Below are 57,671 nucleotides of genomic sequence, written 5' to 3'. Positions count from 1 at the left end.
TTTGACTGATTGCCAGTACATCCCATCATGAATAAGCCAAATACCATTGTGGGAATTAAAAACATTCTTTTCATTATCATAAATTTTAGTTTTATTATAAACATATCAAAAAACATATAAAGTAATCCATACCTTAACTAATCATTTTTCATTCAGATGCCTCTCGTTCTTTTCGTATTCTTGAAAATAAAATGCCAAAGAAATGTAATGCCAAAAAAGGAATCACATAGTAAAGCGAAAGTGAATGAATGGCCTCCAAACCGGCTTTCCAGTTCGCTGGCCCCATTTCAATTAAAAGTCCAGTTGCTAAAGAAACACCTAGAAAAAAATAGAAGAAAACATATACCCAAGATTGAAATTTCTTCCTTCTTGAATTTCCAGAACGAAAGGGGCTATCAAAGCTAGCTCCTTTTATTAGTACTAAAATCATTTTGAAAACAAACAGTCCAGTCAAAATATAACCAGCATAAATATGGGTATTCCACATTGGTCTTCTGATATCCTTAGCAATTTTCACAGCATCATCGTAAGTAATCTGAATACCTAAAGCTGAAAGGTCGCGACTCAAAATACCGGCCATTATATCTTTATTCATCCAATTTAATCGCAGGAAAACTGTCAATAAAATGAATAGGATAACAAACCCTATGCACCAATGCAAAATGCGGTGTAAAATATAATTCCTATTCATAGCTATATTTATTGAACTCAAATATAACATAAAAAGACCTCTATACAAGTGCGTTATATCACTTATTGCAGTGAATTATATTACTTATTGTATTTATCACTTCCAAAACTTTTAAATAATTATTCGTTATACTTGACATGGATATTGGGTTGCTTTACGACATATGACTATAATCACAGCCATGTTTGATTGGAATCATTTTCTACCTAAAAGGAAATGTATACTTTCGATATTATAAGCTCTAATATTAAAGCTTTAAACCAATGATTATGAATAAAATACTAGTTACAACGGACTTTTCATCGAACTCAAAAGCGGGCTTACGTTTTGCAATCCAGATGGAATCACAGCATAACTACTCTTTAACCTTCTTTCATTCATACCATTTATTGCGGCCCACTAAATGGAACGATAAGGTTTATGAATCGTTTGAGAAGATTGAATCCGCAAAAATCAAAAGAAAACTTTGCACGTTTGTTGACTCGGTTTACAAAAGCATGGATATAACTCCTACAGATATAGAATATGTTATCAAGAATTCGTTTGTCACGGATAGTAATATTATGCAGTTTGCGGCGCAAAATAGATTTAGCTTTATATGTATCAGTCGGAGAGGAAATGCCAAACACAAAAAAATATTTGGCACTAATACTTCCAATTTGATAGATCAGTCTAAGGTTCCTGTAATTGCAGTACCTCCTACATACAGAAGGAAACCAATAAGCAAAGTTCTTTATGCGTCAGACCTGTCGGCTATCGAAAAGGAGGTTAAAAAAGTGGCAGATTTTGCAAAGCCACTAAAAGCAAAAATAGAATTACTGCATTTCAAAGCCCCTTCCGATATCTTAGAGGATCCAAAGCGTGTTCAGAAAGCTGTTAAGAAGTTTTCGGATCTCGATATCAAATTAGGGTTCGACGATTTTGATTTTGCTCAAACATTGATTGTAAATCTTCAAAAAGCAATTAAAAAATCCAAACCCTCCATAGTAATTATGTTCACTGAGCAAAACAGAAGCTTTTTCCAAAAGCTGTTTCTCTCAAACAACTCTGTCGAGTATTCTTTTCAGGCAACAATTCCGCTACTAGTTTTTCCCAAGGTTTAATGGGCGGGATTCTTAAATATCCGATTTAAACATTATCATTATAGTCTCCGATACTTCATGCAGTAAAGATCTCCTTAAGAAATCCAACATGGAATTCTTTTTGCTTAACAGAACATTCGAACCTATACTCTGCTTGCCCTTTAATGTGGAGAGATGCACTTTCTCCATATATCTCTTTAAAAAGCCAAAGCGTCCAAACTTTTTTAGTAAAGAAAACCGTACACTTATTATTGATGGCGAATCGCTCCGACAAGTATAATGGCTGCAGCAAGAAAAATAGCGTCACTGTATCCCCCACTTAAAATAAATTAGTGACACGAACAATAACCAACGCGATCATGGGTTCTTTGAACAATGAACCAAGTTAACACCTTTGCCTTTTAGTTATTTCATGACCTACGGTTGTTATTTATTTCTTGAAGCATAAAATAAATACGGCAATAGTAAGAGGACAACTAGAAATAGTGGCCAAATTCGACCGGCAAAAAGATTATAGTCCTGAAAAAGATACTGCCAAGACTTCTTCGTCACTCGTCCGAGTGAAAATTCAAATGCAACAGTCAACAAAACCCAAACAAAACCTATTAGAAAGGCTTGTTTAGAACTATGAATTTTCAATAATGGAAACACAAACGATGTATAAATTGAACATAGAATTATCAAAGTTATCGTTGACAATTGATGCGCTAGTAATTCACTTAAGTGTTTTACAAATACCAGCTCTCTTAAGGTAGCATTGGCAAATGCCAGCACGATCATCGGCAGCCAAAGTAAAAAATAGTGAACGCTCACGGGCTTGGAAGATTTAATGTTAACACTAAGATAATGATAGCTACAGCTGCCGTAGTAGGCTGCATCCACGAAACGTAACCGATGATTGCTATTTGCACTATAAGCCAAACTAGCGTAACAACGCCACATACAAAAGCGGCTTCACGTGCCATGCGATGTCTCCTAAATACAATAACAGCAGCTATTAAGGCTGAACCTCCCACGCACATAAATAGAATTAGGCTTGGAATAAAATAACTATGGGATGGGCTGGTTTTTAACCATTGAATAGGAACGTTCTTTGCCCCAGTCATACCGTAATATCCGCCTAAGAAAGCATTTATTGCAAGCAAAGCGAGTACAAAACCTAATGTATAACTAATGAAATTCTCATGTGATTTTTGGTTTACCATAAGCGTTGCAGGTTTTAATATTCTTGTCTGCGGTTTTCTAATTTCATTTCTTTTTCAATTCTTTCATTAGGTCTTCAAGATAGTCGGTCTGAACTTCTTGAATTTCTAAAAGTTTTTTGTTTTGATGAACTAATAAATGGTCAATTTTTTCGCTCAATAACTTAATTTCAAGCTCGGCTTTTAGATTGATTTTATAATCGTGTTCGCCCCGTTGTCTGTCTTTTTGTTCTTGTCTATTTTGGCTCATCATAATGATTGGAGCTTGAATTGCAGCCAAACATGAAAGAATGAGATTAAGAAGAATAAAAGGAAATGGGTCAAAAGGTTTTGTCGCTAAAAACCAAATATTAACCAACATCCAAAATATAATGAATGAAAAAAATGTAATGATAAATGTCCAACTACCTCCAAATGCAGCAACTCTATCGGCAAGTCTTTGTCCAAAAGTCAGTTCAGCTTCTATTTCGTCTTGAATATTTTCGGAAAGAATGGAATTATTTTTAATAGCTTCCAGAACATTTCTGTCAATCAAAGCCAGTTCTCCTTTCTCTTGGATAATTAGAGATGTCAAGTAAAGTCTTCTATATTGATTTAGTTCGTCAATTGTTATAAAGTCGTCTTTGTCAAAGTCAGGAAAGTCAGATTTGATTAAGTTGAAAATTCCTTCTCTGATATCGAGACCTATAATGTCTTCACCCTTTGAAATTTCCTTTTTGCTAATGTGACTTATCTTCATTTTGGGTTTCTTTTAAAATGACCGATAACAACACAATTGGCGAAACTGGATTTCGCCAATCAACCTCTATATCCGAATTGCGTGGTATATTTATAAAACTAACAATATTTTTGTGAGTCAGCAAGATAGCTAGTTGATATTTCTTGAATAGCGAAACAAAATGCATGGTTTCTTTAGATTAAATAACGAAACGTCAATATCCAGTTCGTGCCAAAGATCCTAAACATGAGTCAATCTTGACGCTATTTAATCGGCCCCAAGTCTTTCATGCATAGCTCGCCATTCTTTTCCAAATTCAATTTTTTCCAATGCTACTTTTCGCTTTTCTTCGGGCAAACATTGAATACAGGTTGGATACTGAACACCTTTGTAATGCTCTTTACATTTGGGACATAGTTCCATGTTATTTAAATCAGAATTAGATGCACATTTTTTGCAAGCAGTAATTGTATCCTCGAAGGAAAGATATTTTATGTTGTCGTCTAGATAGAGTAAAAGGGCTTCTTTCCCAATCATTTCAATATCTTTGTTTTTTGACATTTGTCTTTGCAACCAGTATTTTACTTTCGATAAGTTATGCTGATTTCTCCATTTGTCTTTTGATACGAAACATTTATCACGAACTTCAAGTGCTTCTTCATTTTCATAAATAATTGCAATAAGTTCATCTACCGATTTATAAATTGGTTCATTAAACTCGTGTCGACATTTTGCACAAAGGTATTGTGGGTTTTTTCTCATTCTCTTGTTAGGGCGTCTGCCCTTACAATCAGGACATAAAGGGACAGGCTCATAATCATAATTCTCTATTACGTGTTCTCTGAATTCATATTTTTCAACGATGGTGTTAGAATCTATGAAAATCTGAGCATATTTTCTGGTTACATCTCTTTCATATTCGGAATATCTTTTAGGGTGAGAAAGATGCTGTATTGTTAATATTTTTCTGCTATCACATATTTCGCATTTTTCTTTAATAACTTTAATTTTTCTTTCTTTCTAATCTTTCGTATGCCACGCTCGTTTTCCCTTTTTATAATTTTTCCAAATTAATTCTTTTACAAGTTCTAACGTAATCTCTTCATTAGCCAACTTTTTCCTTAAGTCAATAAGCTCGTTATATGTTAACATATCCAATTTACAATTACGGCCGACACTCGAAGGTTATAAGGCCTTTTGATTAGTGTATAGTAAATATACTATTAAACACTAGTTTTCTTAGGATAAAGTCTTGTATTATCTGACGATATTTTGAAAATTATTTTTCATTATCAGGAGTGATCTTGTTTACTAACGTTTCAAAATTAAGTCCATCCATGCTATGTTGGAAAAATTTACATACCATTTGGAGTTGCCACTTTTAACTGGAAACAGTTTTAAAATAACAAGAACTAAATTTGTTAAGGATGAGTAGCAAGTTTGATAATTCATTCCAGAAAATGGCAGTAGAGCTTTCCTCTTTTAATATGTTCATTATCTAAAGGGCATCAAGAAATGTGTATGCCTACGTATTTGTAAACTTAATGCAAATAATTAATTTGTATTTTTATAGGACTTGAATGAGTTTGACGATTTTGTTTGATGGTCGCTACTCAACTAAATTGTAATTAGAAATGGAGTATAAAGAAATCTCACCAATTATAGCATTAACACCATATATTCATACTTTTTGGCAATTGAAAGGAGACGACCTGGACAAACAATGGGAGCGGAATTTTCCGGATGCTTGCGCAGGCCTGGTCATAAATTTGGGCGATACTTGTTTGACAGACAATGGCTCGGTTTCTATGGAGTTCGGAAGAACTTATGCGGTTGGTGCAATGAGGTCTTTTAAAGACAGTTTCATTGAGAAACATACACACTTGTTTGGCGTATGTTTGAAACCAGGAATGTTCCCGAATTTCTACGATTACGTCCCTCAAAGTGAAATAGCCGACCAAACCGTTCAACTTGAAAGAGTATACTCGTTTGATGTTGATACATTCATTAAAAACCCCGTCTACTATTTAAACAGCTTTTTTATCGACAGACTGCAAAGTAGAAATTTGCTTTTAGAATCGGTCATTAAAGATATTGATCAAACGCAAGGTCAATCAAGTATAGGCGATATTGCCAAAAAAAACTTCACTACAGTAAGGCAATTAGAGCGAAATTTCAAAATACAAATAGGTATTACACCAAAAGAATATTCTCGTATTGTTCGCTTTCAAAATGCTTTGTCGAAAATAAGAGATTCTGCGAAAGAAACGAGTTTGTTAGATATTGCATTTGAATGTGGTTATTATGACCATTCGCACCTAACCAACGATATTAAAAGGAACACGGGATTGGTTCCCTCTCAAATTTAATTTTGTCGCATTTTTCCAAAGTACCAATGGTCATCTATAATTAATTTTGTAGAAACATTAAAATTTAAAACAAATGCGTAAAATATCACTTTTCATTGCAATGAGCTTAGACGGTTATATTGCAAAACCCAATGATGACCTCAGTTTCTTAAAACTTGTAGAAAAAGAAGGCGAAGATTATGGTTATGCCAAATTTACGGATACAATCGACACCTTAATTATTGGTAGAAAAACCTATGATTATGTTCTTAAAGAAGTCGGTGCTTCTCATTATGATAACGGACAAAGAGATGTCTATGTCATAACAAGAAATCAAAGACCAAAGGTGGGTAGAACAACTTTTTACACAGGAAGTTTGCCCGATTTGATTAAAAGACTAAAATCTGAAAACGGAAAGAATATTTATTGTGATGGTGGTGCAGAAATAATAAATGAACTATTAAAGCATAACCTAATAGATGAGTTTATAATCTCAGTTATACCTGTTCTATTAGGTAATGGAACAAGGCTTTTTAAGAACGGAAGACCCGAACAAGAGCTTGAATTCATGGCCGCAAAGTCATTTGAAACCGGATTGACACAGCTGAGTTACCGTAAAAAGCAATGAACTAATGTCCGTTCGTGTAATATGTTTTCAGAAGCTTACGATTCAACCATTTTCGCTGCATCATATTTAACAATTTCTTTGAAATTAAACTATCATAAACGCTTTAAAGCAACTGTTTTTTAGACTAATAGCCTGATTTGTTCCGTTGTAAAAACAATATATTCTATTTCATCGTTGCCCAATGAAGAGATTATACCATCATATCCTGCTTCTTTTAACGAATGGTGACTTTCTTCAGAATTTAGGGCATCATATAGCTCGTCTATTTCACCTAGAGAAATATTCTCATCTAGTTGAGTTAATGCGTCTTCCTCTGAAAGCACTTCACCTGTCAAAATTTTCCAAATAAGCGGGGCTTGATCCTTCTCTGAAAAAATCCCATGTATAGTTAGGTCAATTGCTTTTTCAATAACAATACTTGCTTTGATAATCCTCTTACCAAATAGTGTAGCATTTTCTTTCTTTTCGGTAAAGAAAAATCCATGGATAGTATTAGGGAATCCCGTATTACTGCCTTTCTTAGTTTCATCAAAGTGGTCAAATATTGCATCTGTTCCGTGATAAACTATTTTTGAGATCTGGGGTAGTGCTCTAAGATTGCTCATGATTTTTTGTTAAGCAATCAACTTGAATGGAGTAAACCGTCAAGGGCATGAGGCAACGAATGTTTATATACCCTTGATGGTTATACGGAACGAAAGTAAATTTGCGATAAAACAAAAAATGAGCAATCTAGCTCTTAAAGATCATCTGGTTTGAAACCGATCCGTTTTCTCGGTGGTTTGGGTTGGTTCGGCTTTTCTAACAGTTCGTCCAGGTATTTAAAAACGATCTCCATGTTTTTATCCTGATTGTCAAGCTTGTTTTTGATCTTTTCAACTTCCAAACGAATCTCCGTGTTATCGGCTAGCATTTGACGAATCCTAGTGAAAATCCGCATTACCTGGATGTTAACCTCAATGGCTTGTTTGCTGTTCAACACGCTAGAAAGCATCAATACACCATGTTCGGTAAACACAAGAGGAAGCGCTCTTCTTCCGCCCCATCTTGAGGTCGCAAATTGCGACCTCAAGTGCTGAAATTCCTCCTCATTCAATCTGAACATAAAGTCCTCCGGGAAACGGTCAATATTTCTGTTGACCTGTTCATTCAATCGTTTAGTCTGGATTCCGTATAATTCTGCCAGATCACTATCCAACATGACCTTCTGGTCTCTGATATAATAGATCTTGCTGATTACAATTTCATCGGGTACTATCAACTTTTTATTTTCCATTACCTAAATATAATTAGCTTTTCAAAACTTTCAATTTAATCTGCTCATTTTCCTCCAATCGATTTCTCAGATTCGCCATATCCTGACTAACCTTCTGCTCAACTACTTTTGCATAAATTTGAGTTGTACGGATGGTAGTATGTCCTAGCATCTTGCTCACTGTCTCAATAGGAACTCCATTTGAGAGGGTTACCGAAGTGGCGAAGGTATGTCTTGCGAGATGAAAGGTTAAATGCTTCTTGATACTGCATAGATCAGCTACTTCCTTTAAATAGCTATTCAGCTTTTGATTCGAGATTACAGGAAAAAGTGCCCCTTGTGAGATTGCCCTTGGATCATCCTTATACTTTTCAATGATAGCTGCTGCTTTAGGAAGAATGGGCACCTTGACGGGTGTTTGGGTTTTCTCTCGTTCCGTATCGATCCAACGATTTCCATCACTTCCTTTAACGATGTTGTTTGGCGTCAACTGCATGACATCGACATAGGCCATACCTGTATAACAAGCAAAGACAAATAAATCCTTGACATACTGAATACGCTCGACCGAAAAATCTTTTTTCTCAATTTTTGAAAGTTCTTCGCTCGTCAGAAATCCCCGTTCTACTTTATGCATCTTGAGTTTAAAAAGATCAAACGGATCTTTATCCAGCCAGCCGAGTTTTACACCTAGTCGCACCATCTTCCGGAAACGTTCAAGATGCTTCATCACACCATTGTTTGACATGCCTTTATGATGATCAACCGGTTCATATGTCCGTAAGAAATATTCAAACTGAGTAATAAACTGATAATCCAATTCAGAAAGGTAGACATCCGATTTTTTGAATTGCTTCAATAGGAATTCCTTAAGGTACTTAACGGTGGTATAATAATTTTTCATGGTACCATAGGCCAGCACTTCTTTCATATGGAGGTTATGATACTCCATCAGAGATTGAAGTGTATTTTCCTGCTCTACAATTCCAAGGTATTTGTTTTTAACTGCCTCAGCCGTTACAAGCTCCTTTTTGACAATAAATTCCTGATAGTGTGAGGTCAGAAGCCCTCTAGTTTCTTCTAGATAACTATTTAGGGCTTTTAACTCTACATTCTTGGGCTTGGCCATCCCTTTTACGCTGTTCCACTCGTCACCATCGATTAATCGCTTTAGCGCGATCTCGCTACGGGTCTTGTTTACTACAATACGAACATAAATAGCAGCTTTGCCATTCTTGCCACGGCTCTTTCTCAATACGAAATGAATTCCGAAGGTGTTTGTTGATCTCATGTCTACTCCTTTTTAAATACTTAAATAAATTGTTTCAAACTAATTTGTCGAAACAGTTCACCAGTGAACCAAAAAAGTGATTCATTTTGATACATTCGAGTTCATACATCATCCGCGTAAACAAATGAATAACAGATAGTTAACTCTTTAAGGTGAACAAATATAAATATTATATCTGTTCACCTTATTGTTCGCATGACAGGAAGAATAGTATGTATTGAAAAGGATGGTTTAAAAGCAAAAAAGCCTCTAAATCAGATGATTTAGAGGCTTTTGAATCCAGATGAACTGGCTTTCGTCGGGGTGGCAGGACGCAGCCCCTATACTCTAAATGTCTTATTGTCAATTAATTACTGAATCAATCCAAACCCAGGTCACCTTTTGGTTCTCATCCCTGTTTAGAACAGTAAATATACACAACATCTAAGCTATATGCTAGTTATTAATACAAATTCCTATAATAATTGATATTCTATTTATTGTTATTGGATACCAATAATAAAGACTTTCAAGATTTGTAATTCTATGTCTATTTTTTAGTATTTCAAGCCAGGTTTCCTTGTATTCTTTCTTTAGATGCAGAAATTTTTTTTCTTCCATCAATGAGTACAATATTCTCTTTCCCATTCAGTCCCAATTCTTCAAGTATCCGTTTCGTCTTTTTAACCTCAGCATCTGTAAAATATAGAATTACTGTCACCGCTTTATCCGTGTTGTTTGCTTTTTTATAGATATCAACTTGATACTGAAGGTTAGATTTTAGATCTGTGTTTTTCGCTAGCTTGAATTCGACCACAGTTTTATCTGCTGCACCTTTTGAAACTGTAAAATCTACAGGACCTCTTCCATTATTGACCTCCGAATTTATATCCCATTCAGATTCATTACGGATTATTTTAAAAAGATACTGAAGGAAGGCTTCATTTTGATTGTCTGGATAATTGAATAGTTTGTAGGCATCTTCGTTTTCAATTATCTGTTTTAAAGAATTAACCCTGTGTAAGGCTTCATCGAATGAAGTTCTAGTGACTTCCACGATAGGAACAGACATCTTTTTTCTAAAACTTTCAATAAGCATGGATAGCTCTGATAAATTGCTACTAGTTACCTTATTGACCTCTCTATTCTTTGAAACATTTAAATTGTCAATAGAAGGAAATGCGAATCGTATATTCTCTGTTGGGTTTTTATTATATAGAATTAATGCATCTTCAATTGAACTGCATTCGATAACTTTATGCTCAAGAGCTTCCAATTCAAAGTCATCAGTGTCATTGAAGAAATCGAACAACTCCTTCAAGGCTTCATCCAAACCTGAAAAAACAAATTGCAGGGTAAGGAAGTTTGAGTTTGTGTCATTTCTAAATGAAAGGTATTTTTTCTTGTATTGGTTTACTTTGTCTATATCAATATCGTGAAAACAATTCTTAAAAGCAGATGTCGAGGCGGATATATTATTCTCAATACTTGTGAAAACATGATCTCCCGACCATATTCCTAACTCTTTGAGCTTTCCTGTTATAGGCTGATAAACATCAGTCATCAATGGTTCAAATTTTAACTCTATTTCTGTTTGAAGAATATCATACTGCCGTTTTTCTCGATAATTACTTTCCGGTTTTAACTTGTTTTTACTTACACGTAACTCTTCCAGCTCTTCGCAAAGCGGGATGAATTTTTCAATTAATACCTGTTTACGAGAGTCTAGGTAATCAACAAAATCAAATATCGCTTGTATTCCTTCTGGTATCATTTGTATCAGATAATCTTTAATGAACAAAAACTTTTAATATAAATTCAAAATCAGCAATGTTGTTAATACAAAGAATGGCTAGAAAGAACTTTGGTCACTTTTTCAATAACTCTTCTTCCTTACTAACTCCCCACTTGTCCTGTCGGCTAGGCATCTCAATAGTTTTTGTCTTTTGATTTCAAATCCGAAGATATACTTTTATTCCATTTGTATTCTCTAAACAAGAATTAATAGTATGAAGTAGGTGTCATTATTATTAATCACTTTCGAATTGACGCTTCGCTATTGATAAGTGAAGTGTTTAATTGGTATTTTTTAATAAGAGCATCTATAATAATCTCATCAGCCTTCGAGCAAAGGGGTCCCACCATGACTTCCATGTCTCTTAAAGATTCATCGGCCAATTGAACATAAAAGTCTTTTAGAGGGGAAGTTTTCTCATTTTTAATATAATCAATTAATGTATTAGAAATAGTTTCAGGAGAATTTAATTGAAAAAAATCCGGCTTTTCATGCAAAGGGCATATAAATAATACAAACCTATACTCTTTTTGAAATTCCCATCGATTATGTTTATATCGACCAAAATCCAAAGGATTAATTGATAGTTGGATATTACATTTCCCCTTCATTAATTCACTATATAGACCTTTATATTTCACCTTTAATTCTTTGGCAGACAAATATTCAACTTGTTTAGCGAAGGCAGTGTTATTTGGGAAGAAATAAGGAGGAATTATCATATGATTCGCTCCAAAAACATCATCAAACTCAAAAGGTGAAATATATTCCTGACTTGGATCAAACTGGATCTTAACACCTTTTTCTTCCCACTCTTTTGTATCGAAAATTACTTTTCGCCAAGGGTTGGATGGAAGCCCAATTCTAACACCTTTACCATGGTTATACATTTTCCAGAGTGCGATATTTTCCTCCTTTTCTTTAGACCAACAGCTTACGAAAATATGTTGTGCCAAACTGCGTTTTTCAAACAAATCACCTTCCAGCATGTCGTCTACATCAGTTAAATTATTAAATCGTATTTTCTTTGACTCCAGAATTAATGCTAATGTTTCTATTGTAGTATAGTGATAGATCATATCTCAATATTTTTTTCTTCTATAATTTTTATGATAAGCATTCTGGTCCATATCTTTGAGACTTGATAACGGAAGATAAATGCTGGATTTCTTATGAACAATTATCAAATTATTAGCGATGCTTTTCCTATTTTATCATTTAGCTCATTAGCGGTAAATCACGATAGCTATTTATATTCAATAAAAATAAGCTATCAGTTTGGACTCAACGAAGTATAACTTTAAATATCTTTCTTATTAATTTCACGGCTATTTATCCAAAGGTTTATTAATTGGCTTTGGGCCACCTTGATGTATATTTTTAAGATCATTTGAGTCGGAATAGAATATTACATTCTGCTCATAATAATTATCAAGAACATCACAGTATGTAATAATAAAAGAAAATCTGAAAATATAATGCACGTCCTGATTGTTATTTATTTTATGCTGCTTATATTCTGATGGCATTGAACTAAAATTCATCCCTGGGTATAGTTCATTTCTTGATGACGCACCAATCATATTATTAGATGACCCATTATGGTCAAACAAATAATCTTCAATATGAATATCTTTTGCGGCTCCATTATGAACAAAGAAATTAAAAGAATATGTAGCAGTTGCTTCCTCATTAATTTCGTCTATATTCATTCCATGATCTCCGATCTTTAATTCGAATATCGGCTTTACCTTCTCTTTAAAAATAAATTGCTCAATTTCAGTAATCTTCTGTTGCTCAATTAATGTTTCATTCTGGATACTATTAGAAGCCCTTTGCGCTGAAAATGATTTAATCAAATAAAAGACAGTAAAAGCTGTTACGATCACCATAATCCAATCTGATAAAGTTCCCCAAACTCCTGCATTTAAAGGGAATGTAAAGAAGCTTGAATTGCGCCCCATATATCCTAAGAAAACAAAAACAATAAGGAGTGCAGATAATATGATGGCTCTATAGTTTGAGATAAATTCTACTAATTCACCTACTATTATTCGGATTTTATTCTCTAATACTTTCATATTCAAATCATGTAAGTTGCTCAAAAAACATTAGACCAATTGTACGAAACTCTTATTTAAAGCGCTAATAACCTTTCCAATTCACCTTCTTTCGATTTTAATTTCAAATTGAGCTCAACCTTCTTATTAAATTGCTTGCAAGAAGCAATTCCCGTTCTCAACTGAGAAATCTCTCTTTTTAATCCTTCAATCTTCCGTTCGTTTTCAATCAGCTCAGGTAAGGGCAATACTTTTTTATCCCTATTCCCAGATAGTTGAATACAAAAATCATGATAAACAGCATCAATACTTTTCTTCAAGCTCATTTCATACACAATATCATTTGGCAGAAACCATTCAGTACGAAATGTCCAATCAACTACTGCATTGTCTCCATTTAGCGGATGAGGATGCTTGACCGATGTTGATAGATAAACCCGATCATCATATTGAACGATAAAGACGATATGATAAGAAATAGATTTATCGATGATATTGAGCAATACTTTAATATCGCCTTGAGTTTTTAATTCAACCTTGAAAATCTGAATTTCCTTTATTTCATTACCAACCAGATTGATTGTATCTGTCGATAATTTATACAACCAAGTAATGCGGGAAATTAAATCAGAAAACATTTTCTTTTGTTTCCCATTGGTATAGGAATCAAAAGAATTTTTGGGAATACTTTTATTTACCCTCGCAGCATCTGGCAAATCAAAAACTTCCATTATCGTACGATTAAAAAAGAAATAAGTTTAAAATCCTCTATCCCTTTAAATTTATCCTTCAAAGCCGTCGTTCCACCTGCTTTAAACAAACTCAAAACTTCCTTTTCTTCCTCTGTTTTAAGAATCGTTCCAATACTCTGTTTTAATAATGAAGAATAAACATTCATATCATGATATTCATCCGTCTCTTCATTCAATTCAGCACAAAGATTTGCTAAGGGCTCACTTATTCCTTTACAAAGCATTCGCATAGCATCCAATATCTTTTTCGAATCGATATGGTTGAAAAACACTGTACCTGAATCCTCCATATAAACGAGGTAATATGGGTGCAACCGATTTAATTTATTAATATTGACGCTGGTATTTACGTTCTTCAGTACAAAAATAACACCTGGCTTTAGCATCGGTGTCGAAGCAACTACTGCATGAAGTCCTTCTGGTATATTATTTTGGTCTCCAAAGGATTTAATATAATGACTAAGATCTATCCGAAAATCATTCAAGCCCAAGTCAGTAATGCTGACACCCTCTCTTATTTCCTCCAGATCAATTACCTCATCTTGCAACTTCCTTAATTGTACCTTTCTATATTCTAAATCTCGCTCATTTACATTCAATATATTATCATCACCTGTACTAGCCATATTGCTAATCTGCATTCGGCTTTCCACCCGCTGTTTCAAATTAATATAAGAGTCAAGCGTTACGTCAGGCCAGAAATTGACCATGGTGATTTTATCATTTGTGGAGCCAATTCTATCAATTCGTCCAAACCGCTGAATAATCCGTACAGGATTCCAGTGAATATCATAATTGATTAAATAATCGCAATCCTGTAAATTTTGACCTTCAGAAATACAATCTGTCGCAATCAATAAGTCAATAGATTCGGAAATATTTGGTGCTAGCTGTGCCTTGTCTTTTGATTTAGGAGAAAAGCAAGTTAATAAAGCATTTAAATCCGAAGGAATACTCTTGGCATTACTCAGTTTTCTAGAGCCCGTCACTATAGCGGTATTCAACCCATACCTTTCTTTCAGGTGGCCTTGCATATTTTCATATAAATAATTTGCAGTATCTGCAAAAGCTGTAAAAACAATTGCCTTTTTATTCCCTGGATTAAATGGGCTGTTTATTTTGGCATCTAATAAAGACAGCAACTTTTGGAGTTTTATATCATTCACTCCTACAATATCAATCACACCAGATCTTAAATCCTCTAATATGCTCAGGTCATATTCCAAATCCTCCTGCCATCTGGTTGTATCCATATCAACAATATGAATTTTGATCTTTTTTCCAATCACGTTTTCCTCGTCCCCCCAATCCGCTTCCCAATCAAACTCCTCATCATTGAGTTTAGCTTCTATACCGTCGTAGCTCGAATTTTCGCCATCTATAATACTTTTTAATGCCTGTTTAATTTGAACAATTATGCCATCCAAAGTAATTCGAAAAGAATCGACCGAACTTTCCAAACGCTTAAGAAGGTTAATTCTCATTAATATTCGTAAGCTATTATCCCGATCCGTTTGGGATAATTTACCAGCTCCCGAACGAACGTCTTTATCATATAGTCTAGCATACATTGAGACCTTGCTAGCTAAAATATAATTCAAAGGCGTATAAACGGAGAGGTTAAGCAAGATTAGTTTTTCAGCAATTATCTGATAACTAATGGAATCATCATTGGCAAGAGGACTTTGTATCGATACCGGCTTGGTGCGTTCGGGGAACTTTCCTATTGCCGACGTGTCATAATACGTCGTAATATGCTTCCTTGATCTCGCAATAGTTAGCGAATCTAGGATCTCAAAAAAATCAAAGTCCAACGCATCCAACAACTTCTCTGTCGTTCTTTCCTCCGTATCGTATTTACTCCATACATTGAATGCCTGTTGAGCTCTTCTAAATACCAAATCAATGCTTCTTTCCGTATCCAATTTTCCATCAATATTTGCTGGATTTCCCTCGTAGGCTAATGCCAATTGATTACGCAAATCATTAAAACGGTTGTTTACAGGTGTTGCAGAAAGCATTAGAACTTTGGTTTCAATACCTTCTTTAATAACTTTTCGCAACAACGTTTGGTATCTATTCTCACGTTCTGCATTTGGATTGTTATTCCTAAAATTATGGGATTCATCAATAACTATTAACCCATAATTTCCCCAATTGACATTCTCTAATAAACGACCATTACTTTCTCCTCGTTCTCTTGAAAGGTCGGTATGAAATAAGACGTCGTATCTGAAACGATCTCCTGCAAGAAAGTTATTTTTATCGTTATGTCGATAGGTATTCCAGTTTGCTTCCAGTTTTTTAGGGCATAAAACTAACACATCTTTATTACGCATTTCGTAATACTTGATTACGCCTAATGCGGAAAATGTTTTCCCCAACCCAACACTATCGGCTAAGATGCATCCATTATACTTTTCCAACTTGTTGATCGCACCAATTACTGCATCCTGTTGAAAATTATATAGCTTACTCCAAACCACCGTATCCTTAAACCCTATTTGATCGTTAGGTAAATTATCTAAGGATAAATCCTCCAAGAAATCATTAAAGATATTATAAAGCGTTATGAAGTAAATAAATTCTGGGCTATTCTCTTTAAAAGCACTTTCAAAGTAATCTTGAACCTTTTGGGTTACATCTTTTAAATCTTCTTCATTTTCCCATACCTGATTAAACCAGTCCAAATACGCGCTGCTATTAGGAAAATCAGTTTTTTGAATTAGCGTAGGAAACCCTTTTTTATGGGTCATCCCGAGATCAGCGGTCGTAAAACTACTGACATTCATATAGGCGTACTCTTCATCATCCGAATTATCCACATGAATCATCCCATTGATGGGAAGGTGATGGTGTTTATTCGATTTAAAAGTGACTTTTTCCTTTACCCATTTAGAGCACTCGCGAGCAATGGCGCGCTGGTTCAACTGATTCATCAAACGAAGCTCAAACTCACCACCACAAAGCTCGGACTCCTTATAAATATGAGGAATATAGAATAAGCGACTGTGTTTTTTAAAATTCTCTTCTATAAAAGTTGGCGAACTAAAAATAAAACGCAAATCATCAATTTTTTCGAGCTCTTTTTTTAGGGCTTCAAAAGCATAAATGGAAAAGGAGGAGGCAGCAATACTAAGCTTACTTCCCTTTTTTATGCTTTCCTTCAAGTCATCACCTAAGCGATTATTAACGTTATCTATTAGCTTCATCTTTTCGCCGAACTTCAATTCATGATTAACTTGTCTTCATAGTTACATACCTTTAACATACTTGCGTAATGATCTTCATCCAGTTTTTTTATAAGGCTTAAAACATCCTCGACAACATTTTTTCCTTCTTCAAGCAATGGTTCAATCGTGGTATCGAACGACTCAATTCTGTCCAAATGAGAGTATTTATTGAGAAAATAATATATTCTATCTCTTTGCTGAGCTGTAAGCCCTTTTTTCTCAGCTATTTCGAGGGCACCTATAAATCCACTACTATGAGGGGTTTTAAAGCTAGTAAACGCCTCCAATAATCTGCGAATCGAATTAGCCATTGTAAAGCAAATGGAATCGTCGAATTCCTCTAAATCTTGATAGCTAAGAACGCAATTAAAAACATATTGGTATTCAGAATGAAACTTTGTTAATGAACTCCCAGCATTAGAAAGTACCCCTTTTCTTACCACATAAAAATTGGCTGAATCTTTTGTCTTCGACATCCAATCACGAATCTGTTTGAAAAACCAAAAGTTATGAGTTAAGACAAAAAGTTGACTTGCATGTAAACATTGGTTCTTTATAAGGCTAGCGGCATTGAACAAATGGTTGCTATCAAAACTTGAGATCGGATCGTCTAAAACAATGATCTGGCGAGAAATATTAGCATCATTCTCTTGAATTTTAGAAAAAAAATATATCAATGAAATTGCCGTTTTCTCACCTTCACTTAAATTCCGGGCAATATTTTTCCCTCTCTTAAGCTGATATCCTCCTTCATCCTGTCGAATTAAAGCTATATCGTTTCTGCCAAGAAATTTGTGAAGTTTTGTATTAATTTCTCCAATAGCTAGCGTGTCACTCTTAAGTTCATCCTCAATCGTCTTTATGACATCATTTATTTTGCCTAGCTCTTCGTTCTCTTTTTTTATCTTGCCATGGATCTCATTCAGGGATTTTTCATTCCCCGGTAAATCATGCTCTACCGATAATTGGCTTACAAAATGAGATTCTATTTTCTTCTTAGCCTTTTCTGCTAGTTCAGCATAGGAAGAACTAATCTCATTGTGTTCAATAATTATTTTTTTGAGTTTATTTAATTCTTCGTTGAACTCACGAAAAATGGTGGCGTCAATAAGGTTAATTTCAAAACAAACAAAAGGGTTATCTCTCTTATCCTTAAGTTGCTCAATCCATTCGTTGATTCGTGCATTGACCAATTTTAGTTTATCATTGAGGGTTTCCAGCGCATTATTATAGTCGAGCTTCAAACTATCATAAAGCAAATGACTTACGATCGCTAGTTCTGAACGAATACCTTTCTCGAGTTTAGAAATCTGATTTGAAATTCTATCTTGTAAGGCAGCGTACTCCTTGTTATAATGTCCTTGCAGTGCATCGAGTCTCTCTGACTGCAATGCATTTCCACAAAACTCACAATTTTTACTTTGGGTGGTTTGATGCAATATAAGTCCCCTAGAAACCCATTCAGAAATTTCGGGATTTTCTTTTAACCTGTCTATTACTTTTGAAGTAATATTTACAGCAATCAACTCAGCAACCTCCCTCTCAACTTCTGAAATTTTTTCAAAGTCAATATCTATCGGCAGGATCGATAATGATATATTTTCTTTCTTACTATTTACTAAAGTGTAGCTCTTTTCAACAGAAAGTTCGGCTTCAGATAACTCCAAACCTTCAAGTTGATCATCTTTAGGAAGAGTCTTCCATATGGAAACTGAGGTATTTTTATTATATGTGACATTTGCATATGTAGTTCCTAGAAGAAAATCTTTAATGGACTTCCCAGAAGATTTATGGAGTTCATCGATTTTCTTTTCGAGATCATCCCTTTCTTCTTCCATTTTTATTATATCAGCTTTCTTCTCCTTTATAAGGACCTTTTGTCTATCCAACTCTTTTTTCTCTTCGACTTTCTCTTTGCTTATAAAGACTATTGGTTTTGTTTGAGAGTCAAATAAATTTATATTATCGTTGGCAAAATCTTGATTAAAAACCCTGATATCAAAACTATGTTCATAATTCTTAGATTCCACTTTAGTCTTATCGAGAAAATCAATTGAAAAATCACAATCACTAAATTCAATATGATTTGATTTCATTTCCAAACATCGAAACAGACGGGCCAAAGTGGTCTTTCCGCTTCCGTTCCATCCATAGACTAAATTATATCTATTAAATGGTTTTGCGTCTTTGGATTCGAAATTATCTAAAACTCCGAAACCGTTAACTTTAGTAATCTTACTTATCATATTAGGCTGGTTAAAAAAGGTTAATTTCAACTCATCTGCACGATCTCTCTCAATTTATCATACGTACTCACTCTTTCAAATCGTACTTCATTACCACTAATTTCCTTAAAGTGTTCTGTGGCACAATGTATTTTCAAAAGTTCAATAGCTTTTAAATCCATGTCCGAATCAGAGCCTTTCGTTTCTGCAACAAAGTAGATATGACGCACCTTATCCTTATCAAATACTATTGCCCAGTCAGGACTATAATTTGCTATAGGTGTCGAAATATAGAAACTTCTAGGCAGTTTGGCATATACTACCACTTCGGTACTGCTTTCCAAAGCTTTTGCAAATTCCGACTCTATCTTCGAATCGGTGGTCAAATAATCATAGATGTGCTTCTTTAGCAAATCCGAATTTCGTAAAGCAGACTTATCATTCGTAAATACTGTTTTCGCATCGTGTCTTTCTTCTATTTTATGATATACGATGTTATTGATAATCAACCCGGCTTTTGCCTCATTGATGAGTTTACTACATTTCGCAATAAACTCTTCTGGATTTTTACGAAGCAGTAAAAACTTCTCTTCTTTTATCGATTTCAAAATCGCTACTATGGTATTTCTTGTAAGATTGGTAAGTACTTCAATTTCTCCAATAATGTCATAGACTACGTTGGTATAAAGATCATTCTTAAGCTTCAAATATTGACGATCTGTTTCTTTTATCAAACTCCCCTCAAGCATCTGCTCTTTAGTACCATCGTGTAATTCACCCGTTTTTACTTCATAGGCTCGATCACCAATATTTAATTGAGCGTTTATTAAAACTTTACTATCATGAATCAATTTGTCCGTGTCGAAATTTACTTCATAGATCGTTTTCAGGTTTATCTTATCCCATAATGCTTGAAATTCCTTCTTTGTAAAATTATGATTGGTATTCAAAACGATGGTTTGGCGCTCATCTTCAGGTTTAAACTCTCCACCGGTATAAACCGCTTTTAATAAACTTAAAATAGAATCTTTATACACTTCAAGATTTTCAGGTAAAGACACTTTACCTTGCTCAATTAACTCCCTGCCAAGCTCTGTAATTTTATGTTCGTCATCAATGATTTCACCTTTAATCAACTGAAATTGAATCTTTTTCGCATCCGCCTCAGTAATTCTATATTCTTCCTCTTTTTCATTTCTCAATACTTTCCCTACAAAATAAGCTACTTCCGCTTTTTGAGGGCGATCTTTCAATGTTACTGCGATCTCATTTTGTAAACCTTTTGCAAAGGCTTCATAACTTTCGGAAGCGATTACTGTTAGTTTATTTATTTCATGTACCTGTTCTCCAACAGATTCAAAATCAAGACGTGTTCCATTTTTATTAACACATAGTCTCATTCCCCGACCTACTTCCTGCCTCCTGCGCGTTTGACTACCGCTTTCCGCATTTTTCAATGCACATATTTGGAATACGTTGGGATTGTCCCAACCCTCTTTTAATGCAGAATGAGAAAAGATAAAACGAGTGGGTTCTTCAAAACTCAACAGTCGTTCCTTATCTTTCATAATCAGGTCATAAGCCGAAATATCATCTGACTCATCACTACCACGTTTTACTTTAGGATCAACAGCTTTTCCTTTTTTATCTATCGAGAAATAACCCTGATGTACGCGATCAGCATCATCCCGATTTAAATATTCCATGTAATCCGTAGGCATGTACCCTTTATGTACTGTACCCGGATCAGTGCTCCGTAAGTAATCATTATAATCTTGTTGAAACAGATCCAAGAAATCGCTGCGAACCTTATTATACTCTTCTTCAAATATTCTAGCGTATTCACCTAAATCCTGTTCACCAGTCTCGTCATAAACGCGATATTTCTCAACACTATCAATAAAAAATAAAGAAAGTACTTTTATTCCCTTATCAAATAACTGCTTTTCTTTCTGAAGATGGGACATGATCGTTTCCCGAATTTGTATCCTTCGGAAAGCATGCTCATCCCTATCATTTAAAATATCACCTGGATAAACATCTTCACCAGCTACCACTATTTTATTAAGATAGCCATTGATTTCCGTTATCGTTTGGTTTTTATAAGCTGGCAAATCGCCTGAAAGCTGGTATAGATTGGCACCTTCGCTTAATTTTTGACGGACTTTTTTCACCCCTTCTCCGGCTCGCTTCTCAAATTCCACCACTGCAAAAGGAGGCTTACTCGTACTTAAGCTAATCTGTTCCAAATAGAGATACCCTGTTGTTCCTGTTGATCCCTTTAGATTAATCCCTTTTACCTGTATCTTTTTCACCAAATGTTTATGATAAGCATCTAGTGCATCCAGTCGATACACTTTATTATATTCAACTTTATGGGTTGCAGAATAACGTAAAGTAAACAAGGGTTTAAAATCTTGCATGCTTTTCAATGTTTGTTCTCCATCCACTGATTGCGGCTCATCAATAATAAGAATAGGATTCGTTTGTGCAATAATTTCAATGGGTCTTCGTGTACCAAACTGATCAAGCTCTTGATAGATTCTTCTGGCATCGGCACCCCTAGCATTAAACGCCTGAGTATTGATAATCATCACACTGATTCGACTATCAGAGGCGAAACTTTCAATATCCTGTGGGCGTCCGGAATTATAGATAAACGGATTAATCTTATGCCCATATAACTCCTGAAAATGATCTTGAGTTACCTGAAAAGACTTAAATACTCCTTCACGAATAGCGATACTTGGCACAATAACGATAAATTTACTCCAACCATAGTGTTTGTGCAATTCATACATGGTACGGATATAAGTATAGGTTTTACCCGTACCCGTTTCCATTTCAATAGTGAGGTTATACCCTAGCTTCACCCCTTTAGGTCTTTCAATCTTTTGACTCTCATGAAGGTCATTTTTCTTCTGAATGTTTTGGATATTCTTTTGAACCTGAGTCTCCGATAATTGAATAGCGCCATTCCGATAACCTATTTCTTCAAACACCTCAGCTTCAAAAGCTTCAGTTTGGCCACTTCCAGAAGCCGCCAACTTAGCCTTTCGAATTAATTCTTTGCTCCGTTCCAAAGTAAAATGGTTAGATTTCAAAGGCTGACCTTCAAAACAATCCACAATTGCCTTTACTGCATCTATCTGAAACTGTTGTTCTTTAAACTGTAACTTCACGTTGTGCTAATTAATATTATTTTATTTAATAAGGGCTAACAAACGTTTACCACTTTCTGTCAATTTGTATCTCTGATTACGATTTCTCGGATTTTCGGGAATCGTATAGGCTATCCACCCAACTTTTAATAATGGGTCAATAACCTTTTCTTTATTTTTCGTATGGTTAGTTAAACCAATATCTTCTAAAAGTATTCGTCTCGGTTTTGGGTTAATTCGAATATCGTTTAAAATATCTATGGTATAAGGTCCAATTTCATTAGAAACAATAGTGGCTACTTGGTCACTTACTTGGACACTTTCTTCGTCCCTTACTTGGACACCTACTTGGTCAATAATAGCAAAAATATCTTCTATTGAACTTATTGTCTGATAATTAACTGCAACACTTACTTGGTCACTTTCTTGAACACCAGCCTGAAAAAGCTCATGAGCAGGAAGTGTAACCAATACATAAGTTTGATCATCTGTATCAAATATGGGTGCAGGAGAACCATTGTTCTCCATCGCATCATAAATCGTAGGGAAACCTGTTCCACGACCTTCCGTAAGATGAAGTTCCTTTAGGAAATCGCCAATTCGTCTGTTTCTATTTTCTCTCGCAACAATCCTTCTTTGATTCTTAAGAGCATGTGCATTAACAGGTGGAACAGGCCCAGGAAAACTCAGGACTTGGATCTTATCCGGCCATACCTGTACCTCAATCGGTGAACCAATCTCATAACTTTTATGAAAAACACTATTCGCTAGAATTTCTTCCACTGCTTCATAAGGAAAGTTATAAAAACGATCGGCTTCAGCCCTATCTGGCCGCTTGACTATTTGTTCAGCTATAATATTAGTTTTCAGAAAGGACAAAGCATCTCTTAATTGCTTGTGCAAAGGTCCTTTGAAATAATACTCTTTGAATTTTCTACCCGAAGCACTTTCATGCCAAACCAACTCAATCCATGGTCTAGAAAAAAAACGTTCTGGCTCTTTTGAAAAGAAAAGTAACCCTGCATTAACGGGACGTAGATCTTCATCAGGGCCTTTTGCAATATACATAGCTCTACTGATATCTGCCAATGACATACTTAGACTTTCGGCATACAAACTGCTTTTCACTTCCTGCAGATAAGCCTGTATCAGGCCCAAATCAAAGTCTTGAATACTGGCCTGACTATTCGTCCGATCATCAAAAGGGATTCTTGCTGTTAACTCTTGCAACCTTCTCAAGTTTTCCCCTTTAGCGATAACTGTAGTAGCACCCAATCGAATATAAGGTTGGCGTTTACCATCACCGCCTAGAGATACTGGTGCCGTATAAGGCCGATTATCTCCAGCTATACACCAAAGTACCAACACATGTTTATCTTGTAATAAATAAGGTTGTACAATAGGGAAGTAATTGGGACTTATTTTATGCCCTAACTCTATGATTTTCTTTTGAATGCTATCCAACTGATTTTGCTGCAATCCGATTGGGGGCAAAACAGGTTGACCGTCCTTTTCATCCACTCCAATAATAATATAACCACCACCCCAGTTGTTCAGGTCATTGGCAAAAGCACACATGGAATGAATGACATCTTCAGGATTCCAGCCTTGTTTAAATTCAAGCCGCTCCCATTCAATCGTATTTCCATGTACAAGCTCTTCTATGTTAATCGGAAGTGCCATTGTTAAATTACTTTCATTTCAGTTTCAGGACTCAACTGTTTTAATAACTGCTTTACATTCACCTTAGCTGTATCATTTTTAAAGCCGCTATCCCGAAATACAACACGTAATGGAGCTTCTTTGGCAATAGTCTTGGCAAATTCTTCATCTATTCCCTTATCAAAACAAGCAAATAAAGAATCTCCAGCAACTTTAAAAACCTTTTTACCTGAGATAAAAGCTTGCTCTATTTTAAGTGAAAGAGGTAGCCCCCAGTCCAACATCACTTGAATTAACAAATCATCCGCTGTTCTATCCGGCTTTACATTATCAGCAAATAGATCAAGATTAGCTTGTTGGTAATCTTGAGGTTTATAATAGACATCCTGCATATTGCTTTCATCTAGCCTGAAAACCCGAAAACCATAATCTATATCAGCACCTGTTTCTTCTTTTATTTTACTTGCCGCACGACGAATACGCTCTTTACCTATTTCACAGATATTATTGTAACCAGCTTTAAAAGCTTCGCTTTTAAAGTCAGTTGTTTCAGGGAGCTGAACCATTATAAATTTCCGGTTACCATTATCGTTTGTATTGAGTTGCATAACAGCATGCGCTGTGGTGGCTGATCCAGAATAAAAATCTAAAACAATTTCTTGATTTGATGAGCCCATATTACAGACATCAATTAAGAGCTCCTTGGATTTTGGAAATGACATTACTGCTGAACCAAATATCGCTTTTACTTCTTGTGTGCCACTTTGATTGTTATAGGTTTTGGAATCCCACAAACTTTTGTATTTTCTTGTTCTTTCTGATCCTGTTTTTATTAAAAAGTCTTTAACAAAAACATCAAACTCATTTCTGCGTTCAATAAGCCTCGCAACTAAGAAATCAATATCTTTCTTACATTTATCTTTCCCCCACATCCAACGTCCTTCAGTATTATCTGATTTCTTAGGGTACACCTCATGCCATCCTTCAACTTTGTTTAAAGAGATCTTCTGGGTGTCAGGACAAACGAATATTGGAAAATACATATCAGGACGGTCCTCACGTCTTGAAGCTGAACCTCTTTGCCTTAAACCTAGCAGTCTATAATATTCTCCTTGATCATTCTTTAAATTAAATTCAGCTCTTTGTTCATCTGTAAGTACTTTGCCATTTAAAATAGCTTTGTCTATATTTTTCGCATAAACAAGAAGGTAATCATGAACTGACGCAACAAAAGTATCAGATTGCCTTCCTCTTGGATTACTAATTACTATCGAAGAAGAGACAAAGTTATTTTCACCAAAAATATTGTCGCATAGTTTTCTTAAATTATCCACTTCATTATCATCTAATGAAATAAATATTGCTCCGTCGTCAGTGAGGAGATTTCTTGCTAACTTCAATCTAGGATACATCATACTCAACCAATCTGAATGATAACGTCCTGCTGTTTCAGGATTAGAAACCAATCGTTGATTATACTCATCTTTCTGACCGCTTTCTAAAAGCTCAGTTTCTTTATCCCCAGTAAAATTATCCTTATACACAAAATCCTTTCCTGTATTATAAGGAGGGTCTATGTAAATCATTTTAACCTTACCTAGATAGCTTTCCTGCAAAAGCTTTAATACTTCGAGGTTATCTCCTTCAATATATAAATTTTCCGTATTGTCAAAGTCGACCGAATCTTCTCGTACAGGACGGAGCGTTTTAGTAGTCGGCAAATTAGCCGTAACAATAGCTTCTCGCTTACCTGGCCACTCTAATCTGTAACGTTCTTTATTACCTTCCACAACAGTATGGCTAAGCTCTTGCCTTAAAAGATCAAAATCTATTGCCTTGCCATTGGCGCTTTCTGTAACGCAATTAGGAAATAGATCTGCTATTTTTTCTATATTCTCATTCACAAAATCAGGAGATTGTAAATCTAATTTATCTATAATCATATCTTTGGACATACTTTATTTCAGGGTATTCAATACAAGCTTTAGTGCCTGCTGTTTATAATTTTCGTTCTCCATGGCTTTTAAAACCTTATCGGCTAACCACAAGGTAAGTAATTCCTCTTCGGACTGATTAAAAATCCCAGCCAATGCTTTTACATCATCTTTTTGAAAAAGACGATCACCCCTTTCCATTTTACTCAGCACAGCTGTATCGATTTCCAACTGGGCGGCAAGCTGCCGAAGAAGCATTTGATTTTGTTCTCTTAACTCCCTTATCTTATGACCTAACATTGGTGATTGTTTATTGATTGACTTGACAAATAATATCAAATGTAATAAACTACATTGATATTATCTCTCAAATGTTCATATAAGATTTGCAACGTATTAATTAGGCAATTGCAAGGGAAATAAAATGGATTCGGTTGCATGCATAGAGCCCCCTAGAGGATTCTGCGACTCTTTAGAACGTGCCAACGTTTGATCATCTCAATTGAAACAACTCCCTTAAATCAATTATATGTGATGGGTTTAATAGCAGTGACAAGCAGCGTAACGAAGTGATCAATCGCCGAGCTGCCACAACTTTAGATGTGGACTTCGTACTCTTTAAGAACGTCTCTCAAATCCCCTTTAAGCAACTTGTATACCCAGTTTCGAATGACACAATAATCATCCACTTTCGAAGTACGAAGCTTATCAAACGTTTTAATGGCGTTATGATAGTCACTCCGCAGTATATAATCTAGCGAAAATCCTCGTATACTTTTTATTTTATCTTCTTTGAAAGCAGTTTCCCAAGAGGTACCTCCTCGGAAATGAAACTTTATATTCCCGTCTGTAGAAGAACGGTAGCCAAGTGAGCCCCGCGTTAGGATATCTGAGTCATTCATGTAAAAAAAATACTCGTAAGGCATACCTCCGTAAAATTTCAGTTCTTCCTTGAATGTAGGAAAGTGATATTCAACGAAATCTTTATAACAGGCTTCTAAATGGTTAAAGAAACTTTCAGTGTACAATTTTGCCTGATCTGCTGTGTATTGAAAGCGTCTACATTCTCCCATGTCCCTAATGTTGTTCTCCTGAAAAAAAAGCTTTGCTTCGACTAGCGATTTGTCTGGGTAAGGTAAATGATGCCTTTCTAACCGTTGATATCCTCGTTCTTGCAGTATTGAAACTATTCTTGAAAGCTCTTCGAATGGAGGAAAATCTCCAGTTATATTCAACTCGGGAATATCAACATTATCCTGAACTGCCCTATCCACCATTTGTTTAATTGTGCTGGCTGGAATACTATAATCATTTCGTCTGTAGTACTCATATGCCCTAAACCGATATAATCTCTGTTGTAGATCCTCCAAGTCAATAGGATAAATCTGCTCGAACCTCGGGAGATACAGATCGTCTATAACATTAACATAACCAAGCTGCTTTTGATAATAGTAAATAACTAGCGAAACCTGCTCCATCAACAATATATTCGAGTTGTATCCGTTTAGTCTACCTTTTTGAATTATATCCTTTAATTGTTTGAATACTTCCTTTCGGACAACTTCGCTATGGTCAGGAACTAAGATTGAGTAATTGCTTCCATAGACTCTTTCTACACCGATTTCATACATTCGGCTGGGCCAATGATCAGCAGAAAATGCATCTTGGATATTTTCATGAAGAATGTTCTCTGTTTGTCTAGAATTCATCGGAAATAAAGCATAGCCGTCATCTTTTGAAAGATCTATGGGTAGCACAATGCCAATTTCACCGTCTGTCTTGGGGATATATAGTGTTTTTGAATTTTTAAAGTTTTTATCCAAAAAGGAGCTATAGCTCTTAACATATTCTATTGCTCTGTCTTTCTTATATTTAATCAATGTATATTTATGACTTTGACTAGCATTTTCCAAATAAAACTCAATAGCACTTTGACCAATGTAATTTCCATAGAAATCATCAAGAACACTATAGAAGTCATCATTGCTCAATTTATCTAGTTTATAAGAATGAAAGGATATAACGTAATCCCTTATCCTGGAGTAATAAAAAGAGATGTTATAAGATTCGTCTTTGTTTGATTTTGTAAGGATATTTCTCGCAAACAATTCTTCAGGGAACGACTCATTTAATGAAAAATTTAGGCTCTCCAGTAGTATTTCAATCTCTAGACCATCATCATGGAATGCATCTAATGTGCTATAATGATGATTCACTAATACTGAACCAATCTTAGAGAGAATTCTTACGCCAATTTGAAAGTCAATCTTCGATTTTTGAAAAGACTGAAGTAAGTAAGTTTTGATCAGGTTTTTATCATCTATTTTTTCAGGTATTTGCTTGTGGCTGTAGACTTCACTGAATATTCTCAAAAAAAAGCCGTTACGTAGTTCCTTTAAAAGAGATACAGAAATTTCTCCTTCAAAACCGAAAGCTTTTCTGTACAATGGTACTATACCTTGAAGTTCCTCGTCACTAAAATCATCTAAATGAAAACCTGGATTATTGTTCAACTTCAGATTCCTTCCATGAAATTTGTCAAGTTCCTCAAACAAATGTGTAGGTGTACCATTTATGTTTAGGATATTTTTCCAAATGTTGGACTTGCAGCTTATACAAAATTTAACCTTGCTTAAATTCCTTGTTGCTACCGCAAGTTCGCTTAGTTCTAGTGATATATTTGTGTTTATACTTTCATCAATCGCATCAATGAATATGAAGATAGTCTTGCCTACAAACCTTCCCAGTTCGTCTAGTCTTTTTAGAACGAGATCACTTTCGCTTTTACTTGAAAAAAATCCGTTTAAATCTTGCGCGATATGTTCTAAGGGAGACCTATTGATCATAGCTGCATTGTAGAAGAAAACAAAATTATCTTCTAAACACTGAAGCGCCAATGAGCATATAGTATTTGTCTTACCGACACCTGCTGTTCCTACAACAGCGAAAAAAGAGGCCTTGTTTTTAATGAAATTCTCAAATGATGCTTCTAAATTCTCTCTCTGAATATAGAGACTTCTTACAAATTTGGAGGTAGGTTCGTCAATATTACCCATAATCGGACCCATTCTATCCTGAACTTGGTTCTTACAGAAGTTTCTTAAATTTTCGTCTGAGAAGGAAACAAAATTTTTTAGTGCTTCATATCTAATCCTGAGTTCTTCATTCGTGGATAGGGTGTATCCATTTTTCCAAAAACTCGACTGTTCTGAAATTTTTTGACCAGTGATATCTAATTTCGATATAGCATCAAAAATCATCGTCGTTTTACCGTTAGTGATTATCACAAAAGGAGCTATATCGTCAGTAAGCGCCCTGGCATAAGAAATACCTTGATCTATATCTTTTTGAGAAATAGACACTTTTTCGCTTTTCAGTTCGATAACAAAAAGATTCTTTCCATTTCTTTTGCACAGAATATCTGATCTGCCCTTGACAATTTGTTCAGACTTTCCTAATCTTATAGCAAATGAAGTTTCTAATGAAATTTCGGATGAATCAAAGCCAAGGTCATTTAAAAAGGGCAAAAGTAACTTGCCTCTGATTTCTTCTTCATTCATTATCATATTAATATTACCGTTTTGAAATAGTAAATCCCAGCCTAAAATACGAATACTCTATGACTTTAGCTGTCAACACCTACTGCGACATTACGAATGTAAATCATCTTCACTAATCCATATCTGTATTTTTGTATAAACTAGCGTAAGACTAAATACCTTATTGATCATTTGAAATGTGTTATGAGTCTTGTCTCTTGTCCTGCAATAGAGTTTTTGAGAGAACATAAATTACAATCTACTCGATATGTTTATAATTTCTTCACGTAACCGCAAATATTCATTATCTGTTAATCGAACACGATTGAGTGTTTCAAATTTTTGACGGAAGTTGATTTCTAATGAGTTTCTGTCGACAATTTCAGGGCGATAGACATATTTAAGCCCTTTTAATTGCCCTATAAGGTTATCTTCTATTTGATTTTCTTTACTCATTCTTCTGTCATTAAATCTTTAGTGTTAACTTCTATATTTTTACAATCTGGTACAAATCTTCAATACTTGACTGGCTCATATTTCGAACATACTCGTGAATTGAATTGTAACTTTTATCCAACTTCTTAGTCAGCCAACCTTTGGCTACCTTTCAAAAATACTTTAATCCAGTCCATTGAAAGCCTAATTAAATTTGCAGTGTCAAATATAGCATTATACCATAGCATAGAGTGTAAATATTCATCTTATCATTAGGGACGTTGGGCTACATTGTCGGTATTATAGTGTATTTATTTTCAAAAAGGTAAATCTTCATCTTCAGACATTGACGTTAGTGGTATCAATACTGGTATAGATGGTGTTACTCCACTTACAAGACTTTCATCTTCTGTGTCTTCTTCTTCTACATGCTCTTCATTGGCAAAATAAAACTCTCCACTAGCTACTTTAACTGACTTTAAGTCTAGCTCTCTATTAGGCTTGTAGAATTCTATATTGTTATCTTTTAGAATTTTAAAAAAATGGTTATTGTCTAGGTAATTGGTATGTACGGATAACCACCCTTTTTTTTTGGCTTCATATGCCAGTAACCAATGTTCAGAATATAAGTTATCCTCAGTTGCAAGTGTTTCCCAAATAGATAAATTTAAGCCTACAGGTATCAAGCCCGCATTATGCAAATCTAATGCAGTCAGTATCACAATGTCATTTGTAGATTCCGATACGATTCTAGCTACGTTTTCAGAAAGTGAAATATCAAGTGATTTTAAAATCCATAACGACCATGAAACTTCAAAATCGTTATTTAAAGATGAATGAAACAAGATCATTTCCTCTAAGGCATCTTTAATAATCATTTTATTAAGTCTATAGAGTTGTTTATTGTAACTAAGCAGCATTTGAGCCACATATGGTAATACTTTAGATTCAACGATTAATGAATTCAACAAATAAGCCTGTAACATATTCCAGTTTTTTGGATTAAAAACCGTTGCGCGTATTTTAGACATAGCATAAGTTAAAACTAGATCATTTGGATATTGATTAGCAAGACTAAATACTTTGTCAAAGAAAGCAATAAGGTCTTTCCTTTGTGTTTTCCACGCATTACTAAATCTAAAATTTCTTAATTCATTAAACCAATTACTTTCAATAATCTCAGGAAGCGAATTCGTTTTCTCCTTACTTTGATTTAATTCTAGCTCATAACTCCTTAGGACTTTTTGTATCACTGCTTTCGCTATTTCTAAATCACCTTGGGTTCTAAAATATAAATGATAATCATCTATAACCCTTATTCCTACATAGTGTCCGATTATTGATTTAATTTCAAAATCAACTGCTGCTAAGATAATTTCGGAAATCACACGACTAGTATCCGGTCCGATTGGTATACCAACTGTTTGTCCGTCTTGCATTTTCCTGCAATCTTCATCAATGGCATTCCCGAAATAATTTCTTCGCCTGTTAGCTTTAGAAATTGGCTTTGTATGTAATGCCCAAGGTATGCTATGGGTGTAAATTGAATGATAACATCTTGTGATATCCAATTTCAATAAATATCGATGTCCTGTTGACCTAGTAATTTTTTCACGATTTGCTAAGTCAAAACTTGGTTTTACAATCGCTCGGTTCGAACCCTGATTTAATTTTAATTTGGATAAAGAAATGGAACTTTTATTACAATGAGTTACAATTTCACTCCAATGAGTACTTATAGTATTTGAAAGTCTAATATAATGCAACGGATTAGGAATGGCTAAATTTCTTCTGTATCCCTTTATTTTTGGAGTCGAAAAAGTCACTTGTTTACTTATAATTCTATTGCTTCCAGTCAAGGGATCTAATGTATCTATCTGCCCGAGAATTAAGGCTGAAATCGAAGCTAAATCTTCAGAAGTGAAGTGAGGATGAATTTCTTCAGGGAAATACCCTTTCGTTAGTAAATCATTTATGCCCATCAAATAATATCGTATTTTTATAAGCTAACTTATCATTTTAACCAGATGGAATCAAGCCATCTTTTCTAGAAACGATCAAGATATTAAATAAAGGTTGCTATATAAAATGGAATAAATTTTTATTTGTAAATTAACCCTATATCTTTGATACAGATACTAACTATATAATACTTACTAATTTTGAAAACAATTTACTTTCCTATATAATTTCCGTCTTTTTTAATCCGAGTCTCTAAAAAGAGAGTTGCTTTCTCATAGTGTATTATCGCAGGTATATCTAAATCCTATAAAGTTATACTTGATAAATGGAAGTATCTTTTAAAAATTTCTAGTTTATGCTAACTAAATTGTAGAAAATGGAAAAAGAAAACAATATAAATGACAATGAGATTAAAAAATCTGAGCCTTCTTCCGTTGAGGAATCTCTAGCATTAGAAGCAGTAAAATCTGTAGAAACGATCGAAATTGAAAAAGCACCTGATGAAAATCAGGAATCTCAATTTTTATATATAAACGGACCACATAAGAATGTAGTTGCACTTAATCCAAAGTTTGAAAAAGGGAAGCTAATATCATTGGAAAATTTAACACCATTTGATGATAAAAATGAGGATGGTTCACTTAAAACGCCTACTATTGAAGATGCCAATAAAATCAAAAGAAGCCTTTATAAAGACTTCCTACAGAAGCCCTTCAAGAATATCCTTATACTTTCAGGAGCTGGTTCTTCGGTTGATGTTGGGCTGCCTTTAATGTCTGATTTATGGAAAACAGTTGAAACCGAAGTTGGAGAAGATATACTTCTACAAGTAAGGATGGAAGTAAAATACAATGGTACTAATGATACGAATCTTGAAGTCTTAATTTCTCGAATAGAAGGTGTAATTAAATTTAAGGAAGATTGTGAGGTAGGAGATCCTGTTCAAAAACTTTCAGTGATCTTAGAAGATATTTTGAAAATAATAAGAAGGGATACGAAAGTGGCTAGGCCTCAGGGGGATTTTCCACATGCTAATATCCTCAAAAAACTCCTTCAAAGAAAGCAGACGAATACAAGACTGAAAGTATTTACATTGAACTACGATTTATTATTCGAGCACGCCGCAAACGAAATAAATGCAGTTATTATAGATGGCTTTTCATTTTCTACGCCAAGGACGTTCAGTGGACGGTTTTTCGACTATGATATAGTACAAAGAGAAGGCAGCAAACTAAAAGACGAGGATAACTTCATATCACGCGTTTTTCATTTATATAAGCTTCATGGATCCCAGAATTGGAAGCGAAATGAGGCAGATAAGAGCATTGCTATCGATGAGAATACAGAAGCTCCCTTGATGATTTATCCCAGAGATGCAAAATACAGGGACTCATATGAGCAACCATTTTTTGAAATGATGGCAAGGTTTCAGCGAAATTTAAGGCAAGATAATGACACACTATTAATTTGCATTGGTTATAGCTTTGGTGATAATCACATTAATGCAGCAATAGAAGAAGCGATCAACCAAAACCCTGGCTTTAGATTAGCCGTGTTTGATCCCTATTTCAGCTTCACCCAATCTACAGCTTTTAAAAACATCATTACTGAAGCCCAACAATCTGATCGTATCATGATCGTATCCGAAACATTTACAGATTTAGCTATTCATTATCCAGAATTGAAAACCTATGATAATGAATTTATAAATAGACAAGTAAACCTTCTTAATCGTGACAGGTAAAATAAATCCATTTAAGCATGATTATTTCATAGGGTATATCAGTCAAGTACTACCACAATTTGTTAAAATACACTTTCCTTCATCGGTTTTATTAAATAGTTTTACGCATTATGGAGAAGAGTATAATGGTGGTCTAGTAGGGAGCTTTGTAGTAATAGAAGGGGATAGATACGGTTTCCTTGGAAGATTAGTGGAATTGTCATTACCTGAATCTGAGCGCCTATCCCTTAACGAGAAAGCCTTCCAAACAAATAATTTTCATCCATCAGGTAAAATTGAAATACTATTATCGTTCGATTTGTACAACCCATTTAATGTAAAGAAAGGTTTGTCTTCCTATCCAAATATTGGAGCGAAGGTCTACGTTAGCTCAGGGGAGTTAGTGCAGAAGTATATGGAGAGGTTTGGTGTGAAGCCAGAGGAGGAAGTGAATACGATAACAATCGGCAAGCTTGTCTCAGATGCTAATGCCGCCGTAAAGATTAATATGCAAGCTTTGTTTGGACGGCATTGTGCTATTGTTGGCACTACTGGTGGTGGTAAGAGCTTTACCGTAGCTAAATTAACGGAATCACTAATAGGATCGGGAAACAAAGTGATTTTAATAGATGCAACTGGCGAGTATGAAGGATTTGATGCTTTAAAAGAGACTTGTGTCTCAAAGTTAGTCGACAATAGTATCCTGCACTATACTAATCTTTCCATTGCTGATTTATTTGTAATGTTTAGGCCTTCAGGTCAGGTTCAACAACCCACTTTACTGGAAGCAATCAAATCGTTGAGACTCGTGAGTATACTAAAGAGAGATAAGGATAATTTTGATGTAACCGTCGATGGGAATACGGCTACATTTTCGTTTGAGGGTAAGGGAGGAAGCACATTACACCTAGAAGTAACAAACGGATGTTTAGTCAAGTTGGGCAAAACAACATCTGCATATAATAGGTTGTGTGCACTATATGCGAAAGAACTAGAAGATCCGTTTAGTATCGTTTTTGATATTTCAAAATTAACCACCCAATTAAATAATGAGTGTTTATATTTAAACGGAACATCTTGGGGGGCAAATATTAATCAAAGTATTCAAGGGAATATTTCGAGTTTAATACTTCGAATTCATAATACCTTAAATGACGATGACTTTAAATCATTATTTGGTTTTGATAACATTCCTAAAACAGACGTTAGTGATAAGATCAATTCTTTTATAAAAGATCAAAAAGAAAATAAAAAACTGCTTAGAATAGCGTTTGATAAAGTACCCTTCTCATTCCAGGTAAGAGAGATTATAGCCAATTCGATAGGTTCATTATTATTGAAAAAAGCAAGAGAAGGTGAGTTTAATTCAAAGAATAAAGCTGGGAATGCACCAATAGTATTGATTATTGACGAGGCTCATCAATTCCTTAATAAGTCAGTAAAAGACGAATACTTTGAAAACACTAAACTAGATTCATTCGATTCAATTGCCAAGGAATGCCGTAAGCACGGATTGTTTCTATGTATAGCCACCCAAATGCCAAGAGATATTCCCGCTGGTACTTTAAGCCAAATGGGAACGTTTATAGTGCATCGCTTAATTAACCACTTCGATAAGGAAGCAATTGCGAATGCATGCAGTTCTGCCAATAGAAACACATTAGATTTCTTGCCTATACTTGGTGAAGGGGAGGCTATACTAACTGGTGTAGATTTTGCCATGCCAATCATTATGAAAATGGACAAGCCGAAGAATGAACCGAATTCCCATACACCGAAATTAAATTAAATCATGTGAATATTGAAAGAAAGTTGAATGTAACAGGGAAATGCGAATAAGCTTTATAGGGAATGTGCTTTGGCAAAAATGGAAATTTTATATCATTCGGTTTTTTCCAAATGTTTATAAAGTGTTTTTTTTATCCTTAAGTTAAGACTTTTAAAAAGGGGTTTCCCCCTTAAATCATTCCCTCATCTGCGAATGAATAATAACGGTCAGGTGTTATGATAACATGATCTAATACCATAATATCTAAATAACTTCCTCCAGTTTTAATCTTCTTGGTTAATTCAATGTCCTGCGGACTTGGTTGCAAGTTTCCAGAAGGGTGATTATGACTTAAAATGATGGAACTTGCACAAGCTTTCAATGCGGTTGAAAAAATCAGTTTTGGATCTGCAACTGTTCCAGCAACTCCTCCTGATGAAACTTGAAATATTCCAATCACTTTATTTGCTCGATTCAATAATAAGATTTTAAACTGTTCCAGTAGTTCGATTTTATCTAAATCCCAATTATTGTATAGGATGTCATAGGCGTCTTTGGATGACGTTATCTTTGGTCGTTCAGACGCTTTAAATTTGGGTCTGTAGGATAAATTGATTTCTGATACCTGGTACAATGAAATCTGATCTTGTTGCGTAGCCATAATCTTAAATTTTAAAAGTTAATAAATTAATTATGGCACTTTACCTGCCTCTATTAGGCACTAAGGGCAAGGTGGAGATTTTAAAAATGCGGAGGCTCCCTCTTCGGGGATACCCATTTTTCAAATACACCTTGGCGTCAGCGAACCTATGTGAGGAATAGGAGGCTAAATTGTGGGATAATTGATGTGTTAATAATATAACTCTTTATAAACCGTGAACTACATTCAGGGGAACTAATTACTATATACGTAATGGGAATATCCACTCTCGCTAAGGAGAACGTACGGAGACTTATAGAATAAATGGAGTAATTAAAAACTGGTGTGCTTTTTTTAACCTAAGAAGGTTGATTACGCATCAACCCGAAGCGGAGAAAATGCGGGTGATTTATCCAAAGGTGGAAGGTTTTTCGCTTTCTAGTTGAAACTTAACTAATTGGAATAATAAGGTGCGATCTTAGTCCTCCATCCATCATCATAAAGTATAAAGTCAACTTTACGAGCTTCATTATTATTCAAATTCTCCTTGTATAACTTAGAGAAAGGGCTAATATTCTTAAAAGATACATTATATTCCACAACAGCCCGATTTCCTCCTTCTAACATTTGAATACCTGTTACTTGATCAATTACTTCATCCGCAATTTTAACACGTTGAATCCTATCCGCTTTATCTTCTTCAGTTTGATTTATTAAATAAGGCAGAGATTTCTCAGTAAAAATAATTAGTGGTTCACCTACTTCGATTAGCTTTTGAGTACGTTTCACTTTTAATAATCCATCATCTTCCAATCCTGCGTCAATCATCCTTTTGGCGTAAGTTGGGTCAGTAATAAAAATAGAATAGGTGCTAACTTTTGAGTTTCCCTGGTTTTCTTTGAGAATTTTTAGAGCCGTTTCTCTATTTAATTTTTCTTGTGAACCACAAGATGATAGAATCAGTACGGAAATAAATAATGCGATAATATTTTTCATAACAAGCGGTTTATGAGGCAATAAAAAAACAATATCTTTTAAATTTAACGAATCATTTTTAAATTGAGAAATTACTGAAAAAACAAATGAGCCCATTGGGCTCATTCATGATCAAACACTTAATTTCTTTTTTCTTGTTTGCTTCTTTTTGGGGCCGCTGTCATCAACATCTTGTTTTTGCTCTTTTTTAGCCGCAGTTTTTTGACCCGTAGATTGTTCGATAATTGAATTCTCTTTCTGAACAGTTTGTCGTTTAACCATATTCATTTTCGGATCGTACACATTGATGTTTTTATATTGCGGTACCGCCTCAATGAAATACTTTGATTGACTCCCGTCCCTTTCCATCGTAACCTGCTGGACGTTACCCTTCTTCAATGAACTAATAAGCATCAATTTTTGTTCCTCACTACCCATTTCTTTGATTGGAAAATTAGAAAGTGTCTTTTCCAAATCATAGCCATATTGCTCACTAAACTGTTTTAACTTATGATTCCCCTTATCATCTTTATTTTCAAAGTCAATCTTTAACCAAGCACTATAGGGGTTTCCATTCCTGTTAATCAGATTTCTAAAGACGGAACGTCCCTCCAATAAATTATAGGCTTCCTTTGCAGTTACCCCATTTCCCTTATTAATGTAAAAGGTTTGATTCTTATTTAGTTCTGACTTATCATTTTGTATCGCAGCGTCATAGCGGTTAAAAAAATACATATCAGTAGAGTCTGATTTTTTAAAATGGAGCGTATAATCCATCTTGTTGTTGAAATGAGGAATTTCCAGTTTGAGCTGAAACTCTTTCTGTTGATCGCTAATGTTTTTTTCCAAAGCTTCATTAAGCTTGTCTCCGAAACCAAAATACTTTAAATTGGATTGCAGAAATTCTAGATTTTGTGTGTTCATAAATTTTATAATTAATAGATTTTCATAAATTATTCTGAGGGCATTTTTGAACGAACTTAGTCCTTGGATATTCTTTGGTCTATTCCCATCTGAGTCCCTGTTGAAGCACCATAAAGCGGCTATAACATCAGAAACGGGTTTTCCTTGAGTATTGATCCACGTTTTCTTTACATGTGCTTCCTTCCGAAGAAAGTCTAAAAGCTCCCCTCTTTTCTCTGCTGATAATTCGGGAGAATTATTGGAAGGATTTCGCATTCTCAATATCGGATTGTTTCGCTTTTAAATACAGGTGCCTCCCTCCATTCTTTTCATAAACCTCAATGAAAAGTGCTTTATCCTTTGTAATCGGAAATTTGTCGAGTGCAAAAACGTATTGACCTGAGCTCTGGGCATCAACAGTTTTATCATGAGTACCATATGAATACGACGGATACAATTCCCATTCCTGGGTAACTGTGCGTTTCGCCGTTTTCAAATCCCTCACATAGAACCGAATAAAATCAATGTCGAAATTAATATTCGACTGATTATTTACCTTTAGTTTATAGAAAAGCGTATTTCCATAAACCCAAAACCTCCCTAATTGAGCGGATGCTTTTCCATTTTTATCTCGATCACTTGTTTCAAATTTTCCTATACCATACAGTTTCCTGCAAAGATTCTCAAGCGAATAGCGATCTTCATCTGAATTCGATTTATTCTGGTGCCCTGTTCTTTCAACTCCAGCTTCTATCGGAATAATTCGATCTTGTGCGTAAGTAATCGGCTGAATCATGTACAGCATTAGTATTGCTGTGAATTTTAATGTTTTCATCAGAATTTTAGTTTAAGTGGCTATGAACCTATTATGAGCAAATATCCATCTCGGGTGTGAATTATTTTGTAAACGCTTATAATGGTTTCATGATATATTCTATTTAAATTTTATTTTTTATCTCGAAGCAATAGTTGGTAACCTGCTTTCACTTTAACCCGAACTTGTTTAACCTTTTTTCTAAAGAGGCCTTTCGTTGCATGAATACCAGCATCAGCCACCTGTGCAGAAAGCGAAGGATCTAAAGACATCATTCGAATACTTTGTATAGCATCGTTTATGCCTTCTTTTGATGCATCACGAGCTATTGCACCTGGAATGTATAAGCCTGCAAGCCCATCCAGATCATAAGCCGATAAAGAAACTGGAAATATGGAGTTTTGATACCGAAGTGAAGCAATCTCGATCTTTAACCGTTCATCATCAATCGCCGCCACACCATAAATAAAGCTATTTTTGGGGATCAGTGCTTCATTGACCTGGATACTGTCTAACAACCGTAGTTTAATCACAGATCCTGAAACAATATCCTGATCTTCATGGATGGTCGCCTGAATGGCATTTGATCGATAACTTTCAACATCATCAACATTCGGATCATGAACGGCAAAAACACCGCCCTCTGTGTTGATACCCTTTTCTTGAACAGAAGCCTTTTCGAAATCTGGATATTGAATCTTGATAATTTTATCCAATACCGCATTCAACTGTTCCATTTCTTTATCCTCGCCCCCATCCACTTGAAAAGACAACATTAATTTTTCAAGCCGATCCACATCTTCACTCATCTTAGAGGAAATTTCATAGGCATTAGTCGCTACTGGTGCGTAGGCATTTGATGGAAGTACTGAGCTATTGATTTGTGCATCAATTTCCGCAAGTTTTTCATTGATCTTTTCTTCATTGGAGTTAAGCAATGTTTCATTGGAATTGGGAAACGCCAACGAATTGAAAATGTCGCCGCCAGAATCATTGGTTAGGACATTGGTTTTTTCAGAGGCTTCATAGATACTTAGTTTATCCTGTTTTTCTGACTTGTCAAACTTTGCAGCAGGCAAATCCATATTAAAGCCTGTCTGATTCTCGGGAATCGAGGTGGGCATGGTGTTTTTGCCCCCTCCCAAAGACCAAAATGCCAAAGTAACAAATGGTAAAATGAGCAAGGGTAACACCATTAAAAATTTTCTTTTTTGGAGCGTTTCCGCTGATTGTTTTTTCATGATAATAAATTTAAAAGGTGAAAGAATCTGTTATAAGAGAGAATTAAAGATCAGGTAAAGACTTAGGGCACTAAAAAACACACTAACGATGAATAATAAAATCTGCTTCTGGGACTTGGTGTAATGCGCTGTTTTTACATTTAAAAAGTCCGCTATACTAATCTGAAATTTAATTATTTGATCGGCAATTTTTCTAGCAGCAACGTCCTGATCGACTTTTTTCAGCGGTGCTTTTTTCTTATTAAAAAACATATTAGTTAGATTCTATTGTCATATTATGGTTGCTTATGGTCTGCCACCGCTCAATCAAAAAGCCATGAGGATTATTGTCTGATCGACTTACATTTCGCAGATACCCTTCAGTTATCAGCATTCTGGTTGTGGCAGAGGTAGAGCGAATCAATTCCTGTGTAGCATAACATCGAAAAAAATAAGGGTATTGATCTAAATCGAGTTGAATGCTATCCACGTTGATCTTCTGGCTAATGTTCGCAGAAATCAGTTGGGAATAGTATCCTTTTTCCTTTAGGTTATCGTATTGAGACTTTGCGGAACCATCAGCCAAATAAAGTGCTTTGCTTACGTTGGTTTTAATAACTTGATCATCTGGATCCAGGGAGAAAAAATGTTGATGGAACATTTTTACATGATCCTTCGCTTCAACGGGAATATTTTCTTTTCTGCCAGCCGAAAAAGCTTCTAAGGCTTTTCCGTTAGCCAAAATGTAGATCCGATTTTGGGCAACTTGCACCGCTTGATAACTTTTCACCAATGAAAAGCTGGAAATGAATATACAGGCTATTATTAAGACCGCACTAAAAACCTTTATATGCTTAAATGCTGTATCGATGTTTTTTAATTGCTGAAACATATGCGTAATTGTTAAATTGTTAATTTCCCGTGGGTTTATCCTGCTGAAACTTGGATTCACCTCCTTGATCATTTCCGAAATAACCAGAATTCTGACCATAGCCAGCCATCCCTTGAGACATTTGTCCACGTTGATTTCCTAAGGAATCGGCCATCATCCCACCAGCTGCTACACCTGAAGCCACCACAGTAGTACCGGAACTAATGACCATGGAATTCACTTTCTGAAGGAGGCCATTTCCTCCACCTGCATGCACCACATAATTTGCAACACTGGGAACAGTAAAGTATCCTACAATCCCAATCAGCATGAATATGAGGTAAGCCGTATCGGTGGAACTAAAAAAAGTATCTCCTGATAGTCCAACTTGGCTAATATCCAGCTGCAACATGTTTTCTTGAATCTTCCCTAAAATGGAACCGAAAATATTGGCGATTGGCAGCCATAGAAAAACATTGATATACCTGGCCAGCCACACCGTTAAGGTGTGTTGAAAACCGTCAAAAACAGCAAAACCAAATACTAAGGGACCAAGAATCGCCAACACGATTAAATAGAACGTTCGGATTGTATTGATGCATAATGCAGCTGACTCATAAATGACTTGAAGTACTTCGCTCATCCATTGCTTGATTGAATTCCGAAAACTATAGGATTGTTTATCCATCCAGAATTTCATGTCGTTACCAATGCTTTCCATTATACTTTCTCCACTACCATCATTACTCTCAGGATGTGTGTATTTATACCATTTATCCCGATCACCTTGTCCATCAATACCAACGTACATTTCCCATGTATCAGACTCCTTTATTGCTTTTTCCTTCTGAGCGAGTAAAACGGCAATAGCCCTATCTGAATCTTTAACCATTCCAGACGTGGCTCCTACAATGGGTTGCAGAATTCCGTTCATTAGAGAGAGGACAGCGGGAAAAAGCAAAATAGCCAGCCCCAAACCAAACGGACGAAGTAATGGATAAAAATCTATGGGTTCTGCCGCAGCAATTTGTCGCCACACTCGTGATGCGATATACCACAAGGCCGCAAATCCTGCTATTCCCCTAGCAACGCCAATAAGTTTACTTGCCAACGGAATCATTTCATCATAAACTTGATCCAATACACTTTGAAGTCCATTTATATCACCTGCTAAACCTTGAGAAAATGAACGTTCAGGCAAGGAAATTCCTATCAGGACCACCAAGGCTATTAATAATTTTGAAATTTTCATTGGAATAAATTGTTTAAAAGTGGCAATGAAGCTATCATGAGTGGTTATTCTTTTTCAGTTTGTGAGTTTTTCGAACTCATGATGGTTTCATCAGAATATATTTTGTTTTTTATAGGCGATGAAGCTACCATGAGCACTATATTCATCGCTTTGTGTGAGTTTATATTAAGCTCATGATGGTTTCATAGCTGTCAATTAAGATTTAGTTGATAGAGTTTTTGAGACGATTCAAGGTTTCGGAATTCTTTACTCCGTTGCAACGCTAAAATTTTAGCGTTTTTATTGAACATTCGAAGAAACTGGAGTTTGTCTTCTGTTTCTGCAAAAATCCTGTCGATCGCATGCAATCGTTCATCATCACTCATGCTTAATTTTGAGGACGTTATCACTGTCGCCAATTCGTCAAGGCTCTTTACACTCTGATTGAACAAATTACTATAGACGTTTCCCATATATTCAATTTCACCTTCGTTGAAGAATCCACTTAACTTGAAATTTTTATAAGCATTTTTGTACTCTCGAATAATGTATTTCTGATACTGAATGATGTCGGGAACTCTCTTATAATTTTTTATTGCAGGACTTACAGAAAGCAGTCCCTCAATAAAGGCATCGTGGAGATTAAAATTCCCTTCCGATATATCCTTAATGGCTGTATAGCCGTTACTCACCACCTGATACCCTTTTTTCATGTCGGTTAGGATATTTTTTAGCTGGGTAAGCTTTTCATAATTCAACATTAACTGCTGAATTTCCTTAGATTGCGCCTTTACCGAAAGGTTTGTTCCAATTATTAAGATTGATAGCCAAATACACTTCATAATCGCTAGTTTGGGGTTTAGTGATTTTTTCGCATTCTTTGAATGCTTCGTTTTTCTAATTCGATCTGCTTTTCCAATACCTTGACCTGGTTAATGAAGACTTGCGTAAACTGGTATTTATCCTTCATGCTGTGATGAATCCTTTCTAAGCGTTTTAGCCGTTCATCATCTGACATCTCTAGTTCTCCAGATGAGATCAGCAGGAGAAGTTCCTCCAAATCAACTTCACATTCTTTTACTATTTTGTCTTTCACATTTTCAAAATAGTCTTTGCGTTGGTCATGTAGAGTCATTTTTGAAAGCGAGGAAAATTGCTTCTTAATCTCCACTTGCCAACCTAGGATATCATCAACATTTCCATTATTTGCAATGAGGGGACTAACTACCTTGAGCGAACTAAAAAAAGCATCGTGAAGACTGAACTCGCCATTTGCAAAAGACTCAATAGAATGAATTCCTTTGGAGGCAATGACATAACCGTCTTTCAGATAACCTGCATAGACTTTTAGAGCAACAATTTGTTGTAAAAGGTATTTTTCTTGGGTTTTCTTTTGTCTGAAAAATTCATTCCATGTTTGGGCTTGGCTGCTAATCGAGAGGGCTAAGAACAGGATGCAAATCAATATTTTCATGTCAATCTGCTTCTAATCCATATAAGCGTTGAACTGCTGCAACTTCTTCCTTACTTTTGGAACGTTGTAGACTCATCACGATACTCTGGTTATTAAACTGCTTAAGGTCGTTGTAATTGACATCAATCTTGTCTGCTGCATCATTGATAAGTTCCAATCGCTTGGCATCAGTCATCTGCGTTTTGAAAGAATTCACCACCAGCAGAATTTGATCCATATTGTTTACGCTCTCTTTTAAAATGCCCATATATACTTGATGCATATAATCTAGTTCCTCGATTGTGAAATTTTTGTCTTGTTGTGCGAGACTCCAGGCTTTTTTATATTCATCCACCAGGAAAACTTGTTTGGTCGTGACGTCTTTAATTCGTTGATAGTAGGAAATCGCGGCTTTAACTTTCCATAGATCAGCATAGTATTTACCGTATAATTCCTTTTGACGCTCTGTCCAATCCGCTATCTCGGTCAGTTTTAATTTGGATAACTGATTTTCCATCACTTTTTGGGCATTTTGCAACCAAATAGTTTCGTTCTGCATCCGCTGAATTTTAAGATCGACTGCTTTAATCACCTTTTTTACTCCTGCCTTGATCACTTCTACTATCGCCAATTGTGCGTTGACCTGCTTCATGGGCAAGGCGACCATCAGCACAATCATACTCGCAGGCATATAAATCATTAATTTCTTCATGTCTCATTAATTAGGGTTCACTATTCTGTTTTTAACTCCTTTGCCAGCATTTCAATTCCTTTTTCAGTGCTTCCAAATCTTCTCGAATACTCCTGTACTTTAAGCTTTTCGCTTTCTTCAGTAGTATAGGCCAAGTATTCTTCGGGGCTAACCTCTGTCCTGTACACTTTGCTTAACTGACCACCCAAGCTGATGAAGACCTCCTTGTATTTCAGTTTAGGATCATTGGCTTTATTCACCGATAGCACTTGAACCTTTTCCTTTTCCGTTAAGCCCAATAGATCCTGAATGATGTCAAACTTGTTTTGATACTTGGATTGATCCATTAGGATTTTACAATCTGAATTATTGATAATCGTATCTTTTAAGACAGTTGAACTGATAACATCATCCAGGTCTTGGGTAACAATAACAGCCTCCCCAAAAAACTTACGAACCGTTCTGAATAGGTATTTTATGTATTCTGCCATTCCCTCCTTAGCGATTGCTTTCCAGGCTTCTTCAATCAGGATCATCTTCCTGATGCCTTTCAATTTCCGCATCTTGCTAAGGAAGGTTTCCATGATGATGAGCGTGACGACTGGAAAAAGAATGGGATGATCCTTGATGTTATCTAATTCGAAAACAATAAACCGTTCGCTTAAAAGCTCTAAGTTTTCAGTAGCGTTTAATAGGTAGCCAAACTCACCGTCTTGATAAAATGGTTTCAGAACATACAGTAGGTTATCCAGGTCGAAATGTGTCCTTTTTACGTTGTCCTCATTAATCTGCTTCGCAAAATCAGACTTCAAGTAATCGTAAAAGGTGTTGAAGCAAGGAAATAGGTTGGGAGATTTCGACAATTTCTGATAATAGCCATGCAATGCATTTGATACTGCCACATACTCTAGCCGATTTAGCTTTTCATCTTCTTTCTTCCAAAGTGCTAGGATGAGGCTTTTTAAGCTTTCCTTCTTTTCCGTATCGAGTTTATAACCTTTACTGATGTAAAAAGGGTTGAATTTGATCGGGTTGGATTCTTCATAGGTGAAGTAATAACCGCCGACCAAATCACATAAACCCTTATAACTATGCCCGACATCAATCAGCAGAACGTGCGTGCCTTGTTCATAGTAGCTTCTTACCATGTGGTTAGTAAAAAATGATTTCCCTGAACCTGAGGGGCCGATAATAAACTTATTCCGGTTGTTGCAAATCCCTTTTTTCATGGGTTCATCAGAAATGTCTACATGCACTGGTTTACCTGTTAAACGGTCGCCTAATCGAATCCCTATTGGGCTTAAAGATGTTCGGTAATTGGTTTCTAAGTTCAAGAAACAACAGGCTTGCTCCAGAAAAGTATCAAAGGTATCATTCATCGGAAAGTCGGCTTCATTCCCAGGTATACCCGCCCACCATATTTGAGGGGCACCGTCCGTTTCCTGTTTGGGTGTTGCATCCATTTGTGCCATGGCGGAGGAAACATGAGTTCGCACAGTATTTTTTTTTTCATCTGGATCGTCACACCATGCTAATACATTGAAATGCGACTTTACCGGCAATCGTTGTTGGCTTATTGCTTCATTCAAGAATTCCTGTGTCGCATCACGAGCAATCGAGTTATCTCTTGAGTAAGCGGATAAGGATTGAAGTCGCAAGCGTTTACCTTCCAATTGCTTCAGGGTTTTCTCTGAGTCTTCAATGAAAATGTATTGATTAAAAATGTGGTTACAATTCAGCAATTGCCCGAGAGGAGAAGCGAATCCGATACTGCATTTTGTTCGATCCGTACTGTACATATCGTAATTGATGCGTGATCCACATAAGGAAGGTAGGTGCTCAACATCTGATAAACTAAAGAGTTGCACATGGCTATTACCTACCTTGATTTCATCTTTTAAATGGATATCCTTTATAGAAGCCTTCTCTGTTTCATTTAGCAGAAAACAGTACCGTTCAATCAAGCCAACTTTTGTTTCATCACCTGCCAATTGATCGTTGGTGAGACGATTTAATTGGACAAATCCACTGTCAAGCATGATCCGTTCAAACTGGTGTGCTTTGTCTAAAAAACCATTGATAATTCCTGCATTTAAGGTCTCATTAGGAACAATCGATCGCCGAAATAATCCAGAAAGTGCAGAATTTGCCGAACGTCTCTGCTTAGGTTTCTTGGATAAAAAAACATAACATTTATGGTTCATGAAGGGACGTTCATTAAAGAACCGTTCACTACTTTCAGAGAGAAAGCTCTGGGAGGGCAATGCTGACGTTTCGGTGTTTTCAAAAAATGGTTGATAGGTGTCTTTGATAAACCAGTCCTGTTTATGAAAGCAACTATGCTTAGGAAGAACCCGAATTGCCTTTACCCATGCCTGATGAAAAGTCTCATACTCATGATTGGATAATGAGAAAATCTCAGGGAGTATCACCTCGTAGGCCACGGTTATATCTCCGAATACAGAGATTATCGCATTGTTCTCCACTTTATAGATCGGAAATATATTTTCAATATCAATCGGCTTAGCCATACTTCCTCCTATTCTTTTGAATCACCTTAGGATCCAGATTAGTGAAAAATCTTCGGGATTTAAATCGGATAAATTCCGGAATATACTTTCTAGCCAGCCGCTTCAACAATCCATGTTCCCCATACTGGTGACTCAATCGATATACCGTCGCAAACAACCCAAAACCGAACCCACCTACCAGAAAGATGCAGACAAATAGATTGATACCTATAATATACAAGGATGCAAACAGGATGAGCAGTGCGACCAGACCAATCGCCAAATACGTAATGTACTGGGCTTTTAATCCCCGAAATTCGATGGGTTTATTAATCCCTTTGTTTATTCTATAAATTGTTGCCATAACTAGATTCCGAAAAAGGATTGCAAAACAGTAGCTACTACCACTAAAAAAACACAGCTTCCAAACCAAGCGGCTGCAACCTTTCCGGTATCATGATCACCACCGTTCCATTTTTGGTATACCTTAATCGCACCCACTAATCCAGAGACAGCACCAATGGCGTACATTAAGTCGGTGCCCGTAGTGAAATATCCTTTCACTTTGTTCGTTGCTTCGTTAATTCCAGCATTACCATCCTGTGCGAATAGACTTCCGGCGATTAGAACCAACGCTATGGTTACAATAATTATATTGACCTTATTGCCAATAAGTTTGAGTGAATTTGAGTTCGCTTTCATAAAAAATGTGATTAATGGGTTTCATCGATTAATTGATTGGGTTCCCTTGAAGAGAATTCAAGTTCTTCGGCATTGAAACTATGCTCATGCTGATCTTGTGCGATTGTTCCAAGCACTTCCTTTTTTTGCGAATGGGATTCGTGAAAAGGTTTCCCATTTTTAATGCGATGTAGGATGGCGAATAACTCTACCCTGAAATAGAGTAAAATAACCGCAGTGTAATAAGCGGAGGTCAAGATTGCTATGGCTTGCAAGTATTGCTGCCATGAAATGGATGTAAACATAATCCTTCAGTTTATCGAACAGCACCATTGCTGAACTGGAGGCAAATGTGGGGGAAGATTTTGTCAGGAGTTCACACCTTTAGGGTGAGGTGTGTGTTTTATTACTAAGTTCAAACACAAAATAGCTTGAAAACTAACTCGAAAAGCAACTTATATCAAAAACAATCAATGTATTCGAGCATATACATACTCATTCATTGATTGTTCTTAAATAATTATAATCAAATAGAAAATGTGCAAATTCATTGAATCAGATAGTGTGATATCTACAGTGTAATTGTCCGATCAATATTTATTTGTTCCAAAAAATATTCATCATGCGAAACAACAATTAATGTTCCTTGATAAGCATTAATTGCAGATGTCAAAATTTCTATATTCTGAATATCCAGGTTATTCGTCGGTTCGTCTAAAATAATAATATCGGGGGATTGATTGTTTATGGTTAAGCAACATAGCATTAAACGCATTCTCTCTCCACCACTTAAGGTACCACATACTTTGTTCCAGTCTTCTTTTGCAAACAGAAAACGATTAAGCCTGATTTTAATTTCATGCTCTAACAGAGCTGAGAGATTAAATGACTGAGCTTGTTCGTAAACATTCAGTTGATTATCGATCAAAGAATAATCCTGATCAATATAAACCGATTTATTCTCCGTTCGATAGATCGTTCCACTTAGTGGTTTCAAATCACCTAAGATAACTCTTATTAGAGTCGTTTTTCCTGATCCATTTTTTCCTGTTAATGCAACTCGTTCTCCACTTGTAAGTTGTAAACTTAATTTATCATTCCAAAGAGGTTGTTTATCATAAGTCACAATGAGATTATCAGCTTTAAACAGAACTTTACCTTTATGCAATGGGGAGTTATCAAAACCAAACTTCATTTTATCAATATCAGCCAAATTAGATCGTAGACCATGCAATTCCTGCGAAATTCCATCGATTTTTTCATGGTGAATACTTTTGATTCTTGATGTGCTATTTTCGGCATTATTCCGCAAGGTGTTCATCATTATTCGCGCGACACCAGCTTTTTCTTGTTTCCCTTTTCCACGAATGTTTAATTTCTGTTGTTGCTCCAATGTTTTTCGTTCCTTTTCTTTTGCTTTTCTGAAGGCTTTTTCTTTGCTGTGTATGTCCTGGCTCAAGGCAGTACTTTCTATTTTCTTTTGCTCTGTATAAAACTCATAATTACCGCCATAAATTTTAATTCCTTGTTTACTCAATTCATAAACGGTGCTCAGAATATTTAATAGTTTTCTATCGTGACTCACTACAATTAATGTACTTTTTGTTGCTTTAATAAAGTTATACAATAGTTCTCTGCCTGAAACATCCAAATGATTACTAGGCTCATCCATTAAGATCAATTCAGGCTGGTGAAGGGAAATACCTGCAAGAAAAACTTTTGCTTTTTGTCCTCCACTTAAAGTTCCCATCCGTTCCGTCAACTTTAAATCATATAACTGCCAATGTTGCAAACTTTCATGACAACGCTCTTCGATTGTCCAATTATCGTCAAGTAAAGTATAATTTTCTTCGGTAGCGTTACCATCTAATATCTCGGTTAATGCATCGAGTTTATCGTCAACCCCAAGTGCCTGGGCAATGGTCAAATGATTGTATTGTCCAAAAACTTGGGGAATATAGTAAGGTTTAGTATCTACATTTAATTGTCCATCAGAAATTGGTAGTTCGTTGGCAATAATTTTTAATAGAATGGATTTTCCTATACCATTGTTTCCGATTAAAGCTACTTTTTGGTGATTATTAAGAATGAGATTTAAATTGTCAAACAATAAATCTTTATTGGGATGTGTATATGAAATGTTTTGTATAATAAGCATGTTCTTTTCTTTAAGATTATTGAAAATCGCAAACCGAATGGTTCAGAGTCTTTAATTTGTCTAAAAGAAATTAAATCACATGTTATACAGTTGTTTGATGGTGGTTACAAATATACAAATAGTTTTTATTTTCAACCTTTATGCTCTCTTTTAATAAACAAGGAATTTGCATATTAATAGTGTAGAAATAATGAATGTTTCATAGACATAATAATAGAACCCGTTAAGGTCCAGTTCTCGTTTCACAAAAATCAGTCAAAATTGGCCAACCTTATGAAAAATGAATCTTCTTCAGCTCAGGCTGCTTTAACTCGTTTTTACTATCCATCTTTCTAATCAAGCCAGCTTTTAGTTTATCCAAAAAAACAGTCCTTTCCTTTTTTCGATTCGAAATATCAGTGAACTTATGATAATAATATTTCAGGTCTACCTGAAATATTGTTTGAAAATATAGAATCACCGTTTTGATCTTCACATTTCCATTGTTAAAAGTCCCACTCTCAACCAATGCATATAGAAGTTCTACCAAATCAGATTGGTTACCAGTCCAAACGATAGGCGTATCTGTGAGAGAGCAGTCTTGATTAATCTCTTTGCATTTCTTAATCAGAAACTCTTGGTACTGCTCATTGGCCAAAACTTTTGAAATTTTATAATCGTGGCTGGTAGAAAAGCTTTCGTCACCCTGAAAGTCTTCCAACTCTGAATAATCATTAAAGTCTCCTCTCGTAAAATAGAATGTATCAAACTGAGTAGCACCAGAACGATAATATTGATAAAACACCTGATTCCTGTCAAAATAATGTTTTAGTTCAGCCAACTGTGAAGTAATGAAGCTTTTCAATACTTTATTGCTTCCGAGCGGTTTACTGATATGGTAATTATAACGGTAAATATAATAGATATACTTGCTATAGAAGACAGGCTTAATGGTCTTAAAAAACTCAACCTCTTCTTTCATTGATTCAAAAAAATAACTGGACAGGTACCGTTTGAGAATAGTTAACGATTTCTTACATAAAAAAATAGCCTCTTTTAATTTTTCACTTTCAGAAACAGGTTTTACTGTAACGGCATACAATTCTGTTTCAAGTGCGTACGATAAACGATCAGAAAATTGCTTCATGGTAACATCATTTAGAAAATGCCAGTCGCTAGGCAGCGGCATAGGTGTTAGAAAATAATACCAAACAAAGTTGCTAAAAGAAATCTTCTTGAAAAATACTTTTTAAGTAGGATTCATGTACCTAAAAAGGAGTATCTTTTTCAAAAATGAGGTGTTTTAATGTTTAAATAAGCCTTTGTTCCAATTTATGGATCAGTTCTACCCGATTACAAGAGCCCGTTTTCTCGTAAATATTGCTGACATGTTTTTTGACAGTTGATTCCGTAATAAAGAGTTTATCGGCAATCGTTTGATATTTATTCCCCTCCCGAAGCAAGTGAACAATCTCAATCTCACGAGTTGTCAGATTATAATTTAAGCTATTTTCTTCAAACACTGATGCTTTATCCCCATACATCGACAATTCCAGCAGCAATTGATATTCACTTCGGGCGGTTGTAACCGACTTGTTTAAGAACATAAACGTAATGATAATTAAACCACTATTTGAACATAAGACTTCGACACGTTGCCCAAGGTCAAAATAAGCTATCGCTGGCATCGCTGCCCATGGAAGAACTGCTCCATAGACTGCAATAACTTCGACGAAAGAATCCTCATTCCAGTCATTGTACTTTATCCTTATCCCTCGCAAAATTTCCCAAAGGATGACAATCGAGTAGAAGAAGGGAATGACCACTCCATTTCGCACAACATAATCTAGGTTATGATTAAAGGAGTAAACAATGACAAAAAAGATCAAAAATGGCAATAAGAAGAATAACAATACGCCATAGATCGCATGAAACCTAAGAGTTTCTAGTTCAAATCCTTTATAGAAATAATACGGAAAATAGGATGCCATTAAGAATCCGCTACCATATGCAATGCTATTCTGGGTGACGATTGGTATATTGATGTTCGGATCAGGGAACAATCCGCCTGTAATGTTATAAACGATTAAAATCAGCAATAAAATTAAATAGTATAGCCGCTGTTTCTCTTGAGGTCGTGACAAGTAATAAATAAGCTGATAAAAAAACATTATTAACTCGATAACCACGAAAATGAATGTTTCAAGAAGCATTTCTGTATCAAATATTTCCATACCGTACTGTATTGATTATTCCCTTTTCAAGAAATAAAGTTTATATGCTAATTCTAATTCGTTATAAATATCAAATCCAAACTTCTTATACCACGGGATATTAGCGAGTGTAGAAGTTTCAAGGTATACGGGTCTTTGGTGTTTTTCGCTTTCTTTGATCAGTTCATTCATTAATTGAGAGCCTATACCATTGCCTTGAAAATCTGGATGTACGCCAATAAACCAGATATAATACATGGGTATTTGTGGTTGAATCTTTTTTATACTAGACTCCCTTTTAATTGCTTTCGCAATGTTAGAAACACCAATACAATTATAAATCAGTTTGAAATCTAATAGAATAGAGGAGAAATTGGATTTCTTCTGTTCAGGGTAAAGAACCAGCGCAGCAGCCGTTCGATCATCAGATATATATACCTCTCCAAATTGATGACATATTTCAAAAGAATAATCCATTAAATAGCGGATGCGATCCAATTTTCTTGGACCTTCCTTTGCCATGAAATTGACACTTTTATTATTCTTGAAAGACTCTGATAAGATATTTACAACCAGATTTTTATCGGCATAGTTTGCTTTTGTCATATGTTTTCCTGTTGATCGGTGTTGAAAGAATCAAAAAGCATTCCATCAAATAACGCAACTATCTAAGAAACAATTAATTGAATTTCAAAAATCCTTTCTGAGTGCTTGAATCGAGGTTTATATTTGCATATTTCTCATTTTAGGAATTTTGTTTGATCCAGCAGAATTCTCGGATTTGTCTACAAATTGTGAATTTAAACCAAGCTCAAAAGCAATTAATTCTTGGATATCTTGTTTAATTTGGAAGTAATTCATTTCGATCATTTCCGAATCAATGCTTCGGATTTTAGGAATGGGGTGATAACCTCTTTCCTCCTTTTTTAAAGCAACATGATCATTTTGGATCTTGTTGTGAAAAATCTTCAGGTTTATTTCTTCTTGAGGATCATCTGCCACCATCCCTACAAATTCTCCCGACGATAAAGTAGCGATTTTCGATGCAGGTACAGCATAATCCAATTGCATTGATTTACTCAATGAAGTATCAGAACTATTAATTGAAACGCTTTTCCTTTGCTGTTGAATTTTTCCAAATCGCTCTGACAAGTGCTTTGCTGTGTCACCAGTAACTTGTCCAGAGATTACATTTCCAACAATGTTGAAAATCACTTCGGCTTGCTCTCTTCCATAATCTTTTTTCAACTGGCTATAATCCTGAACTCCAATAGTTGTCGCCACCTGATTGGAACGTGCCGTAGCGATCAAACTGTCCATATTATTAAAATAGATCGTTGGAAATTCATCAAAAATTAAACTGGATTTTTGCTTCCCCTTTTGGTTAACTAATTTGATCATTCTTGATATATAGAGGCTTAATACCGCTCCATACACTTGTTGCTTTTGAGGATTATTGCCCACGCAAATCACTTTTGGATCAAGTGGATTATTCAGATCTAAGGAAAAATCATTCCCCGATAAAACATAATAAAGAGCGGGCGAAGACAACCCGGCCATACTGATTTTGGCGCTTGCGACTTGACCTTCCAATTGGTCAAAAGCTTCATTCTTCCATGCCGAAATAAAAGGATTGATCAAGACTTCAATTTCTGGTTCACGATTAAGGACGGCAAAGAGGTATTTATATTCCACTTGCATCAGTTCAATCACATGCGGCAAGGTGCAATAAACGCCATCTCTGAATTTTCTTAAGTACCAGATAATAGCAGTCAAAAAATTGATAGGCGATTCCACAAAGAAATCACCCTGTTTTTTGATCCATTCCCGATTGAGTCCTAACATGATCGTTCTTGCAGCTTCTGTAGCGTCAGTAAGGTCACTCATTTCTTTTGGATCAAGTGGATTACAACGATGTGAATGCGACAGCTTCTCAAAGTTTATAACATAAAATTTTGCTGGGTTTTTATCCCTCAAAAGAGTATTATAGGCAATACGGGTCAAATCATCATATTTAAAATCATAAATAAACATGGAGAACCCTTTCTTAATGTGTTGGGTGATGATATGACGAATGGCAAAATATGATTTTCCAGAGCCTGGAGTTCCCAAAATCAATAATCCACGGAAGGGATTGATGATATTGATCCAGCTTGGTCGATAACTCCCATTCAGGACATAACGTGCTGGAAGATTTATTGAATAAGGGTTTTCTATCTTTCGCTGCTCCTGGGGAAAGGTTTCATTGTCTTTATTAAAGATATCACTTGTTAAATTTAATCGAAGAAATCTGGATAACCGCGTTCCACTGGTTAATATTAGCAGGTAGCCAACCGAACAGGAACTGATGTAAAGTAACACCAAAGTACTTAATTTCAGTTCTAAACGAAAACAGTAAACACTTCCATAATAAAGTACTATTCCGATAAGGATGCCTATTGTCCAAGTTTTCAGGTTGGTCAGTTCGTCCTTACGACCTTTAGCCCCCATCAACGAAATGAACAAGAGCAAAAAAGCGACGGACTTGCTTAATAATCCGGAATCAAAAACTCCAATCAATGAGATTTTTGAAAGAATTCTATCGGTTATTTCCGAGTGAAATCCTGCTGCTTCAAAAACAAAATAACAGGATAAATAGAAATGTAGCATGAGGATCGCTATGGATAACAATCTTGTATAATCTAAAATTTTCCTTAAGCCTTGTTCATTTTCTCCAGTTCCCATGTTCTTCCGTATTAATTGGTGATTTTTTTACGTTTCTTCTTACGTTTATTTCTAAACATACCTTCTGGCAATGCTTCTTCATGAGGATCGGTTCGCATCAAATCATCTAGTAGGCTATTTGAATTGTTAAAAGCACTAACCAGATTTCTAGAGAAAGATGGGGATTGTGGGAAATGAGCACTAGTTTCTTTCGATGGGTCACGCTGTCTTTGAGTTGTTTCAACGTGCAAAAACCCTTGGCTTAAGGCATTCGCACTATATGCTTTTCCCAAATCACTACCATTGAAAACTGTTTTTGAGTTGTGATCAATATAAGTGACACCATACAATCGTCCTTGTTCGTTTCTACGAAATACCACATCAATGCCTTTTGAAGATAAAGCCTGTTGAAATCCTGCTGAACTTGCTTTTGCTTTCAACACATGATCGATTGAATTTTTCAACTGCTCTTTATGCGGCTTTCTCAGCTCCCTATTAGATTCAAACTTGGGTTCTAGTTTCTTTAAGGTAGGCGAGCCATAGATACTACTCGCTTTAATTGGAACTCCAACCTTTACCCCTTTCTTGTCCAGCGCCCAATACAAAAGACCATTTTTGGCATACATCGTTGACCTTTTATGGCCGCGATCAGCCTGAACGTTATATTTGGATAATACAGCATTAAGCTCAGGTATACTTGTATACTTATAAGAATCAACTATCCCACGGACCACATTAGAAACCGCCCTTTTGGTATCATCCTTTCCGTAATTGACTTTAGTTAAGATTATTGATTCCTGTTTTTTAAGTTCCTTGTGATCCGCACGAACCAACCCATATTTGATCTCGATATTTTTTCTAGCTTCTTCCGACTTGGTTCTACCCAAATTATGAAGGCTGATTCGTTCCCCTGTAGGTTTGATATTCGTCGTGACAATATGAATATGAGGATGTCCTGCATCCTTATGCAAATAGACCAAGTAAGGCTGATTGCCAAAATCAATCTGATCCAGGTATTGATTGGCAATTTGTATCAACTTCGCTTCGTGTATTTTCTCACCGACCGCAAAGTTCAACGAGATATGTACCGCATTCGTTTTCGTTCGTTCATTGCGTATGGTGAGATCATTAAAACGTTGAACCTTATCGTAGAAATTCAACTGTTGGATGTCCTTGTGAAAACCGCTCTGCCAAATCAATTCAGCTTTCCCCTGTTCTACTTTTTTCTCATTGTAATTCAATACGCCATTTATATTTTTTCCGCTGATAATTTTTGCGACCATAGCTCAGAGTAGTTGTTCAATTTGTCTTTAATCTGTTTCATCGAAGGCTCCAGTTGATCCCTCAGAACGACGAGCATTTCCTGCCACAATTCTGCATCGGGCATTCCCATTACACTATTGAGTTTATAGACCGCCTGATTGAAGTTATTCCCTATATAATTCAGTTCCTTCCGAAGCAAAATCAATTCTTCCAAAACCTCATCCATTGACCGATCGCGATACGTAATGGTAACTGGTTTTTGAAGCAACACGTTACGATTATATTCACTCATTTTCCGAAACCTAGTTTTTCGAAATCTTTTCTCTATGATCTCATACTCATCAGGTTTAAACCGAAGTGTTATTCGTCTAGTTCTGTTCTCCATCATTTTGCTGTTTTCAGCTCTTAAAAATCCGACTTCGAAGGATTTTATAAAAGTAACTGACTTTGGAAGGCTGCTTTAAATTTCCGTTTGTCTGACAAACGTACATCTTGCTATTACCTTAGACGGTAATTAATCGCGTTCTCGAAGTCCTCCTTTAAGTCCATTATTTGTGATTGTGTTAATTCGATTTATATTTTGTTTTTGATTGTCAAATGAATAAGTTTTGTATGCGGATCAGGGTGAACTTTACATCTTGCCAGGTAAGACCTTTCATCAGTATCAGTCCCTGTTCTTGCGTACATGTTGCTAAATGACCAGTTAGAATTTTAGGCACGGGCCTTATAATAGTTTTAGTCCAGCAACTTTTTATTAATCCTTTAAACAATCTATTATGCATTGCAAAACCTTTGTTGGTATTGATGTATCAAAGTCAACTTTTGATGCTTTCATTCATGGTACCGATCATCACAAACAGTTCCCTAACCTTGAAAGAGGATTCGAGTCTCTCTGTAAATGGATAGGGCTTTTACAGCCCGGCACTGAGCTTAAAGATGTCCATGTAAGCTTTGAACATACCGGACTTTATTCACTACCGTTGGCCATCTACCTGGAGGGTCGACAAATCGCTTTTTCCATGATCAACGCCTTGCAGATCAAAAGATCTTCAGGCTTGGTTCGGGGCAAGAATGACAAGATCGATGCGAAACGTATTGCTGAATATGCTTACCTGCATCGTGAGAAAATGCCTCTTACCAAAATGCCATCCCGGCAGATGATACAATTACAGCCGCTATTGGCTTTACGAGATCGCCTCGTTCGTCAGAGGGCCGGTATGGAAGCCACCCGGCATGAACAGGCCCGCTTTCTATCTAAAACCCACGCGATGGATATGTCAGATATTTATGACCATGTGATCGATACATTAAAAGAACAAATTCAGCGTGTTGACGCTGCCATGAAGCTTATCATTGAACTCGACCCTGAGCTAAAACTAACCTTTGACCTGATCACCGGTATTAAAGGTGTTGGAAAAACAGTCGCTATTTACCTTATTGTCTATACCCATAACTTCACCCGGTTTGCTACATGGCGTAAATTTGCTTGTTATGCGGGTGTTGCTCCCTTTGAAAACCAGTCAGGCACTACGTATCTAGGCAAAACAAAAGTTAGTTCACTTGCCAATAAGCAGATCAAAAAAATGCTTCATCTGGCGGCATTGAGCGCTTCGAGAACTGATGCGGAATTACATGCATACTTTGTCAAACGTGTTCAGGGCGGGAAAAGCAAGATGGCAACATTAAACATTATACGCAATAAGATCCTTTCCAGGGTATTTGCCGTTGCCATGCGTAAAAGCCCATACGTAGACATCGCTAAATATGCAGCATAGCTAAAGGGCTTAAAATGCTTTTTTAACGCTGCCTTGAAAATCAGCGTAGGCATTTCTTTTGCTCTATTGTTGTGGTTTTTAAAGCAATTTCCAAACATTTTAAAAAATTTTATCTTTTTGTTGATAAAGTCTTAGAATACTGATTGCA

48 protein-coding genes (1 of these 48 running past the window's edge) are annotated in these 57,671 nt (G+C 35.7%); 6 read left to right on the top strand and 42 right to left on the bottom strand.

Annotation, left to right across the window (positions count from 1 at the left end; genetic code table 11):
• Positions 1-29, bottom strand: the 5' end (the start) of a protein-coding gene (locus VL047_RS09325) for a hypothetical protein (protein WP_325359944.1). It extends 406 nt beyond the left edge of the window; only the first 29 of its 435 coding nucleotides appear in the window; it begins with the start codon at positions 27-29; its stop codon lies off the left edge, out of view.
• Between the two features lie 119 nt (positions 30-148).
• A complete protein-coding gene (locus VL047_RS09320; RefSeq protein WP_325359942.1) occupies positions 149-691 on the bottom strand; it encodes a cytochrome b/b6 domain-containing protein in 543 nt (180 codons plus the stop codon).
• Positions 692-960: 269 nt separating this feature from the next.
• Here VL047_RS09320 and VL047_RS09315 point away from each other — a divergent pair, with 269 nt between their 5' ends.
• A complete protein-coding gene (locus VL047_RS09315; protein WP_325359940.1) occupies positions 961-1,794 on the top strand; it encodes a universal stress protein in 834 nt (277 codons plus the stop codon).
• A gap of 788 nt (positions 1,795-2,582) precedes the next feature.
• On the opposite strand, the gene VL047_RS09310 is transcribed toward VL047_RS09315, so the two are convergent.
• The 3 genes from VL047_RS09310 to VL047_RS09300 form a co-directional block, all read right to left on the bottom strand.
• The gene (locus tag VL047_RS09310; RefSeq protein WP_325359939.1) at positions 2,583-2,879 is read right to left on the bottom strand and encodes a hypothetical protein; all 297 of its coding nucleotides are present in this window, start codon (positions 2,877-2,879) and stop codon (positions 2,583-2,585) included.
• Between the two features lie 142 nt (positions 2,880-3,021).
• Positions 3,022-3,714: a DUF1003 domain-containing protein gene (locus VL047_RS09305; RefSeq protein ID WP_325359937.1), complete on the bottom strand. Its 693-nt coding sequence runs from the start codon at positions 3,712-3,714 to the stop codon at positions 3,022-3,024.
• Positions 3,715-3,960: 246 nt separating this feature from the next.
• Complete coding sequence (locus tag VL047_RS09300) at positions 3,961-4,455, bottom strand: hypothetical protein (protein WP_325359935.1); 495 nt, start codon at positions 4,453-4,455, stop codon at positions 3,961-3,963.
• An 872-nt stretch (positions 4,456-5,327) separates the two neighbouring features.
• On the opposite strand from VL047_RS09300, the gene VL047_RS09295 reads away from it, so the two are divergent.
• Both VL047_RS09295 and VL047_RS09290 read left to right on the top strand, forming a co-directional pair.
• Positions 5,328-6,062 carry a helix-turn-helix transcriptional regulator gene (locus VL047_RS09295; RefSeq protein ID WP_325359934.1) on the top strand — a complete coding sequence of 245 codons (735 nt, stop codon included), beginning with the start codon at positions 5,328-5,330 and terminating at the stop codon, positions 6,060-6,062.
• A gap of 73 nt (positions 6,063-6,135) precedes the next feature.
• Positions 6,136-6,669, top strand: a complete 534-nt coding sequence (locus VL047_RS09290; RefSeq protein ID WP_325359933.1) for a dihydrofolate reductase family protein — start codon at positions 6,136-6,138, stop codon at positions 6,667-6,669.
• A 119-nt stretch (positions 6,670-6,788) separates the two neighbouring features.
• On the opposite strand, the gene VL047_RS09285 is transcribed toward VL047_RS09290, so the two are convergent.
• The 16 genes from VL047_RS09285 to VL047_RS09210 all read right to left on the bottom strand — a co-directional run bounded on the left by VL047_RS09285 (position 6,789) and on the right by VL047_RS09210 (position 31,972).
• Positions 6,789-7,274 carry a hypothetical protein gene (locus VL047_RS09285; protein WP_325359931.1) on the bottom strand — a complete coding sequence of 162 codons (486 nt, stop codon included), beginning with the start codon at positions 7,272-7,274 and terminating at the stop codon, positions 6,789-6,791.
• Between the two features lie 134 nt (positions 7,275-7,408).
• Positions 7,409-7,945: an ORF6N domain-containing protein gene (locus VL047_RS09280; protein ID WP_325359929.1), complete on the bottom strand. Its 537-nt coding sequence runs from the start codon at positions 7,943-7,945 to the stop codon at positions 7,409-7,411.
• 13 nt (positions 7,946-7,958) lie between these two features.
• Positions 7,959-9,215, bottom strand: coding sequence for a site-specific integrase (locus VL047_RS09275; RefSeq protein WP_325359928.1), 1,257 nt, complete (start codon positions 9,213-9,215; stop codon positions 7,959-7,961).
• A 544-nt stretch (positions 9,216-9,759) separates the two neighbouring features.
• Positions 9,760-10,968, bottom strand: coding sequence for a hypothetical protein (locus tag VL047_RS09270; protein ID WP_325359927.1), 1,209 nt, complete (start codon positions 10,966-10,968; stop codon positions 9,760-9,762).
• Between the two features lie 260 nt (positions 10,969-11,228).
• Positions 11,229-12,068: a hypothetical protein gene (locus VL047_RS09265; protein ID WP_325359926.1), complete on the bottom strand. Its 840-nt coding sequence runs from the start codon at positions 12,066-12,068 to the stop codon at positions 11,229-11,231.
• Between the two features lie 249 nt (positions 12,069-12,317).
• Positions 12,318-13,070, bottom strand: a complete 753-nt coding sequence (locus VL047_RS09260) for a hypothetical protein (protein WP_325359924.1) — start codon at positions 13,068-13,070, stop codon at positions 12,318-12,320.
• Positions 13,071-13,126: 56 nt separating this feature from the next.
• Complete coding sequence (locus VL047_RS09255; RefSeq protein ID WP_325359922.1) at positions 13,127-13,780, bottom strand: DUF4391 domain-containing protein; 654 nt, start codon at positions 13,778-13,780, stop codon at positions 13,127-13,129.
• Positions 13,780-17,013, bottom strand: coding sequence for a helicase-related protein (locus VL047_RS09250; protein ID WP_325359920.1), 3,234 nt, complete (start codon positions 17,011-17,013; stop codon positions 13,780-13,782). The genes VL047_RS09255 and VL047_RS09250 overlap by 1 nt, the downstream gene beginning before the upstream one ends.
• A 14-nt stretch (positions 17,014-17,027) precedes the next feature.
• Positions 17,028-19,280 carry an AAA family ATPase gene (locus VL047_RS09245; RefSeq protein WP_325359918.1) on the bottom strand — a complete coding sequence of 751 codons (2,253 nt, stop codon included), beginning with the start codon at positions 19,278-19,280 and terminating at the stop codon, positions 17,028-17,030.
• 26 nt (positions 19,281-19,306) lie between these two features.
• Entirely contained in the window at positions 19,307-22,441 is a 3,135-nt protein-coding gene (locus VL047_RS09240) for a type III restriction-modification system endonuclease (RefSeq protein WP_325359916.1), read from the bottom strand.
• 21 nt (positions 22,442-22,462) lie between these two features.
• Positions 22,463-24,103: an RNA-binding domain-containing protein gene (locus VL047_RS09235; RefSeq protein ID WP_325359914.1), complete on the bottom strand. Its 1,641-nt coding sequence runs from the start codon at positions 24,101-24,103 to the stop codon at positions 22,463-22,465.
• Between the two features lie 2 nt (positions 24,104-24,105).
• Positions 24,106-26,025 carry a site-specific DNA-methyltransferase gene (locus VL047_RS09230; protein ID WP_325359912.1) on the bottom strand — a complete coding sequence of 640 codons (1,920 nt, stop codon included), beginning with the start codon at positions 26,023-26,025 and terminating at the stop codon, positions 24,106-24,108.
• A gap of 15 nt (positions 26,026-26,040) precedes the next feature.
• Positions 26,041-26,316: a helix-turn-helix transcriptional regulator gene (locus VL047_RS09225; protein ID WP_325359910.1), complete on the bottom strand. Its 276-nt coding sequence runs from the start codon at positions 26,314-26,316 to the stop codon at positions 26,041-26,043.
• A 296-nt stretch (positions 26,317-26,612) separates the two neighbouring features.
• Positions 26,613-29,576: a type I restriction enzyme HsdR N-terminal domain-containing protein gene (locus tag VL047_RS09220; RefSeq protein ID WP_325359908.1), complete on the bottom strand. Its 2,964-nt coding sequence runs from the start codon at positions 29,574-29,576 to the stop codon at positions 26,613-26,615.
• 231 nt (positions 29,577-29,807) lie between these two features.
• Positions 29,808-30,011, bottom strand: a complete 204-nt coding sequence (locus VL047_RS09215) for a hypothetical protein (protein WP_325359906.1) — start codon at positions 30,009-30,011, stop codon at positions 29,808-29,810.
• Between the two features lie 296 nt (positions 30,012-30,307).
• Complete coding sequence (locus VL047_RS09210) at positions 30,308-31,972, bottom strand: RNA-directed DNA polymerase (protein WP_325359904.1); 1,665 nt, start codon at positions 31,970-31,972, stop codon at positions 30,308-30,310.
• 356 nt (positions 31,973-32,328) lie between these two features.
• Here VL047_RS09210 and VL047_RS09205 point away from each other — a divergent pair, with 356 nt between their 5' ends.
• Both VL047_RS09205 and VL047_RS09200 read left to right on the top strand, forming a co-directional pair.
• Positions 32,329-33,696, top strand: a complete 1,368-nt coding sequence (locus tag VL047_RS09205; RefSeq protein ID WP_325359902.1) for an SIR2 family protein — start codon at positions 32,329-32,331, stop codon at positions 33,694-33,696.
• Positions 33,686-35,464, top strand: coding sequence for an ATP-binding protein (locus tag VL047_RS09200; RefSeq protein ID WP_325359901.1), 1,779 nt, complete (start codon positions 33,686-33,688; stop codon positions 35,462-35,464). The genes VL047_RS09205 and VL047_RS09200 overlap by 11 nt, the downstream gene beginning before the upstream one ends.
• A 169-nt stretch (positions 35,465-35,633) precedes the next feature.
• Here the strand turns inward: VL047_RS09200 and VL047_RS09195 are convergent, their stop codons facing one another.
• The 21 genes from VL047_RS09195 to VL047_RS09095 all read right to left on the bottom strand — a co-directional run bounded on the left by VL047_RS09195 (position 35,634) and on the right by VL047_RS09095 (position 56,136).
• A complete protein-coding gene (locus tag VL047_RS09195) occupies positions 35,634-36,104 on the bottom strand; it encodes a JAB domain-containing protein (RefSeq protein ID WP_325359900.1) in 471 nt (156 codons plus the stop codon).
• 432 nt (positions 36,105-36,536) lie between these two features.
• On the bottom strand, positions 36,537-37,079 hold the full coding sequence (locus tag VL047_RS09190) for a hypothetical protein (protein WP_325359899.1): 543 nt from the start codon (positions 37,077-37,079) through the stop codon (positions 36,537-36,539).
• A gap of 111 nt (positions 37,080-37,190) precedes the next feature.
• Complete coding sequence (locus VL047_RS09185; protein WP_325359897.1) at positions 37,191-38,237, bottom strand: hypothetical protein; 1,047 nt, start codon at positions 38,235-38,237, stop codon at positions 37,191-37,193.
• Entirely contained in the window at positions 38,218-38,796 is a 579-nt protein-coding gene (locus VL047_RS09180; protein ID WP_325359896.1) for a DUF4138 domain-containing protein, read from the bottom strand. Before VL047_RS09180 ends, VL047_RS09185 begins: the two co-directional genes overlap by 20 nt.
• Before the next feature lie 110 nt (positions 38,797-38,906).
• Positions 38,907-40,016 (bottom strand): conjugative transposon protein TraM, encoded by a 1,110-nt coding sequence (gene traM / locus VL047_RS09175; protein ID WP_325359895.1) that lies wholly within the window; start codon positions 40,014-40,016, stop codon positions 38,907-38,909.
• 253 nt (positions 40,017-40,269) lie between these two features.
• Positions 40,270-40,887, bottom strand: a complete 618-nt coding sequence (traK, locus tag VL047_RS09170; protein ID WP_325359894.1) for a conjugative transposon protein TraK — start codon at positions 40,885-40,887, stop codon at positions 40,270-40,272.
• A 19-nt stretch (positions 40,888-40,906) separates the two neighbouring features.
• Complete coding sequence (traJ, locus tag VL047_RS09165) at positions 40,907-42,118, bottom strand: conjugative transposon protein TraJ (protein WP_325359892.1); 1,212 nt, start codon at positions 42,116-42,118, stop codon at positions 40,907-40,909.
• 191 nt (positions 42,119-42,309) lie between these two features.
• Positions 42,310-42,939 (bottom strand): TerB family tellurite resistance protein, encoded by a 630-nt coding sequence (locus tag VL047_RS09160; protein ID WP_325359890.1) that lies wholly within the window; start codon positions 42,937-42,939, stop codon positions 42,310-42,312.
• A 17-nt stretch (positions 42,940-42,956) separates the two neighbouring features.
• Positions 42,957-43,562, bottom strand: coding sequence for a hypothetical protein (locus VL047_RS09155; protein WP_325359889.1), 606 nt, complete (start codon positions 43,560-43,562; stop codon positions 42,957-42,959).
• Positions 43,563-43,572: 10 nt separating this feature from the next.
• Positions 43,573-44,262 (bottom strand): conjugal transfer protein TraI, encoded by a 690-nt coding sequence (locus tag VL047_RS09150; RefSeq protein ID WP_325359888.1) that lies wholly within the window; start codon positions 44,260-44,262, stop codon positions 43,573-43,575.
• A 20-nt stretch (positions 44,263-44,282) separates the two neighbouring features.
• Positions 44,283-46,772, bottom strand: coding sequence for a TraG family conjugative transposon ATPase (locus VL047_RS09145; RefSeq protein ID WP_325359886.1), 2,490 nt, complete (start codon positions 46,770-46,772; stop codon positions 44,283-44,285).
• A complete protein-coding gene (locus VL047_RS09140; RefSeq protein WP_325359885.1) occupies positions 46,765-47,115 on the bottom strand; it encodes a DUF4133 domain-containing protein in 351 nt (116 codons plus the stop codon). The genes VL047_RS09145 and VL047_RS09140 overlap by 8 nt, the downstream gene beginning before the upstream one ends.
• A gap of 2 nt (positions 47,116-47,117) precedes the next feature.
• Entirely contained in the window at positions 47,118-47,453 is a 336-nt protein-coding gene (locus VL047_RS09135) for a DUF4134 domain-containing protein (protein WP_325359883.1), read from the bottom strand.
• A gap of 11 nt (positions 47,454-47,464) precedes the next feature.
• Positions 47,465-47,737 carry a hypothetical protein gene (locus tag VL047_RS09130; protein ID WP_325359882.1) on the bottom strand — a complete coding sequence of 91 codons (273 nt, stop codon included), beginning with the start codon at positions 47,735-47,737 and terminating at the stop codon, positions 47,465-47,467.
• A gap of 266 nt (positions 47,738-48,003) precedes the next feature.
• Positions 48,004-49,590 (bottom strand): ABC-F family ATP-binding cassette domain-containing protein, encoded by a 1,587-nt coding sequence (locus VL047_RS09125; RefSeq protein ID WP_325359880.1) that lies wholly within the window; start codon positions 49,588-49,590, stop codon positions 48,004-48,006.
• Positions 49,591-49,861: 271 nt separating this feature from the next.
• Positions 49,862-50,716, bottom strand: coding sequence for an RteC domain-containing protein (locus VL047_RS09120; protein ID WP_325359879.1), 855 nt, complete (start codon positions 50,714-50,716; stop codon positions 49,862-49,864).
• Between the two features lie 163 nt (positions 50,717-50,879).
• Positions 50,880-51,803, bottom strand: coding sequence for a helix-turn-helix transcriptional regulator (locus VL047_RS09115; protein WP_325359878.1), 924 nt, complete (start codon positions 51,801-51,803; stop codon positions 50,880-50,882).
• A 15-nt stretch (positions 51,804-51,818) separates the two neighbouring features.
• Positions 51,819-52,388 (bottom strand): GNAT family N-acetyltransferase, encoded by a 570-nt coding sequence (locus tag VL047_RS09110; protein WP_325359876.1) that lies wholly within the window; start codon positions 52,386-52,388, stop codon positions 51,819-51,821.
• 117 nt (positions 52,389-52,505) lie between these two features.
• Positions 52,506-54,506 (bottom strand): conjugal transfer protein MobC, encoded by a 2,001-nt coding sequence (mobC, locus tag VL047_RS09105; RefSeq protein ID WP_325359875.1) that lies wholly within the window; start codon positions 54,504-54,506, stop codon positions 52,506-52,508.
• Between the two features lie 11 nt (positions 54,507-54,517).
• On the bottom strand, positions 54,518-55,768 hold the full coding sequence (locus tag VL047_RS09100) for a relaxase/mobilization nuclease domain-containing protein (RefSeq protein ID WP_325359873.1): 1,251 nt from the start codon (positions 55,766-55,768) through the stop codon (positions 54,518-54,520).
• Positions 55,735-56,136: a plasmid mobilization protein gene (locus tag VL047_RS09095; protein ID WP_325359871.1), complete on the bottom strand. Its 402-nt coding sequence runs from the start codon at positions 56,134-56,136 to the stop codon at positions 55,735-55,737. The genes VL047_RS09100 and VL047_RS09095 overlap by 34 nt, the downstream gene beginning before the upstream one ends.
• A gap of 388 nt (positions 56,137-56,524) precedes the next feature.
• On the opposite strand from VL047_RS09095, the gene VL047_RS09090 reads away from it, so the two are divergent.
• On the top strand, positions 56,525-57,523 hold the full coding sequence (locus tag VL047_RS09090; RefSeq protein WP_325359869.1) for an IS110 family transposase: 999 nt from the start codon (positions 56,525-56,527) through the stop codon (positions 57,521-57,523).
• The last annotated feature ends 148 nt before the right edge of the window (positions 57,524-57,671 follow it).

The sequence above is a fragment of the Albibacterium sp. genome, from assembly GCF_035514885.1.
GTDB lineage: Bacteria > Bacteroidota > Bacteroidia > Sphingobacteriales > Sphingobacteriaceae > Albibacterium.
Note: the sequence above shows the minus strand (reverse complement) of the source record. Positions and strands in the feature narration are given on the sequence as shown.

Coding starts and splice junctions, on each gene's coding strand:
- VL047_RS09210 (WP_325359904.1), bottom strand. CDS start 31,972: ATGGGCATAAATGATTTACTAACGAAAGGGTATTTCCCTGAAGAAATT.
- VL047_RS09115 (WP_325359878.1), bottom strand. CDS start 51,803: ATGGAAATATTTGATACAGAAATGCTTCTTGAAACATTCATTTTCGTG.
- VL047_RS09185 (WP_325359897.1), bottom strand. CDS start 38,237: ATGCGAAATCCTTCCAATAATTCTCCCGAATTATCAGCAGAGAAAAGA.
- traM (WP_325359895.1), bottom strand. CDS start 40,016: ATGAAAAAACAATCAGCGGAAACGCTCCAAAAAAGAAAATTTTTAATG.
- VL047_RS09140 (WP_325359885.1), bottom strand. CDS start 47,115: ATGGCAACAATTTATAGAATAAACAAAGGGATTAATAAACCCATCGAA.
- VL047_RS09275 (WP_325359928.1), bottom strand. CDS start 9,215: ATGAGATCAACAAACACCTTCGGAATTCATTTCGTATTGAGAAAGAGC.
- VL047_RS09095 (WP_325359871.1), bottom strand. CDS start 56,136: ATGATGGAGAACAGAACTAGACGAATAACACTTCGGTTTAAACCTGAT.
- VL047_RS09180 (WP_325359896.1), bottom strand. CDS start 38,796: ATGAAAACATTAAAATTCACAGCAATACTAATGCTGTACATGATTCAG.
- VL047_RS09320 (WP_325359942.1), bottom strand. CDS start 691: ATGAATAGGAATTATATTTTACACCGCATTTTGCATTGGTGCATAGGG.
- VL047_RS09235 (WP_325359914.1), bottom strand. CDS start 24,103: ATGGCACTTCCGATTAACATAGAAGAGCTTGTACATGGAAATACGATT.
- VL047_RS09110 (WP_325359876.1), bottom strand. CDS start 52,388: ATGACAAAAGCAAACTATGCCGATAAAAATCTGGTTGTAAATATCTTA.
- VL047_RS09100 (WP_325359873.1), bottom strand. CDS start 55,768: ATGGTCGCAAAAATTATCAGCGGAAAAAATATAAATGGCGTATTGAAT.
- VL047_RS09280 (WP_325359929.1), bottom strand. CDS start 7,945: ATGGAAAATAAAAAGTTGATAGTACCCGATGAAATTGTAATCAGCAAG.
- VL047_RS09205 (WP_325359902.1), top strand. CDS start 32,329: ATGGAAAAAGAAAACAATATAAATGACAATGAGATTAAAAAATCTGAG.
- traJ (WP_325359892.1), bottom strand. CDS start 42,118: ATGAAAATTTCAAAATTATTAATAGCCTTGGTGGTCCTGATAGGAATT.
- VL047_RS09195 (WP_325359900.1), bottom strand. CDS start 36,104: ATGGCTACGCAACAAGATCAGATTTCATTGTACCAGGTATCAGAAATC.
- traK (WP_325359894.1), bottom strand. CDS start 40,887: ATGTTTCAGCAATTAAAAAACATCGATACAGCATTTAAGCATATAAAG.
- VL047_RS09310 (WP_325359939.1), bottom strand. CDS start 2,879: ATGACTGGGGCAAAGAACGTTCCTATTCAATGGTTAAAAACCAGCCCA.
- VL047_RS09230 (WP_325359912.1), bottom strand. CDS start 26,025: ATGATTATAGATAAATTAGATTTACAATCTCCTGATTTTGTGAATGAG.
- VL047_RS09305 (WP_325359937.1), bottom strand. CDS start 3,714: ATGAAGATAAGTCACATTAGCAAAAAGGAAATTTCAAAGGGTGAAGAC.
- VL047_RS09090 (WP_325359869.1), top strand. CDS start 56,525: ATGCATTGCAAAACCTTTGTTGGTATTGATGTATCAAAGTCAACTTTT.
- VL047_RS09315 (WP_325359940.1), top strand. CDS start 961: ATGAATAAAATACTAGTTACAACGGACTTTTCATCGAACTCAAAAGCG.
- VL047_RS09160 (WP_325359890.1), bottom strand. CDS start 42,939: ATGAAGTGTATTTGGCTATCAATCTTAATAATTGGAACAAACCTTTCG.
- VL047_RS09225 (WP_325359910.1), bottom strand. CDS start 26,316: ATGTTAGGTCATAAGATAAGGGAGTTAAGAGAACAAAATCAAATGCTT.
- VL047_RS09130 (WP_325359882.1), bottom strand. CDS start 47,737: ATGTTTACATCCATTTCATGGCAGCAATACTTGCAAGCCATAGCAATC.
- VL047_RS09300 (WP_325359935.1), bottom strand. CDS start 4,455: ATGAGAAAAAACCCACAATACCTTTGTGCAAAATGTCGACACGAGTTT.
- VL047_RS09260 (WP_325359924.1), bottom strand. CDS start 13,070: ATGAAAGTATTAGAGAATAAAATCCGAATAATAGTAGGTGAATTAGTA.
- mobC (WP_325359875.1), bottom strand. CDS start 54,506: ATGGGAACTGGAGAAAATGAACAAGGCTTAAGGAAAATTTTAGATTAT.
- VL047_RS09270 (WP_325359927.1), bottom strand. CDS start 10,968: ATGATACCAGAAGGAATACAAGCGATATTTGATTTTGTTGATTACCTA.
- VL047_RS09135 (WP_325359883.1), bottom strand. CDS start 47,453: ATGAAAGCGAACTCAAATTCACTCAAACTTATTGGCAATAAGGTCAAT.
- VL047_RS09290 (WP_325359933.1), top strand. CDS start 6,136: ATGCGTAAAATATCACTTTTCATTGCAATGAGCTTAGACGGTTATATT.
- VL047_RS09285 (WP_325359931.1), bottom strand. CDS start 7,274: ATGAGCAATCTTAGAGCACTACCCCAGATCTCAAAAATAGTTTATCAC.
- VL047_RS09150 (WP_325359888.1), bottom strand. CDS start 44,262: ATGAAGAAATTAATGATTTATATGCCTGCGAGTATGATTGTGCTGATG.
- VL047_RS09220 (WP_325359908.1), bottom strand. CDS start 29,576: ATGAATGAAGAAGAAATCAGAGGCAAGTTACTTTTGCCCTTTTTAAAT.
- VL047_RS09125 (WP_325359880.1), bottom strand. CDS start 49,590: ATGCTTATTATACAAAACATTTCATATACACATCCCAATAAAGATTTA.
- VL047_RS09250 (WP_325359920.1), bottom strand. CDS start 17,013: ATGAAGCTAATAGATAACGTTAATAATCGCTTAGGTGATGACTTGAAG.
- VL047_RS09295 (WP_325359934.1), top strand. CDS start 5,328: ATGGAGTATAAAGAAATCTCACCAATTATAGCATTAACACCATATATT.
- VL047_RS09265 (WP_325359926.1), bottom strand. CDS start 12,068: ATGATCTATCACTATACTACAATAGAAACATTAGCATTAATTCTGGAG.
- VL047_RS09190 (WP_325359899.1), bottom strand. CDS start 37,079: ATGAAAAATATTATCGCATTATTTATTTCCGTACTGATTCTATCATCT.
- VL047_RS09245 (WP_325359918.1), bottom strand. CDS start 19,280: ATGATAAGTAAGATTACTAAAGTTAACGGTTTCGGAGTTTTAGATAAT.
- VL047_RS09215 (WP_325359906.1), bottom strand. CDS start 30,011: ATGAGTAAAGAAAATCAAATAGAAGATAACCTTATAGGGCAATTAAAA.
- VL047_RS09145 (WP_325359886.1), bottom strand. CDS start 46,772: ATGGCTAAGCCGATTGATATTGAAAATATATTTCCGATCTATAAAGTG.
- VL047_RS09120 (WP_325359879.1), bottom strand. CDS start 50,716: ATGAAGCAATTTTCTGATCGTTTATCGTACGCACTTGAAACAGAATTG.
- VL047_RS09255 (WP_325359922.1), bottom strand. CDS start 13,780: ATGGAAGTTTTTGATTTGCCAGATGCTGCGAGGGTAAATAAAAGTATT.